This window comes from Sorangium sp. So ce1504, assembly GCF_051521635.1.
GTDB classification, from domain to species: domain Bacteria; phylum Myxococcota_A; class Polyangia; order Polyangiales; family Polyangiaceae; genus Sorangium; species Sorangium cellulosum_B.
Genome location: NZ_CP150365.1, coordinates 11486088 through 11542915, shown reverse-complemented (window position 1 = coordinate 11542915; position 56828 = coordinate 11486088). Strand labels below are relative to the sequence as shown.

General features: G+C 71.9%; 50 protein-coding genes (1 of these 50 only partly in view). 25 read left to right on the top strand and 25 right to left on the bottom strand.

What is annotated here, in order from left to right:
• Nucleotides 1-171: 171 nt before the first annotated feature.
• Complete coding sequence (locus tag WMF39_RS43540) at nucleotides 172-507, top strand: hypothetical protein (protein WP_437742315.1); 336 nt, start codon at nucleotides 172-174, stop codon at nucleotides 505-507.
• Between the two features lie 77 nt (nucleotides 508-584).
• On the opposite strand, the gene WMF39_RS43535 is transcribed toward WMF39_RS43540, so the two are convergent.
• From WMF39_RS43535 to WMF39_RS43520, 4 genes are all read right to left on the bottom strand, one after another.
• Nucleotides 585-2651: a protein kinase domain-containing protein gene (locus tag WMF39_RS43535; RefSeq protein ID WP_437742314.1), complete on the bottom strand. Its 2067-nt coding sequence runs from the start codon at nucleotides 2649-2651 to the stop codon at nucleotides 585-587.
• 22 nt (nucleotides 2652-2673) lie between these two features.
• Nucleotides 2674-3654, bottom strand: a complete 981-nt coding sequence (locus WMF39_RS43530) for a hypothetical protein (protein ID WP_437742313.1) — start codon at nucleotides 3652-3654, stop codon at nucleotides 2674-2676.
• 228 nt (nucleotides 3655-3882) lie between these two features.
• On the bottom strand, nucleotides 3883-4629 hold the full coding sequence (locus WMF39_RS43525) for a hypothetical protein (protein WP_437742312.1): 747 nt from the start codon (nucleotides 4627-4629) through the stop codon (nucleotides 3883-3885).
• 115 nt (nucleotides 4630-4744) lie between these two features.
• Nucleotides 4745-5050 carry a YfhL family 4Fe-4S dicluster ferredoxin gene (locus tag WMF39_RS43520; protein WP_012240614.1) on the bottom strand — a complete coding sequence of 102 codons (306 nt, stop codon included), beginning with the start codon at nucleotides 5048-5050 and terminating at the stop codon, nucleotides 4745-4747.
• Nucleotides 5051-5217: 167 nt separating this feature from the next.
• Between WMF39_RS43520 and WMF39_RS43515 the strand changes: the two genes are divergently transcribed.
• From WMF39_RS43515 to lpdA, 6 genes are all read left to right on the top strand, one after another.
• Complete coding sequence (locus tag WMF39_RS43515) at nucleotides 5218-5976, top strand: hypothetical protein (protein ID WP_437742311.1); 759 nt, start codon at nucleotides 5218-5220, stop codon at nucleotides 5974-5976.
• A 53-nt stretch (nucleotides 5977-6029) separates the two neighbouring features.
• Nucleotides 6030-7058: a HEAT repeat domain-containing protein gene (locus WMF39_RS43510; protein ID WP_437742310.1), complete on the top strand. Its 1029-nt coding sequence runs from the start codon at nucleotides 6030-6032 to the stop codon at nucleotides 7056-7058.
• The gene (locus tag WMF39_RS43505) at nucleotides 7055-7666 is read left to right on the top strand and encodes a DUF4149 domain-containing protein (protein ID WP_437742309.1); all 612 of its coding nucleotides are present in this window, start codon (nucleotides 7055-7057) and stop codon (nucleotides 7664-7666) included. The genes WMF39_RS43510 and WMF39_RS43505 overlap by 4 nt, the downstream gene beginning before the upstream one ends.
• Nucleotides 7667-7795: 129 nt before the next feature.
• A complete protein-coding gene (locus tag WMF39_RS43500; RefSeq protein ID WP_012240611.1) occupies nucleotides 7796-8071 on the top strand; it encodes a hypothetical protein in 276 nt (91 codons plus the stop codon).
• A gap of 114 nt (nucleotides 8072-8185) precedes the next feature.
• Nucleotides 8186-9379, top strand: a complete 1194-nt coding sequence (locus tag WMF39_RS43495) for a thiamine pyrophosphate-dependent dehydrogenase E1 component subunit alpha (protein WP_437742308.1) — start codon at nucleotides 8186-8188, stop codon at nucleotides 9377-9379.
• A gap of 161 nt (nucleotides 9380-9540) precedes the next feature.
• Complete coding sequence (gene lpdA / locus WMF39_RS43490; RefSeq protein ID WP_437742307.1) at nucleotides 9541-10947, top strand: dihydrolipoyl dehydrogenase; 1407 nt, start codon at nucleotides 9541-9543, stop codon at nucleotides 10945-10947.
• Between the two features lie 76 nt (nucleotides 10948-11023).
• Here lpdA and WMF39_RS43485 read toward each other — a convergent pair whose 3' ends face one another.
• Together WMF39_RS43485 and WMF39_RS43480 are read right to left on the bottom strand one after the other, a co-directional pair.
• Nucleotides 11024-12178 (bottom strand): bifunctional methionine sulfoxide reductase B/A protein, encoded by a 1155-nt coding sequence (locus WMF39_RS43485; protein ID WP_437748112.1) that lies wholly within the window; start codon nucleotides 12176-12178, stop codon nucleotides 11024-11026.
• Nucleotides 12179-12281: 103 nt separating this feature from the next.
• On the bottom strand, nucleotides 12282-13298 hold the full coding sequence (locus tag WMF39_RS43480; RefSeq protein ID WP_437742306.1) for a hypothetical protein: 1017 nt from the start codon (nucleotides 13296-13298) through the stop codon (nucleotides 12282-12284).
• Nucleotides 13299-13493: 195 nt separating this feature from the next.
• Between WMF39_RS43480 and gloB the strand changes: the two genes are divergently transcribed.
• The 3 genes from gloB to WMF39_RS43465 all read left to right on the top strand — a co-directional run bounded on the left by gloB (nucleotide 13494) and on the right by WMF39_RS43465 (nucleotide 17047).
• Nucleotides 13494-14249: a hydroxyacylglutathione hydrolase gene (gloB, locus tag WMF39_RS43475; RefSeq protein WP_437742305.1), complete on the top strand. Its 756-nt coding sequence runs from the start codon at nucleotides 13494-13496 to the stop codon at nucleotides 14247-14249.
• Between the two features lie 66 nt (nucleotides 14250-14315).
• On the top strand, nucleotides 14316-16106 hold the full coding sequence (locus tag WMF39_RS43470) for a 1-acyl-sn-glycerol-3-phosphate acyltransferase (protein WP_437742304.1): 1791 nt from the start codon (nucleotides 14316-14318) through the stop codon (nucleotides 16104-16106).
• Complete coding sequence (locus WMF39_RS43465; RefSeq protein ID WP_437742303.1) at nucleotides 16103-17047, top strand: NAD(P)-binding domain-containing protein; 945 nt, start codon at nucleotides 16103-16105, stop codon at nucleotides 17045-17047. Before WMF39_RS43470 ends, WMF39_RS43465 begins: the two co-directional genes overlap by 4 nt.
• A gap of 21 nt (nucleotides 17048-17068) precedes the next feature.
• Here WMF39_RS43465 and WMF39_RS43460 read toward each other — a convergent pair whose 3' ends face one another.
• Both WMF39_RS43460 and WMF39_RS43455 read right to left on the bottom strand, forming a co-directional pair.
• A complete protein-coding gene (locus WMF39_RS43460) occupies nucleotides 17069-18106 on the bottom strand; it encodes a M28 family peptidase (protein WP_437742302.1) in 1038 nt (345 codons plus the stop codon).
• 208 nt (nucleotides 18107-18314) lie between these two features.
• Nucleotides 18315-19298 (bottom strand): SUMF1/EgtB/PvdO family nonheme iron enzyme, encoded by a 984-nt coding sequence (locus WMF39_RS43455; protein ID WP_437742301.1) that lies wholly within the window; start codon nucleotides 19296-19298, stop codon nucleotides 18315-18317.
• Between the two features lie 795 nt (nucleotides 19299-20093).
• Here WMF39_RS43455 and WMF39_RS43450 point away from each other — a divergent pair.
• Complete coding sequence (locus WMF39_RS43450; RefSeq protein ID WP_437742300.1) at nucleotides 20094-21383, top strand: hypothetical protein; 1290 nt, start codon at nucleotides 20094-20096, stop codon at nucleotides 21381-21383.
• Between the two features lie 927 nt (nucleotides 21384-22310).
• On the opposite strand, the gene WMF39_RS43445 is transcribed toward WMF39_RS43450, so the two are convergent.
• Both WMF39_RS43445 and WMF39_RS43440 read right to left on the bottom strand, forming a co-directional pair.
• On the bottom strand, nucleotides 22311-22646 hold the full coding sequence (locus WMF39_RS43445) for a hypothetical protein (RefSeq protein ID WP_437742299.1): 336 nt from the start codon (nucleotides 22644-22646) through the stop codon (nucleotides 22311-22313).
• 314 nt (nucleotides 22647-22960) lie between these two features.
• On the bottom strand, nucleotides 22961-24781 hold the full coding sequence (locus WMF39_RS43440; RefSeq protein WP_437742298.1) for a right-handed parallel beta-helix repeat-containing protein: 1821 nt from the start codon (nucleotides 24779-24781) through the stop codon (nucleotides 22961-22963).
• Nucleotides 24782-25036: 255 nt separating this feature from the next.
• On the opposite strand from WMF39_RS43440, the gene WMF39_RS43435 reads away from it, so the two are divergent.
• From WMF39_RS43435 to WMF39_RS43420, 4 genes are all read left to right on the top strand, one after another.
• Nucleotides 25037-25603 (top strand): hypothetical protein, encoded by a 567-nt coding sequence (locus WMF39_RS43435; protein ID WP_437742297.1) that lies wholly within the window; start codon nucleotides 25037-25039, stop codon nucleotides 25601-25603.
• A gap of 196 nt (nucleotides 25604-25799) precedes the next feature.
• On the top strand, nucleotides 25800-26903 hold the full coding sequence (locus WMF39_RS43430) for a M50 family metallopeptidase (RefSeq protein ID WP_437742296.1): 1104 nt from the start codon (nucleotides 25800-25802) through the stop codon (nucleotides 26901-26903).
• A 10-nt stretch (nucleotides 26904-26913) separates the two neighbouring features.
• Nucleotides 26914-27918, top strand: a complete 1005-nt coding sequence (locus WMF39_RS43425) for a hypothetical protein (RefSeq protein WP_437742295.1) — start codon at nucleotides 26914-26916, stop codon at nucleotides 27916-27918.
• A gap of 108 nt (nucleotides 27919-28026) precedes the next feature.
• Nucleotides 28027-28746 carry a hypothetical protein gene (locus tag WMF39_RS43420; RefSeq protein ID WP_437712615.1) on the top strand — a complete coding sequence of 240 codons (720 nt, stop codon included), beginning with the start codon at nucleotides 28027-28029 and terminating at the stop codon, nucleotides 28744-28746.
• Nucleotides 28747-28843: 97 nt separating this feature from the next.
• Here the strand turns inward: WMF39_RS43420 and WMF39_RS43415 are convergent, their stop codons facing one another.
• A complete protein-coding gene (locus WMF39_RS43415) occupies nucleotides 28844-30484 on the bottom strand; it encodes a cyclic nucleotide-binding domain-containing protein (protein WP_437742294.1) in 1641 nt (546 codons plus the stop codon).
• 199 nt (nucleotides 30485-30683) lie between these two features.
• Here WMF39_RS43415 and WMF39_RS43410 point away from each other — a divergent pair, with 199 nt between their 5' ends.
• From WMF39_RS43410 to WMF39_RS43400, 3 genes are all read left to right on the top strand, one after another.
• Nucleotides 30684-31274: a hypothetical protein gene (locus tag WMF39_RS43410; protein WP_437742293.1), complete on the top strand. Its 591-nt coding sequence runs from the start codon at nucleotides 30684-30686 to the stop codon at nucleotides 31272-31274.
• Between the two features lie 759 nt (nucleotides 31275-32033).
• Nucleotides 32034-32279: a hypothetical protein gene (locus WMF39_RS43405; protein WP_437742292.1), complete on the top strand. Its 246-nt coding sequence runs from the start codon at nucleotides 32034-32036 to the stop codon at nucleotides 32277-32279.
• 249 nt (nucleotides 32280-32528) lie between these two features.
• A complete protein-coding gene (locus WMF39_RS43400) occupies nucleotides 32529-32888 on the top strand; it encodes a hypothetical protein (protein WP_437295800.1) in 360 nt (119 codons plus the stop codon).
• A gap of 440 nt (nucleotides 32889-33328) precedes the next feature.
• Here WMF39_RS43400 and WMF39_RS43395 read toward each other — a convergent pair whose 3' ends face one another.
• A complete protein-coding gene (locus WMF39_RS43395) occupies nucleotides 33329-33556 on the bottom strand; it encodes a hypothetical protein (RefSeq protein ID WP_162144043.1) in 228 nt (75 codons plus the stop codon).
• A gap of 180 nt (nucleotides 33557-33736) precedes the next feature.
• A complete protein-coding gene (locus WMF39_RS43390) occupies nucleotides 33737-37081 on the bottom strand; it encodes a DNA translocase FtsK 4TM domain-containing protein (protein WP_437742291.1) in 3345 nt (1114 codons plus the stop codon).
• 360 nt (nucleotides 37082-37441) lie between these two features.
• Between WMF39_RS43390 and WMF39_RS43385 the strand changes: the two genes are divergently transcribed.
• From WMF39_RS43385 to WMF39_RS43375, 3 genes are all read left to right on the top strand, one after another.
• Nucleotides 37442-39055, top strand: coding sequence for a hypothetical protein (locus tag WMF39_RS43385; protein ID WP_437742290.1), 1614 nt, complete (start codon nucleotides 37442-37444; stop codon nucleotides 39053-39055).
• Between the two features lie 118 nt (nucleotides 39056-39173).
• Entirely contained in the window at nucleotides 39174-40319 is a 1146-nt protein-coding gene (locus WMF39_RS43380) for an FHA domain-containing protein (protein WP_437742289.1), read from the top strand.
• Between the two features lie 72 nt (nucleotides 40320-40391).
• A complete protein-coding gene (locus WMF39_RS43375) occupies nucleotides 40392-41750 on the top strand; it encodes a L,D-transpeptidase (RefSeq protein WP_437742288.1) in 1359 nt (452 codons plus the stop codon).
• Between the two features lie 87 nt (nucleotides 41751-41837).
• Here WMF39_RS43375 and WMF39_RS43370 read toward each other — a convergent pair whose 3' ends face one another.
• From WMF39_RS43370 to WMF39_RS43330, 9 genes are all read right to left on the bottom strand, one after another.
• Nucleotides 41838-42176 (bottom strand): ATP synthase F0 subunit C, encoded by a 339-nt coding sequence (locus WMF39_RS43370; RefSeq protein WP_012240589.1) that lies wholly within the window; start codon nucleotides 42174-42176, stop codon nucleotides 41838-41840.
• 289 nt (nucleotides 42177-42465) lie between these two features.
• Nucleotides 42466-43233, bottom strand: a complete 768-nt coding sequence (atpB, locus tag WMF39_RS43365; RefSeq protein ID WP_437742287.1) for a F0F1 ATP synthase subunit A — start codon at nucleotides 43231-43233, stop codon at nucleotides 42466-42468.
• A gap of 200 nt (nucleotides 43234-43433) precedes the next feature.
• The gene (locus WMF39_RS43360) at nucleotides 43434-43898 is read right to left on the bottom strand and encodes an ATP synthase subunit I (RefSeq protein WP_437742286.1); all 465 of its coding nucleotides are present in this window, start codon (nucleotides 43896-43898) and stop codon (nucleotides 43434-43436) included.
• Nucleotides 43888-44256 (bottom strand): AtpZ/AtpI family protein, encoded by a 369-nt coding sequence (locus tag WMF39_RS43355; RefSeq protein ID WP_437742285.1) that lies wholly within the window; start codon nucleotides 44254-44256, stop codon nucleotides 43888-43890. The genes WMF39_RS43360 and WMF39_RS43355 overlap by 11 nt, the downstream gene beginning before the upstream one ends.
• 125 nt (nucleotides 44257-44381) lie before the next feature.
• Nucleotides 44382-45005, bottom strand: a complete 624-nt coding sequence (gene rdgB / locus WMF39_RS43350; RefSeq protein WP_437742284.1) for an RdgB/HAM1 family non-canonical purine NTP pyrophosphatase — start codon at nucleotides 45003-45005, stop codon at nucleotides 44382-44384.
• On the bottom strand, nucleotides 45002-45775 hold the full coding sequence (rph, locus tag WMF39_RS43345) for a ribonuclease PH (RefSeq protein WP_437527822.1): 774 nt from the start codon (nucleotides 45773-45775) through the stop codon (nucleotides 45002-45004). Before rph ends, rdgB begins: the two co-directional genes overlap by 4 nt.
• 70 nt (nucleotides 45776-45845) lie before the next feature.
• Nucleotides 45846-46862: a murein hydrolase activator EnvC family protein gene (locus WMF39_RS43340; protein ID WP_437742283.1), complete on the bottom strand. Its 1017-nt coding sequence runs from the start codon at nucleotides 46860-46862 to the stop codon at nucleotides 45846-45848.
• Nucleotides 46859-47752, bottom strand: coding sequence for a cell division protein FtsX (locus WMF39_RS43335; protein ID WP_437742282.1), 894 nt, complete (start codon nucleotides 47750-47752; stop codon nucleotides 46859-46861). The genes WMF39_RS43340 and WMF39_RS43335 overlap by 4 nt, the downstream gene beginning before the upstream one ends.
• A gap of 41 nt (nucleotides 47753-47793) precedes the next feature.
• Entirely contained in the window at nucleotides 47794-48612 is an 819-nt protein-coding gene (locus tag WMF39_RS43330; protein WP_012240581.1) for a cell division ATP-binding protein FtsE, read from the bottom strand.
• Between the two features lie 104 nt (nucleotides 48613-48716).
• Between WMF39_RS43330 and WMF39_RS43325 the strand changes: the two genes are divergently transcribed.
• The 4 genes from WMF39_RS43325 to WMF39_RS43310 all read left to right on the top strand — a co-directional run bounded on the left by WMF39_RS43325 (nucleotide 48717) and on the right by WMF39_RS43310 (nucleotide 54457).
• Nucleotides 48717-49565, top strand: coding sequence for a methionyl-tRNA formyltransferase (locus WMF39_RS43325; RefSeq protein ID WP_437742281.1), 849 nt, complete (start codon nucleotides 48717-48719; stop codon nucleotides 49563-49565).
• Between the two features lie 123 nt (nucleotides 49566-49688).
• Nucleotides 49689-50801, top strand: a complete 1113-nt coding sequence (locus WMF39_RS43320; protein WP_437742280.1) for a hypothetical protein — start codon at nucleotides 49689-49691, stop codon at nucleotides 50799-50801.
• 24 nt (nucleotides 50802-50825) lie between these two features.
• Complete coding sequence (locus tag WMF39_RS43315) at nucleotides 50826-53876, top strand: BamA/TamA family outer membrane protein (protein WP_437742279.1); 3051 nt, start codon at nucleotides 50826-50828, stop codon at nucleotides 53874-53876.
• Nucleotides 53877-53935: 59 nt separating this feature from the next.
• Nucleotides 53936-54457, top strand: a complete 522-nt coding sequence (locus WMF39_RS43310; protein ID WP_437742278.1) for a hypothetical protein — start codon at nucleotides 53936-53938, stop codon at nucleotides 54455-54457.
• Nucleotides 54458-54616: 159 nt separating this feature from the next.
• Here WMF39_RS43310 and WMF39_RS43305 read toward each other — a convergent pair whose 3' ends face one another.
• The 3 genes from WMF39_RS43305 to WMF39_RS43295 all read right to left on the bottom strand — a co-directional run.
• The gene (locus tag WMF39_RS43305) at nucleotides 54617-54796 is read right to left on the bottom strand and encodes a hypothetical protein (RefSeq protein ID WP_272102111.1); all 180 of its coding nucleotides are present in this window, start codon (nucleotides 54794-54796) and stop codon (nucleotides 54617-54619) included.
• Nucleotides 54797-55121: 325 nt separating this feature from the next.
• Complete coding sequence (locus WMF39_RS43300) at nucleotides 55122-55427, bottom strand: hypothetical protein (RefSeq protein ID WP_157907252.1); 306 nt, start codon at nucleotides 55425-55427, stop codon at nucleotides 55122-55124.
• A 427-nt stretch (nucleotides 55428-55854) separates the two neighbouring features.
• A protein-coding gene (locus WMF39_RS43295) for a penicillin-binding transpeptidase domain-containing protein (protein WP_437742277.1) crosses the window boundary here: on the bottom strand, nucleotides 55855-56828 show its 3' portion. The gene runs 310 nt beyond the window's last position; 974 of the gene's 1284 nt are visible here — the last part of the coding sequence; its start codon lies off the right edge, out of view; it ends in the stop codon at nucleotides 55855-55857.

Below are 56828 nucleotides of genomic sequence, written 5' to 3'. Positions count from 1 at the left end.
CCTGATCGACCAGAAGGCGCGGCGTCCGCCGCGCCGCGCGGCGAGGCGACGCGAGGCGCACGCCGCCGCGCGACGCGAGCCTGCTCGATCCTCTCCGGGGCAGCCGGCTTCGTCCGAACCGGAGTATGCTTGCTCGGGGCGCGCGCAGCGCCCGTGTGTCCGGGAGAATCCATGATCTCGACGATCCGTTCGGCCCTCGCGCGTTGTCCGGTCCGGGCCCTCCAGCTCGCAGCCCTGGCGCTCACCCTCGCGACCACGGGGTGCGACAAGGTCGGGTGCTTCGAATGGACCGAGATCGAAGGGGCATGCCCCTCCCAGGAAGAGGCGCTCGCCTATTTCGGAAGCGACTCGTGCGGCGGCGAGGTCGAGTCGGTCGACAGCGAGCCCGAGTACGACGACGGTTACTGCTGCTACGACATCACCAAGCGCGACGAATACGGGGGCGCCTGCACCTCGCCCGGCGGGCGCATCTCGCCGCCGCCGCCCGCCCCGTCTCCGCCGAACTGAGCCGGCGCTCCGGACGCCCCCGCGCCCGCGCATCGCGGGCCTCGCGTGTGGCGCCGCCTCCGCCCTGGTTCATCGAGCTAGAGCTCGTCCAGCGCGTTCCTGTCGAGCTCCTGGAGCGCCGCGAGATCCCGCGCCGCAAGCTCCTCCACGTCGCCGGGAGCCTCGCGCGGGTAGGCCAGCGTGAGCTCGCCGTCGTGGACGTAGAGGTGCTGGCTGTCGATGCACCCGTGCGCGCCTCCGGCCGCGTGGAGCGCCGCGATGGCCTCGCCGAGGCGCGCGCGCTGGGCCCTGGTCAGCGCGCGCGCCTCGTCGGCGAGCGCGCGGCCCTGGGGCAGCGCCACCCAGACCTCGCCGCTGGCGAGATCGACCCGGAGGACGGACGTCAAGGCCGCGTGGCCGGCGCGCGCGAAGGCCCGGGCCCGGGCGAGGGTCGCGTCGTCGAGCTGCAGCACGAGGACGTCGCGATCGATCCAGGCGTCGTGCCAGCGCCCCTCCGTGTCCCGGCCGTCGCCGACCTCCAGGGTCGCCGCGAGCCGCGCCGCCGTGGCGGGCGGCGCGTCGCTCGATCGGGGCCGGCCGCTCGCGCGCGACCGCCGCGGCCGCGGGCGCTCTGGCCAGGCCATCGCGGTGATCGCGCGCCGCGCCTCGAACGCGTCGCCCGGCCGCGCGGCGGGGTCCTCCGCGAGCAGCGCCGCCACGGCCGCGTCGTGGGCCGCCGTGAGGTCCGGATGGACCTCGCTCGGCGCGGGATCGAGCCGCCCGCGCACGGCGGGGGCGGGCGGCTCTCCGGTGAGCAGCTCGGCGAGCACCGCGCCGACGCCGTACAGATCGCTCGCCAGCGTCGCCGGTCGGCCCATGCGCTGCTCCGGCGACATGTACGCGAACGTCCCGATCGCGCCCGCCGTGGCGGTGGACGAGAGATCCCCGAGGTGCGCCGCGCCGAAATCCGCGAGGTGAGCCGTCCCGATCTCGTCGAAGAGCACGTTGCTCGGCTTCACGTCGCGGTGGAGGATGCCGAGGCGGTGCGCCTCGCCGAGCGCGGACAGGAGCGCGCCCGCGATCTCGACGGCGCGCGCGGGCGTGACCGGATCCCCCCGCAGCCGCTCGATCAGGGACCCGCCCGTCATCCAGGCGAGCACCATCGCCGGCCCTTCGGGGTGGTACGCGCGGAGCGCGACGACGTTCGGGTGCCGGAGCTGGGCGAGGGCGCGCGCCTCGCGCTCGAACCGGAGGAGCGCGTCGCGGCCCGCTCCGAACGCCGCGCCCGCGAAGATCTTCACGGCGACGCGCTCCGCCGTGATCCGGTCGCGCGCCTCCACCACGCGCGCGTGGGGCGTGGCCGTGACCTCGCGCAGGGTCTCGTAGCGCCCGAAGAGGAGCGGCCCGACGGGCGCGGGGCCCGCAGGAGGAGGTCCCGCGGCGGCGCTGCCGGGAGCGGCGCCTCGCGACGAGAGCGCCTCCTGGCCGGGCGGCTCGAGCCGGGCGAGCTCGTCGCGGACGGTCCGCGCGGCGTCCTCGAGCCCGAGCTCGCTCAGGCAGCGGCCGAGCAGCGGCAGCGCGCGGGCCCGCTCGGCGGCGGCGGGCGGCAGCTGCTGCAGCGCGCGCACGGCGGCCTCCGTGCGGCCGTGGCGCGCGAGCAGCTCACCCAGCGCGAGCCACGCCGCCGCGTCGCCCGGGCGGCGGCGGAGCGCGGCCTCGAGCACCCGCGCGCCGTCGGCGGGGCGGCCGGCGAGCTCGAAGCTCTCGGCGGCGCGGCACGCGTCGTGGGCCGCGGTGAACGCCTCCGCGGCCGCCGCGTGAGCGCCGAGCGCCGCGAACAGCGCGCCCGCGTGGCGCGAGAACCCGCGCGCCGCGAGGTCGGCGGCGACGCGCAGCGCGGCGTCCCGGGGCGACGTGGCGGCGATCCGCTCGAGCGCCTCGCGCGCGAGCGCCTCGTCGCCGCCGAGCGCGGCCATCAGCGCGGCGCGGGCCGGGTCCCCGGCTGCCAGCGCCTCCTGGGCCGCGCCGGCGAAGTCGCAGACGCGCTCGAGCAGCTCGGAGGCGCCCGCGTGATCTCCGGCCGCCGCGAGGAGCGCCGTGCCGCGATCGCGCTGCCCGATCGCGGCGAGCTCGGCCGCGCGACGTCGCAGATCCTCGTACGCCACGCCGATGTCTGTCGGAGCGCCGTCAGCGCGCGGCGATGCGCGCTCGGCCGTTCACGGAGAGGTCGAAGCGCACCTCGCCGAGGTCGATCCCCGAGGTGTTGAACGGCACCTGCCGCGTCCGGTGCACGGCGAGCGTCGCGTTCGCCGGCAGAGGCCCGAGCGTCGAGGGATCCAGCAAGGAGCCCGGGATCACGCCCCGCCCGGTGTCCTTGAACGCGCACCGCACGGTCGCGCCGTGGGCCGAGGTCACGTCGACGTAGATGATGTCCCGCGTCCGGCCGGCCTCGCCGCCCTCGTCCGCGCGCCACTGCACGACCGCGCCGACCCCTGCGTCGAGATCGACGCCGTCGGCCAGCTCGGCGTCGCCGATGCGCACCTCCTCGGGACCCGCGGGGGCATCGGCCTCGAACGCGAACCGGTCGAGCTGCCCCGAGCCGGAGCTCTCGAACACGTACCGCGCCGGCGCAGGCAGATCGCTGGTGGCGTCGCGCGACGTGTAGAACACGCCGAAGACCAGGGCGCCCACGTCCGGGAACGCGCGGGCGGCGAGCGGCATCTCGGTGCTCTCGGTCTTCATCGTCACGTCGCCCGCGTCGAGGAGCTCGATCGGGCTGAGCGAGCTGAAGTTGCTCGCCTCGTCGTCGGCGGCGGGCGAGAGGACCATGCAGCTGCCGGCGGAGGGGAGGACGAACGGCTTCCCGACGGCCCCCTCGGCGAGCTCGGGATCCATCGCGGACGAGAGCCGCATGAACTTCGCCAGCACGTTCGTGACCGCCCCCGCCCCCTCGGCGCCCGCGCTCGGCTGCGCGGCCTCGTCGAGCTCACCGGGGGTGGCGGCCACGGCGGCGTCCCGGCTCAGGTTGATCGCGCGCTCGACGCGCACGACCCCCTGGGTGACCACCCCGTTGACCTCCGTCGCGTCGCCCGCGACAGGCGCCGAACAGCCGACGAGAGCTGCACCGGCGAGCAGGCATGAAGCGGCGAGGGCGCCGTGGGGACGCATAGATCCGAGTCTAAGACGGGTCCTCCGGCCGGGCAAGCGCCTGTGCTTGCCACCGAAAATGGCAGGGAATCCGTCTCATTACGTTTTGCTAGGTTTTGCTACGTTTTGTTGCGCTTTGCCGCGCTTTGCCGCGGCTCGTCACGCCCTGTTACGTTTGGTTACGTCTGGGAACGCTCCGAACGTGGCGTTTGCCGACGTTGCAACGTCGTTGCGTTTGTTTCGACCGTGTCAGAAGGTGACCGTGAGGCCGCCGCCCGGGGCGACGGTGCCCTGATCGATGGCGACCGGATCGCCGGCGATCTCGCCCTCGGCGTGGTGGTAGGTCGCGGTGGCCTCGACCGCGACGTGCACATGGCGGAAGCCCGCGCGGATGCCCAGCACGAACCCGAGCTGGAGATGCTGGCCCGACGCGTCGACGAGCGGTCCTCGGAGCGCCGCTCCGGCGGCGGGCAGCCGCACCTCGCCGCCGAGGAGCTCGAAGCCGAGCCGGGGACCGAACCAGAGCGCGTAGAGATCCGCGTCCGACCGGAAGCCGAGCAGGAGAGGGACGTCGAGCCCTGCGCCGTGGACGTCGATCCCTTCTGCGCTGGGGCCCGGCCCGCCCGCGAGCAACGCCGAGGCGCCGAGGCCGATCGACAGGGCCGCGTCGCCGAGCGGGAATGCGTGGCGCCCGTCGAGCCGGATGGCTCGCCCCGTGTACGTCAGCCCCGCTTCGTTCTCGCCCTCGATCCCGACGCGGGCGCTGGCCCAGGGTGCGACGCCGGGCGACACGGTGATCTCGGAGAGCTTTCGCCGCGCGGCGCCCTCCGCCGTCGCCGGGCCTGTGGCGCTCGCCCCTGCGTCCGCCGCTCCGGCGACGACCATGTCACCCGACAGGCCGCCGCCGAGGCGCACGGCGCCGGGACGGAGGACGTGCGCCGGGTGGAGCAGCGGACCGCTGCCATGGCAGCCCGCGCAGGCACCCGCGAGAACCACTGCGGCCCAGCGCCGGATCACGGTGTGACCCGGGCGCCGCATTGAACCGACGGTGCCGACGGAGGCATGGGAAGCGCGGCCGGAGAGGCGACGCGATGGTGCGCGAAGAGGCGCGCTACTTGCGGAAGCGCGAGGGGTAATCGTTGGCGGCGGCCCGCTTCTTCAGCTCCCCATCGTCGGGGTGCAGCCGGACGGCGCGTGCGATGAGGACCTCCTCGGTCTCCACGATCTGCGGGTTGGGCAGGCAGCACTCGACCGGGCACACGGCCTGGCACGCTTCGTGATCATAGAAGCCGACGCACTCGGTGCAGAGCTCCGGATCGATCACATAGATCTCGTCGCCCTCGCTGATGGCTTCGTTCGGGCATTCCGGCTCGCAGGCGCCGCAGTTGATGCAGTCTTCGGTGATGTAAGTCGCCATGGCCTTCGCTTCGTTCTCCGGGGTCACCCCGGTCCGCTCGTTTGTAGAGGCCTGACCGCAAGGTGTCAATTCGGGCGGAAGCCAGCGCCGGTTCCGGGACGGCGTCTGGGCGTCGTGGGCCTACGCTTGCGCGCGGGCGCCCCTGCCGGTACTAAGCGGCCTCCTCGATGCTCCGCCTCACCGAGCCCGCCCTCCTGCTCGCCTTCCTTGGCGCATCCTCGCTGCTCGCCGGATGTGGCCCCCAGATCGGCGATCCGTGCACCTCGTCGCTCGATTGCGTGCAGGCAGAGCAGCAGCTCCTCTGCGATGGGACGCAGCCTGGCGGCTACTGCACGGTCTTCAACTGCGAGCCGGACAGCTGCTCCGGGAGCAGCGTCTGTGTCGCGTTCAACCCGGTGATCGAGCCGGCGTGCAGCGAGCTCGAGAACGTCCGCTGGCCGCGCTTCGAGCGGACCTTCTGCATGGCCACCTGCGATGAGGACGACGACTGCCGCAGCGGCTACTCGTGCGTCGCGCTGGGCAACATCCAGGGTGCCGCAGCGATAGCGCCGGGCGAACGCAACGCCGCGATCGTCGACGCCACGCCGGAAGGATCGAGGGCCTGCCTGCCGAACCCGCCGTCTGCGTCGAGCGAGCCGCCGGGCGACGCCGAGAGCGAGCCCGGGGTGTGCAGGGCCGCGCCTGAACAGCCGGGAGTTCCGGAGGAATGGCCCACGTACACGGCCTCGGGCGCGGGAGGCGGCGGTGGCGCGGGTGGCGAAGGCGGCGGCTCGGGTGGCGAAGGTGGCGGCTCGGGCGGCGCTGGCGGCGGTTCGGGTGGCGAAGGCGGCGGCGGCTCGGGCGGCGAAGGTGGCGGCTCGGGCGGCGCTGGCGGCTCGGGCGGCGCTGGCGGCTCGGGCGGCGCTGGCGGCTCGGGCGGCGGCTGAGCGCCGCTCGGTGCGGCCCGGCTTTGCGCATCGACCGTGCTAGCGTTGGCCGCGTGTTCGGACCGGCCCCCGCGAAAAGGACGCTCGAGGCTGCGCTGCGCGACGTCGCTTCGCAGAAGCCCGCCGTGCGCGCGGAGGCCGTGAACGACCTCGTCCCGTATGCCGCGACGGCACGGGAGCAGGTCGTGCGCGCGATCGAGGGCGCGCTCCGCGTCGATGAGCACGCGGCGGTCCGCGCGGCGGCGGCCATCGCCCTCGCCGACACGAAGGCCGTCGAGGCGCTCCCGGCCCTGCTCCTCGCCGTCGAGGACGTGGATCCCTACGTCCGGCAGATGGCGATCACGGCGCTCGGTGAGATCGGCGACATGCGGGCCACGGGCCGGCTCCGGCGCGCCCTCTCGGACGAGCGGCCCGAGGTGCGGTTCCAGGCGGTGATCGCGTTCCCGCGCGTCTGCGCCCAGCAGGCCGACGCGATCGAGGCCGTCATGCAGGCCACCCACGACGACGACCCGCTCGTCTGCCACATCGCGCTGCGGATGTTCGAGGAGCTGGGGGAGTCCAGCGGCGAGCTGCCTCCGTTGGGCATGGCGCGGGCCCGCGCGCTGCTCGGCCACGCGTCCCCGCTCGTCCGGGCAGCGGCGGCGGTCGTCACCGCGCGCTTCGGCGATCCGGTGGGCCACCCCGTGCTCGCCGAGATCGTGGGAGGAAAGCTCCACGGGGTCGATCGCGAGGACGAGGCCGCGGCCATCGAGCTCTGCGGCGAGCTCGGCCTCGCCGCTTCCCGGAGCGCCCTGGAGCGGCGCGCGTTCGGGCTGAGGCTCGGCTTCGGCCGCGATCCGCTGCGCTGGCACGCGCGCGTCGCGCTCGCGCGGATGGGCCACGAGCGGGCCATCCGCGACATCCTCGGCGAGCTCGGCGCGTGGGACCGCCACAAGCGCACGCTCGCCGTCGCGGCCGCCGGTCGCGCCCGCCTCTCGGCCGCCCGCGCCGCGATCGCGGCGATGCGGGGAGACGAGCGGAAGGCCGATCAGGGGGCCGTCGAGGAGGCGCTCGCCGCCCTCGCTGCCGAGGTGGATGCATGAACGATGGAGCCCAGTTCAGCGAGGCGGACCTCGCCCCGAGCCCCGAAGAGCGCGCCGCGTCGCGCCGCTCCCTCATCGATCGCGTGGCCGCGAGCGTGGCCGCGCTCGCGGCGGGGGCCTGGGTCGGCGGCATCGTGGCGCTGGGCGCCTGCGCTGCCCCGTTCGTCTTCCGGCTCGCCCCGGCCCCCTTCTCCGGTGACGCGATGAGCGCGGCGTTCGCGCGCTTCGATCAATTCGCGCTCGGCGCCGCGGTGATCCTCCTCGGCGCCGAGGTGGCGCGCACCTGGGCCGCGTACCGCCAGGGCGCCGGCCGCGCGGCGCGCGTGCGCCGGGTCGTCGCCATGGTGTTGGCCGGGTGCGCCGCGTACGTCGGCCTGGCGCTCACCCCACGCATCGCGGCGCTCCACCGCGAGGGCGTCCGGCGCGGCGAGGGGGAGCTCGGCATGGAGCTCGAGCGCGTCCATCGCCGCGCCGAGCTCGTGAGCAAGTCGGAGGTGTTCCTCGGCGCGAGCCTGGTCCTCTTGCACGTCTTCACGCTCGGCGCGCGCCGCCCCGAGCAGGACGACGACGAGGAGGCGGCCGCCCCGCTGCCGCCCGGCCCGCGGTGAGGACGCCGGGGGCGCCCCACCTGCGCCGTCGCCTCGGGCGTGGGCGCGCGCGCGACGATCGAGGCTCCGCGGGGCGCGATCGTCGCGCGCGCGCCGCCGCGCATCGCGCCCACGACACCGAGGGATCCGATGCCGCGTGACAACAAGCTCTATAGCGGCTTCGTCAACCACGATTACATCCTCACCTTCTCGATCGCCGACGAGGCGAACCGGTCGCGCCTCGTCGCGCTCTGCGCCGGACCGTGGCAGGGCGACGAGGTCACGCCCGACACGTGGGAAGTGTCCAATACGCTGAGCCCCGATCAGATGGAGCGCGCCATCCTCGATCTGATGGGCGACGCGGACCGCGCCGCTTACTACTACCTCTCGGACAGCAAGCGGATGTTCCGCGTCCTGCTCGGCTGAGCTCGTGCGTGAGCGATGTGAGCCGCTTCGCTCCGGCGCGCCGCGGGGGCGCGAGGGGCGTCCCCGCGGGCCGAAGGGGCCGCGAGCGCGGTCATTTCGCGGTATGGTCCGGTCATGAGCGAGCTGGAAGCCACGCCGCCCGGCGCCTCGGCGAGGTCCGCCGCCGACGCCCCTCCACCTCACGCGCCCACGCCCCGACCAGGGGAGGGGGCCGACGAGGGCTTGCTCAGCGTCCTCAGGGACGATGGATCCCTGGATCCCGCGACCGACCCCTGCCTGAGCGACGCGCTGCTGCTGCGCGCGTACCGCGAGATCAAGCGCCTCAGGCTGCTCGACGCGCGCATGCTCCTGCTCCAGCGGCAGGGGCGGGTCGGCTTCTACGGCGCGTGCACCGGCCAGGAGGCGACGCCGATCGCCACGGCGCTCGCGGTCGAGCCCACGGACTGGATCTTCCCCGCGCTGCGCGAGAGCGTGATGATGCTGGTGCGCGGCTTCCCGCTCCGCGCCTATGTGGCCCAGGTCTTCGGCAACTCGGGCGACCTCCTCCAGGGGCGCCAGATGCCGTCGCACATGAGCGGGCGGCAGGTGAACCAGGTGTCCTGGTCGAGCTGCATCGGCCCGCAGCTCCCGCAGGCGGTCGGCGCCGCGTGGGCCGCGAAGCTGCGGCGCGACAGCACCGTGGTGGTGGGGTTCATGGGCGACGGCGCGACGAGCGAGCCCGATTTCCACAGCGCGATGAACTTCGCGGCGGTCTTCAAGGCGCCGTGCGTCATGATCTGCCAGAACAACCACTGGGCCATCAGCGTGCCGACGGACCGGCAGACGTCCTCGAGGACGATCGCCATCAAGGGGCGCGCCTACGGCGTGCCGTCGGTGCGGGTCGACGGCAACGACGTCATCGCCGTCTACCGCGCCGTCTCCGAGGCGGTCGCGCGGGCTCGTGGCGGCGGCGGCCCCAGCTTCATCGAGGCGCTCACCTACCGCGTCGGCGCGCACTCCTCGAGCGACGACCCGAGCCGCTACCGGTCGCAGGAGGAGGTCGATCGCTGGACGCAGCGCGACCCGCTGCTGCGCCTCGGGCGCCACCTCGCCGGCCGCGGGCTCCTCGACGACGCCGCGGAGTCCTCCCTCGAGGCGGAGCTCAACGCCGAGATCGCCGCCGCCGTCGCCGAGGTCGAGGCGATGGGCCCGCCTGCCCGAGAGACGCTGTTCGACGACGTCTACGCGGAGCTGCCCTGGCACCTGCGCGACCAGCGCGCAGAGCTCCTGCGCTCCCCGAAAGCGCCGCCGCACGGCGGCGGGCGCTGACCTCGGGGAGGGATTTCCCCTCGCTGCGAGGTCGTGTAAGCCCCGGGCACCCAGGGACGGCTCGCGTTTGCGGGCGCGGCCTCAGGGCTGTCGGCGAGGGGCTTGCCTGACGAACCCCGGCGCCCCTAGTTCCAGTCTTCGAAGCGCACAAAAGGACAAGGATGAAGACCTACGACGCAATCGTGATCGGAGCCGGCCCCGGCGGTTACCCCTGCGCCATCCGGCTCGCTCAGCTCAAGCTGAAGGTGCTCTGCATCGAGAAGGAGAACGTCGGCGGCGTCTGCCTCAACTGGGGGTGTATCCCCTCCAAGGCGTTGATCTCCGCCGCCCACCTCTACGAGAAGTCGCAGGCCGGCGCCGCGATGGGCATCAAGGTCAGCGGCGTCGAGCTCGACGCCAACAAGATGCAGGACTGGAAGGAAGGCATCGTCAAGAAGCTCACCGGCGGCGTCGGGTCGCTGCTCAAGGGCAACGGCGCCGACGTCGTGAACGGCACCGCCACGGTCGTGGGGCCGAAGCGCGTGGACGTGACGCGGGCGGACGGCTCGGTGGAGCAGTTCGAGGCGACCAAGGCGATCGTGATCGCGACCGGCTCGACGACCATCGAGATCCCGACGTTCAAGTTCGACGGCGACACGATCATCGGCGCGAAGGAGGCGGTCAGCCTGCGCCGCGTCCCGAAGCGGCTGATGGTGATCGGCGGCGGCGTCATCGGCCTCGAGCTCGGCATGGTCTACCAGGCGTTCGGCGCCGAGCTCATCGTCGTCGAGGCGCTGCCGGAGCTGCTCACGGGCGTCGACCCCGACTGCACCAAGATCGTCGAGCGCAAGATCCTGAAGCGCGGCGGCACGATCCACAAGAACGCCAAGGCGCTCGGGTACGAGAAGCAGAAGGACGGCTCGGTCGGGGTGAAGATCCAGTCCGACGGCAAGGAGCAGACGATCGTCGTCGACACCGTGCTCGTCGCCGTCGGCATGCGGCCGAGCAGCAAGGGCCTCGGCCTCGAGAAGGTCGGCGTGACGGTCGATCAGCGCGGGTTCGTCCCCACGGACAAGTTCTGCCGCACCAACGTGCCGTCGATCTACGCCATCGGCGACGTCAGCGGGCCGCCCCTGCTCGCGCACAAGGCGACGAAGGAGGGCGAGATCGCCGCCGAGGTCATCGCGGGGCACAAGGCCGAGAAGGACTGGGTCGCGATCCCGGGCGCGATCTTCACCGATCCGGAGATCGCCACGGTGGGGCTCACCGAGGCGGAGGCGAAGGCGAAGGGCCTCGAGGTCAGCATCGGCAAGTTCCCGTTCTCGGTGCTCGGCAAGGCCATGGCCATGAACGAGACCGAGGGCTTCGTGAAGATCGTCGCCGACAAGAAGACGAAGCAGGTGCTCGGCGTCCACATCGTCGGGCCGGAGGCCAGCACCATGATCAGCGAGGCGTCCCTCTCGCTCGAGATGGCGGCCTTCCTCGAGGATCTCTCGCTCACGATCCACCCCCACCCGACCCTCGGCGAGTCGCTGATGGAAGCCGCCGCCCACGCCATGGGCGCCGCGATCCACATCGCCAATCGCTGATCCGCCCGCTCTCGAGCATCACCAGCCTGCGCCGTCGACGAAACCATCGAGTCGACGGCGCGGGCCACCGCCCTCATCAATCGCGCATGAAATGGCACGTATACCCGGCCGGGTATTTTTCCAGGTACTTCTGGTGGTACTCCTCGGCGCGCGTGAACGGCCCGGCCTCCACGATCTCGGTGACGAGCGGGGCGCGCCACTTGCCGCTCTTGTCGACGCGCGCCTTCACCTCCTCGGCGATGCGGCGCTGCTCGGGCGTCGTGACGAAGATCGTTGAGCGGTACTGCGTACCGACGTCGTTGCCCTGGCGGTTCCGCGTCGTCGGATCGTGCATGCGGAAGAACCACTTCTCGAGCAGCTCGGCATAGGACAGCTTCGCGGGATCGAAGACGATGCGCACCGACTCGGCGTGGCCGGTCGATCCGGTCTTCACGTCTTCATAGGTCGGCGCCTTCGTCCGGCCGCCGGCATAACCGACCTCCGTCTCGAGGACACCGGGGATCTGCCGGAGGAGCTCTTCCATCCCCCAGAAGCAGCCGCCCGCCAGGACGGCCGTCTCCAGCGTCGTCTGGCACCCAGGCGCCTCCCCCGGCGCCGGCACGGCGCAGGCGTTCGCGCTCGCTTGCTCCCGAGGCGCGCCGCCGCGGCCCTCGAACAGCGCCCGATAGGCGCCGTAACCCTCCGCCTCGAGGCGAGCCAGCGGGATGAACCGGAGAGACGCGGAGTTGATGCAGTAGCGCAGCCCGTCGGGCGCGGGCCCGTCCTCGAAGACGTGCCCGAGGTGCGAGTTGCCGGCCTTGGAGCGCACCTCCGTTCGGACCATCCCGTGGCCCCTGTCCGAGCGCTCCACGACGCGCTCCGGCTCGACGGGGCGCGTGAAGCTCGGCCAGCCGGTGCCCGAGTCGAACTTGTCGAGCGACGTGAAGAGCGGCTCGCCGCTCGCGACATCCACGTAGAGGCCCGCCTCGTGGTTGTCCCAGAAAGCGTTGCGGAACGGCGGCTCGGTCGCGTCGCGCTGGGTGACCTCGTATGCGAGCGGCGTGAGCTGCTTGCGCAGCTCCTCATCCGACGGTTTGCGATAGCTTCTGTCCGACATCGTCACAGCCTCCTTGGACCCCGGAATCACCTTGCTCGCCCTCCCTGCATCGCCGGCGCGAAAGCACGCGAACACGGCGGCGCACGCAATGAGGACGAGCGCGAAGAGAAGACCAGCAGCGCGGAGCCGTTTCATCATGCACCTGGCCTGTCGAGGGTAGCGCACCTAACCCTCCTACGCCCCGCGGCCCCGCTGGTTTCGCCCGGCGAGCGCGGCCCGCGCGGCGCCGGCCTCAGCGCTACGGGCCGCCGCTCTCCAGCGAGGCGTCGCTCTCGCCGTCGCTCTCGCCGGCGCCCCGCTCGAAGCACTCGGCGGGGATCTCGCGCGCGCGGCGGACGAGGCGGGTCGCCCCGATGAACGCCGACGTGACCGGATCGTAGTAGCCGCTCGCCCCGTGCAGGCCCGGGACCGCGCGCTGGTAGTGGCGCGCGACCCGCTCCATGAGCGCCTCGCGGACGTACTTGCCCACCATCGACGCCATCGCGACGCACAGATCCGAGGCGTCGCTATCGCGGACGAACGCGATCTCGCCGAGGCCGGGGAAGCGGTAGGCGCTGCGGGCGCGGCCCTCCTCGAGCACGGCGTGCATCCTCCCCGCGAGCGGGCCGAACACGGAGCCATACTTGCCGAAGCCACCGACCTTGCCGCACACCGCGAAGACCTCCGCGCCGGCGAGGCCGCGGAGCTCCAGGACGAGGCGCTCCATCGCGTGGAGATCGAGCACGAACCTGTTCTTCCCGGCGCGCGCCCCGTCGTTCATCCGCTTCGCGCAGAGCAGCACCGAGCGCACGGCGACGACCTCGACCCCCTTCTCCGAGAGCTTGTCGAGGTCCTTGCCGATCGCGCCGAGCAGCTCGTCGGATGCGGTGAACGCCTCGCCCTCCGCCGACCAGCACTGCTCCTCGACGTGGCCCGGGCAGAGCGCGCGGAGCGCGGGGCGATCCTCGAGCGCGACGGCGTGGAGCAGCTCGTCCACCGACGACGCGCCGCTGGCCGTCCCCGCGCGGCCGCAGCCGCGCGCGACCAGCGCGCGAGCCCAGGCCTCGCCGAGCGAGACATCCCCGTGCGCCACGAGCTGCTTCGAGTCGCCGAGCCGCTGGGCGAGGGCGCCGCGAGGGGCGCGGCCGGCGACCTGCCAGCCCGCCTCCGTGACGCGCGTGAGGACCGCCGTCACCACCATCGGACCGAGCCGCGGGCCCAGCCCGTTCTCATCGACGCCGATACGGTAGCGGACGGAGGGCTCGGCGGACGTCATGCCGGCCCCTCTGCCACACCATGGCGCCCGCGTCACCGCGCGGATCTCCGCCAGGCCGCCCGCCGTCCCGCTCGGGACCACTTGCCGGTTCGGTCGCAAAATTCTCAAACTTTCTCGAGCTCATGCGCGATCCACGCGCGCCGCGCGCACCTTTTCCCCGGCTCTCGCCGGGGGCGCCGCTATAGTCGACGCCTCATGCGCATCCTCCCCGTGCCCTGCCTCAGCGACAACTACGCGTACCTCGTGGCCGCGGACGGGCGGCGCGAGGCGATCGTCATCGATCCCTCGGAGGCCCAGCCGATCATCGCGGCGCTCGAGCGCGAGAAGCTCAGTCTGGTCGCCATCGTCAACACGCACCACCACCACGATCACGTCGGTGGCAACGAGGCGCTCCGCGAGCGTTACGGCGACCTCCCGGTCTATGCGCACTCGAGCGACGTCGGGCGCGTTCCCGCGCAGACGGAGCGGGTCGAGGAGGGCACGCCGGTCCAGGTCGCCGGCCTCACGCTCCAGCCGTTGCACGTCCCCGGCCACACGCTCGGCGCCGTCTCGTATTGCGTCGAGGACGTTGTGTTCACAGGAGACACGCTCTTCATCGCCGGATGTGGCCGTATGTTCGAGGGGACGCCGGAGGTGATGCACGCCTCGCTCTCCAAGCTCGCCGCGCTCCCGGCGCATACGCGCGTCTTCTGCGGTCATGAGTACACCGTCAACAACCTCCGTTTCGCCGAGGCGGTCGAGCCCGAGAACGAGGCTGTCCGCAGGAAGCTCGCGGCTGCCCGTGCGGCGCGGGAGCGCGGCGAGCCCACGGTCGGGAGCACGATGGCCGACGAGCTCGCGACGAACCCGTTCCTGCGCTGCGGCGAGCCGCGTTTGCAGGCGCGCTTCCCGGGGGCCGCGCCGTCCGACGTGTTCGCCGCCGTGCGTCGCGCGAAGGACGATTACCGCTGACTTTCGGCGTCGCGCGCGGCCGTATTCCGCTCGCGCCCGCCGTCCGATTTCTATACGACTAGGCCCATGGACTCCCGCGCTCCCATCTTCGGGTTCAACGACGCGCGCGACGAGATCGTGCGCACCGTGGTCGACCGGGTCGTCGGCTCCACGAGGGATCCGCTGCTCGCCATGAACGAGGCGGCGTATCAGGAGGCGAAGCGGCTCGAGGGGTCCCGGAAGCCGCAGGACATCCGCGAGCTCGCCGAGTGGCAGCGGCTCGCCCGCTCGCTCGGCCGCATGCACGACGCCGAGCGCCGCCGCCGCCTGCGCGAGCTCTCGGAGGAGTACGCGTGGGACATCGCGGGGAACTTCGACCGGCGCGTCTACCAGCTGTCGTCGCGGCTCCTGCCGCCGGTCGTGAGCGCGCTGCTCGCGCCGCGCAAGCTCATGACCGTGGTCCGCGACCCGCTCAAGCTCGTCAGCCTCGAGCTCCTGGCCGACCGGGTGCTCGTGGAGGGCCCGCTCGCGAAGCTCCGCTCGCTCGTGCAGCGCGGCACGGCCGTCTACGTCCCGACCCACCTGTCGAACATGGACTCGATCGTGTTCGGCTATGCCCTCGAGCGCGCCGGCCTGCCGCCCGCCACGTACGGCGCTGGCAAGAACCTGTTCACGAACCCGGTCCTCTCGTTCTTCATGCACAACCTCGGCGCCTACCGCGTCGACCGGCGCATCCGGCACAACCTCTACAAGGACGTGCTGAAGACGTACTCGGGCGTGCTCCTGGAGCGCGGCTACCACTCGCTGTTCTTCCCGGGGGGCACGCGGTCTCGCTCGGGCGGCATCGAGCGGAAGCTCAAGCTGGGCCTGGTCGGCAGCGCGTTCGAGGCCTACACGCGGACGCTGCAGAGCGGCCGCGAGCGCCGCGTCTTCTTCGTCCCGGCCACGATCAACTACCTCATCACGCTCGAGGCCGAGACGCTGATCGCCGATTTCCTCTCCGAGGCCGGCAAGGGCCGCTTCATCATCGAGGACGACGAGTCGAGCCGCATCGGCCGGATCGCCTCGTTCCTGCGCAAGCTCCTCGCCATGAACGCGGCGGTGGTCATCCGCTTCTCCGAGCCGCTCGATCCGTTCGGCAACCGGGTCGACGAGCTCGGCCGCTCGTTCGACGCCCGCGGTCGCGAGGTCGATCCGGCGAGCTACGTGAAGGATCAGGGCGGCAAGGCGGTCATCGACGCGGCGCGCGACGCCCAGTACGCGCGCGAGCTCGGCGAGGAGATCTGCCGGGCGTACGCGCGCGACACGGTCGTGATGGCGACGCACGTCGTCGCGGCGGCGAGCTTCGCCCGGCTCCGCAGCCAGGCGCCCGCCGCGGATCTCTTCACGGTGCTCCGGCAGCGCGACGTGCTCACGGTGCCGCGCGACGACCTCGCGGCCGACGTCGTGGCCCTCTGCGATCGGCTGCGCGCGCTCGAGCAGCGGGGGTGCATCGTGCTGGGCGAGGACGTCCGGCTCGGCTCGGGCGGGGACATCGTCGAGCGCGCGCTGCGCGCCTTCGCGGGCTACCACTCGTCGCCGGTGCTCGACTCGCGGCCCGACGGCATCGCGATCTGCGACACCAACCTGCTCTTCTACTACCAGAACCGCCTCGCCGCCCACGGGGTGGCGTGGGACGTCATCGCCCCGCCGGGCGTCCCTTCCGGCCTGCAGGTCCAGCCGCCGCTCCCGCCGCTCGAGCCCGCCTCGTCGCCGCCGCCCCTGGAAGAGCCGCGGGGCTCGGCCTCGTCCGCTTCGTCGTCCTCACCGGCCTCGTCCCGCGCGGGCGCTGCGGACGCGCACGTGGGCTCGATGAACGGCGCCGGGGGTGGCCAGTGAGCGCCCCGGGGAGCGCGCTTCCGGCGCCTTCGGTGGGGGTCATCGGCGGCGGTTTCTGGGGCGTGGCGCTGGCGCTCGCGGCCAGCCGCACCGGCGCGGAGGTCCTCCTGTACTCCCGCCGCGAGCAGCCGCAGATCAAAGGCGGCCCGCGGATCGTGCGGGACCACGCGGAGGTCGCCCGGGCGCGGCTGCTGGTGATCGCGGTGCCGTCGAACGCGGCCCGGACGGCGCTGCGCTCGCTCGGCGATCACATGGACGGCTCGCACCTCGTGATCCACGGCGTGCGCGGCCTCGAGGGCGAGGCGCTGAAGACCGTCTCGGATCTGGTGCGCGAGGAGACCCCGGCGCGCCGGGTGGGCGCGCTGGGCGGCCCGGTCCAGGAAGACGAGCTCCGGGAGGGCCGCCCCTCGGCGATGGTGTGCGGCTCGCGCTTCCCGGAGGTCCACGCCGCCGTGACCGCGGCGTTCCAGTCGGACGCGCTCCACGTCTACACGACGCCCGATCTCCAGGGCCTGGAGTGGGCGTCGGCGCTGGTCGGCTGCCTCGCCGTCGGCGTCGGCTTCGCCGAGCAGGCGGGCGCCGGGCCGGGGTTGCTCGCCGCGCTGATCTCGAGGGCGGTCGACAGCGCGGCCCGCGTCGCGGCCGCGGCGGGCGCGGAGGAGCGGACGATGCTGGGGCTCGGCGGCTACGGCGACCTGCTCGCCTCGATCCGGCTCGAGAGCCGCCCCGAGGTGGTGCTCGGCAAGGCGCTCGCGCGCGGGCGGACGCTCGACGAGGCGGTCGCGGAGGCCAGGCTGCGGGTGGAGGCGATCCCGCTGATCCCGCGCGTCGTGGCGTTCGCGAAGGCGCGGAAGGTGGATGCGGGGGTGTTCGAGGCGCTCGAGGCGACCCTGAAGGGCGGCGCGCCGAGGGCGGTGCTCGATCGGATGTTCGCGGCGTGAGGCATGGCGACGGCAGCGCGCTCACTCGTTCGCGAGCGCGAGGACGGCCTGGGCCACGCCGGTGACGACCTTTGCAGCGCGTGCGTAGTCGAGCGTATCCGGCGTGTCCTTGTCGGTGTGGTAACGCCGGTTGCGCAGAAACGCCGTGTCCGTGATCATGACCGCTGGATAACCCGCTTCCCAGTAGCTCCGGTGGTCGGACCAGTCCACGCCCTGGACGAGCGCCGGAGCGCTCAGGGAATAGGCGGGCAGATCGGTCGCGCCGCGCATCGCCCCCTTGACGGTGCGAACGAGCGAGAGCCCCTCCAGGTTGCCGATCACGGCCACGAAGTTCCCCTTCGTGGGATACAGCATGGAGAGCGGCGCCAGCGGGAACGCCTGACTGTCCTCTTCGTCGGTGAAATATCCGATCATCTCCAGGCTGATCATCGCCCGGACCTTCACGCCTGCTGCTTGCATCGCATTCGCGTGATGGGCGCTGCCCATGTGCGCAGACCGGAAATAGGGCGGCTCCTCCAGCGTGAACGCCGCGAGCTCGACGTCGCCGCGGAGGGGCGCGCGGCCGAGCATCCGCCCCAGCTCGAGCAGCCCTGCCACGCCGCTCGCGTTGTCGTCGGCGCCGGGCAAGTCGTCCGCCGCGTCGTAGTGGGCGCCGACCACGACGCGCGTCGACGAATCCGGGCCGAACCGGGCGAGCACGTTGCGATACGTCCGTCCCTCGACATCGTAGAGCTGCTCGGTCACGCGTCCTCCGGCGGCGCTGAGCTCGTCGCGCAGGTACGCCGCGGCGCGGTCCAGCTGCGCGATCTGCCGGTGGCCCCGCGGGCGGAACTCCTCCACGAGCCTCCGGACGTCGCGCTCCATGCGTGCGGGGTCCGCGGAGAGCGCCGGAGCGGGCGGCGGGAGCGCCGCCACGAGGGGCTGGCTGACGCAGGCTCCGATGGCCGCGAGGCCGGCGAGGAGCAGCGCCGCGGCTGCCGCGGCCCACCGGCCGTGGCGGGGGCGAAGCCTTGTGATCGCGCGAGCGTCTTCGAGGGTCGTCGCTGCGCTCGTGGTCATCGAGAGGGCAGGACATCTGGCGGAGGCGCTCTGTTCCTGGCGCGGGCAGGAATCGACGGGCGATCCTCCGAGAGGGCTGCCCGTGATGAGCGCGCCGCAGCCGTCCTCGGGCGCAGCGTCGCTGGGATCGCGCCGCGGGCGAGCTCGCCGGGGCCTGTTGGTGCCGGGGACCTCGGCGCCGAGCCGCGCGTCGTGGCCGGCCGCGCTGTCAGCCGCCGCCGTCTCGCCGGCTCGCGTCGGTCGTCCCCGGAGCGGCTGGCAGCTCGACGCTGTCGCAGCAGCGGAATCCCGTGGAGTAGTCGTGATAGGTCGGCTCGTGGGCGATGGTGGTGAAGTAGCAGCCGGGGCCGAGCTCGCTGGTCGTGCTGAAGAAGCCGCCCATGAACACGCCGTTTCCCTCGTGCCACGGCTGATCGCGGCGCTCGACGCCTTCGGTGCTCATCCGCATCACGAGCTCGTCATCGACCATGTCGCCGACCCACTCGTGCAGGTTCCCGACCATGTCGTGGACGCCGAGCTCGCTGGTGCAGCCGGCGTGCTCGCCGCTCCTCGCCAGGAAGCCTGGTTTCTGGTCGAGGTCGGGGCTGTTGAAGTGTCGCTCGTAGCTCCACCCGCCCGGCGGGTGCTCGCCGAAGACCTCTCGCAGGAGGTGGGGTTTGCCGGTGTTGCACCGCCCGCGCTCGCCGCGCGGGCCGTAGGGGTAGCGGTGGGCGCCGTTGCCGCGGCAGGCGCGCTGCCATTCCCGCCGCGTGCAGAGGCGCTTGCCGGCGGCGACGCAGGCGGCCTTGGCCTCGACGCGGCTGATGTACGCCTGCGGAAAGACGCCGGCCGCGCTGCGGGCGAGGTACCGGACGCCCGGCTCGGGGCGCTTGAAGTGCGGGTGGACGGCGAGCTCTCCGCCGGCGTCGATGATCAGGTGCGCCTCGTAGCGATCGATGCAGAAGCCGCCGACGAGGGCCATGTCGGCGGGGCAGGGGCCGGGCGGCGGGGCGGGAGGGGCGAGCGGCGGGGCGCCGGTCGAGCCGAGCGGGGGCGTCTCCGCGGGGGCGGCGCCCGGGCTGATCGCGGTCGGCGTGGGACCGGGGGCTGAGCCGCTGAGGATGCCTGAGCCGGCGTGCGCGCTGCCGGCAGATGCTGGCGCCGTGAGCGAGGAAGCTGCGGTGGGAGCCATCCTCTCGGCGACGGGCGTCATGTGGGGTTCCCCGGGGGCATCCGCTTTCTTCGCCGGGCTGGTGCCGCCGTCGTTTGGAACGGAGCACGCCGTGAGCCATACCAGGGCGGCGAGCAAGGCTGAACCTGCGGGGCGTGACGGGCGACGTCGGGGCAGCGAGGATCTCTTCGGTAGGCGAGCCCGGAGGCGATCGCGGGGCGGCGCAGACGGCACGGGGCGGAGTGTACACGCGCTCCGCGCGCGGCCGGGTGGGATTGCGGCACGCTCTTTTTCGCCACGCACGTCAGCGCAGCCGCGCCTCTCCCGTGGGTCCGCGTCGTGGTAAGTGAGGTCACGCTGAGGGTAGGCGAAGCCTCGAAGTCAAGGAGCCGGTCGCGCTCGATCGGCGGAGCGGTGGTCTCGTCTCGACGCAACGGTTTGAGCGAAGCGCTCAGGCTGACGCTCCGCGTTTCTCGCACTACGATGGCGCGCATGAGAATCCGCACATCGCTCCGATGTCTCGCAGGTGCCGGCATCATGGCCGTATCTGGTTGTGGGCTGGTGCTCGGCCTCGACGACTTCGAGGACGCAGCACCCGCGGACGCCACGACGGCGACGGGGACAGGCGGAGGCTCCACGTGCGAGCCCGAGAGCGTGATCGAGTGCTACTCCGGGCCCCGCGGGACGAAGGGCGCCGGGATCTGCGAGGCCGGGACGCAGGCGTGCAAGCAGGACGGCTCCGGGTACGAGGCGTGCGAGGGCGAGGTGACGCCGGCGGTGGAGACGTGCGCGAGCACGGAGGATGAGGACTGCGACGGGAAGGATTGCGCCCAGTGGGTGACGAGCTTCGGGAACGAGGCGCCGCAGACCGCGACTGCGGTGGCGATTGATTCGTCCGGTAACAGCTACGTCATCGGAACTTTTGACGGAGACGTCGTTCTCGGGGGGACAGTCTTGGCTTCTTCGTCGGGGGCAGATGATATATTCTTGATTAAGTTTGCCGGGGATGGAACTGTTGTCTGGGCTAAAGCGTTTGGGAATTCTGATATGCAGTGGCCAACTGCGATCGGTGTTGATGCGGAAGAAAATGTCTTCTTCTCGGGTATCACTTCGGGCCCATTTGAGTTGAATGGGGTGTCGATTGACCGTGGCGTGTTCCTGGCCAAGGTTGATTCGTTGGGTGAGCCTGTTTGGTCAAAGCATATTTCTGGTTTGTGTTCCCTGCCCTTTCCGGCCGTGCATTCGATCGTTGCTGCGGGGTCCGATGGTTTGATCGTTGCAGGGGAATTTTGTCAGTACATTAATTTTGGAGACTCTATCCTGTTTGCGGATGGAGCGAGTACTGACGTGTTTCTTGCGAGGATACGTGCTTCGGATGGATCGGGGGCGGTCGCGGACGGGGCCTGGGTAAAAGTGTTTGGCGACTCCGAGCCTCAGTATGGTCGACATCTCGCTGTGAATGACGATGGGGGTATTGTGTTTGTCGGTGAGTATTATGGTAGTGTAGATTTCGGTTTGGGCGCATTGCGCGCGGCTGATGGTCAAGACATATTTGTCGTTCGATTCGCGCCTGACGGAGCAATATCCTCGCAGCGACGTATCGGCGGAACCGGCAGTGACTTTGTGAGCGGTATGGCCTTGGATAGCGTTGGAGGTGTCTTGTTGTCCGGCAGCTTCAACGGGGTTCTTGATGACATGGGTGACGGCGATTTTGAGGCCGTCGGCCGAGATGGATTTTTGCTCAAGATGGACTCAGGTGACCGGTATCAGTGGAGCCTGTGGCTGGGCGGCGAGGGGGAGCAGCTGGGGGGCCATGTGGCAATCGATGGTGATGGCGATATATATGTACAAGGTGGTTTTGATACGGTAGTTCGCTTCGGAGGCGCCGAACTTTCTTCCGAGAGCGACTCCGGCTCCGTGTTTTTTGCCAAATTTTCGAGGGTTGGCCAGCTGTCCTGGTCCAGGAAGATCGATGGGTTCTCTGACATCCGATTGGCCGGTATGGCTCTTACTTCCTTGGGGGAGCCGATGCTCGCGGGGTCGTTCTCAGGAACCATCGAGCTTGGCACCGGCACTCTGACGACGAACGGAGGAATGGACGCATTTCTTGCGAAACTTGTTCCGTGAGAGCGCTGTTCGTGTGATCGGCGGTCGTGGGTCCGCACAGCAATTTAGGTTGGCGGAACTTGTCCAGAGTGTGAGTCCAACGACCTGCCGGGGTCCTGGCAGGGATGAACCAACAAGGTAGGTATCCCGGTGTCACACGAGCATCGGGGAGCTCGGGATTGGGCGTGTCTCGGGCAGTTTGTAACGCGAACTGGTAGCACTGCTACAGGACGTTGCCCCGGATCGGCAGAAAAGCCGCCATGCCACCAAGGCCGCCAAGGGAAGAAGAGGAAGTGTCGTCCCGCTATTCTCCTACTTCCCTTATTCCTTCTATGAAATTTAACCACTTGGCTCGCGATTTTCAAGGCAGTGCAAGGCGTCGCGAGCGTGGGGGCTGTGTGGCAGGAGAGTTCGGAGGGGATTCGCGGGGCTGCGTGGTCGGCACGCGGGGAGTGCACACGCGGCAGGCGGTCTGGCTGGAGGCTATCGCCCTCCGCTCTTCAAGCTTCCCTGCGATCGAGGAGACCGATGAGGGCGCTCACGTGCGCAGAGCCGCCCTCACGCACCGTGCGGGATGCTTAGTTGCACGGAGCCGCGACCGTGTCGCAGCTCTCATCGCAGTTCGTGCACGCACAGCTATATACGGCGTCAAACTGACGCTCGGCGCCAGGGAACTGCGTGTCGCACGCGTCGAAGCAGGTGGGTTGCGGGTCGTTCTGGAAGCACCCCTGAGCGCACTCAAGCCAGCTCTGGCATGTGCCGCTGAGCGCGCAGAGGGTCAGACAGCTGTTCGCGATGGCGCAGGACCGGCATGCTGTAGCGTCAGCGTTTCCGCCCCCAGCGCCGGCGTCGCAGTTGCCGAGGCAGATCAGCAGGTCGGTGTTCGTGACGTTCAGGTCTTCGCACGCTGTGTCGAGGATGCACTGTGAAGCGCACTCGTAGCCCGGTTCAGAGCAGTTGATGGAAAGGGATTCGCAGCTGAGATCGCTGCATTCCTCGACCTTCGCGCACGCCTCCTCGCACTCGGTCAGTCCCGCCCCTCCGCCCGAACCGCCTGAACCGCTCGATGCCGCCGTCGTCGACGCGGCTGTGGTCGAGCTCGTGGCCGAGCCAGTGGTCGTCGTCGTGGTGCTCGACGTCGTAGTGCTGGTCGTCCCCCCGCCGCTCCCGCCGCCCCCGCCGGGGTTCTCCGTCGTTTCCCCGGAGCACGCCGCGAACGCCGCGATACTGAACACGATAATCGAAGAAGAAGTCTTGCTGCGCATCGCCATTCTCCTTGGGCACGCCGCGGCCATTCTCCACGTCATTGCCCCAACGCGGCGCGATCGTTCGCCTGTTTCTCACCCCCGGCAACATTTTTCGCTCGCAAGCGCCCACGCTCGCGGGGGCGTCGCCACCATTCCAGCGTCCGTTGGCATCTCAGCGCGCCCGGGCATAGCCGTCGTGGTCGTGCCCGAGGGCGCCTGCGCCTGGCAGAGCCGCGGCTTCGCGGCGCTCGCTGCCGCCTGCCTTCCCTGCCTCGCCGATGCGCCCCGCCAGCTCGTCATAGCCCCGGCCGCCGCGGCCGGCGGCCCTGACACCTGCGCCGCCGCCTCCCCTCAGCCCGGCCCCGGCGACAGGGCCCCGAGCTCCGCGCCTTTGCGCTCCACGCCGAGCAGATCCCGCGGGGGCACCTCGCGCGGGTCGCCCTGCCCGAGCAGCATCTTCGACGACCGCTTCGGCCTGAAATCCGGGCGGCTCGGGTTCAGCTTCCACCAGCCCCCCTCGAGGATCACCCACGGCTCCTCGCCCGCGCGCACCACCTCCGCGGCGAGCCGCGCGCGCGTGATGCCCGTGATCGCCCGCGTCTCCGGCAGCGCCGCCGCCAGGCGCTTCAGGCCGTCCGGCATCCCGCCGTAGCTCACCTGGGTCACCACGTTGTTGCCCGCGTCGAACCGGTAGATGCCCGTGCTCAGCACCTCGATCGACGACGCGGCGTCGTTGACGAAGATGTTGTTCCGCAGCCGGCAGCCCCAGCTCCCGTTGCCGCACTGGAGCGCGGCCCGGCCGCTCGCGTTCATGATCACGGTATTGTTGCGGATGAGGTTGTTGCGGCAGCCCCACAGCGGGAGCGCCTCCGGGCCGCTCACCTGCTCCGGAGCGCGCGGACCGGGCTCCACGTAGGCCCGGTCGAACGGGTTCGCGTTGTCCCACTGCGCGATCCCGTGGGCGAGGTTGGCGTAAACGAGGTTGTTCTGGATCAGCGAATCCGACAGCCCGGCGAGGTTGATCGCCCCACCGCCGATGCGACCGTTGCCGTTCATCACGTTCTGCTCGATGATGAAGTTGACGCCGCGGCCGTCCGGAAACCCGTGCTCGCCGAACCTGTCCGTGGCGAGCTTCATCAACCCCGCGGCCCAGGCGCGGGTCGGCTCCATCGGCGGATAGCTCCGGAACGAGGGGTGCTTCATCACCTCCTCGAGCGACGCCTCCGGATCGAGGTTCGCCTGGAACCCGCCCGCGTTGTTGCCGAAGAACACGTTGCGACGAACCACGTAGTTGTCCGAGCCGTCGGACGCATAAGCGCCGTGCTCGCGCCCGGAGAGGGCGAACAGGTTGTCCTGCAGGAGGACCGTGTGGCTGTCGGTGGAGTGGAACCCCCACGTGTGATGGTGATGAGAGAAGTTGCCGACGATGGCGATGTGGTGCGCGAGCCTGCCGGTCTCTCCGAACGCGCCGTCCACCATGATGCCCGCGCGCGGCGTGCCCGCACGCGGCGCGCCCGGCTCGCTGCTCCCGGCGATGTTGAAGCCATCGATCACCACGTGGTGCGCCGTCTTCAGGTAGATCATCCAGTTCGGGTCAGCGGCGCACCCCCGGTTGATCACGACCTCGCCCGGGCTCCCCATCGCCTTGAAATGAATGTACCGCTCCTGGCCGGCGCTCGGCTTGTCGCCAATCGAGAACCCCGCGTACGTCCCGGGCAACACGGCGATGAGGTCGCCGCCGCGCGCCGCGTCCGCCGCCTCTTGGAGCGTGGCGAACGCGCGTGTGACAGGGAGCTCCCGCGGCTCGGCCGCAGCGCCGCGCGCGTTCAGATCGAGCGCGGCCACGCGGATCGCGGCGGGGGCCGGCGCGCCGACGACGAGGACGCGCTCGTAGCGCGCCTGCAGCTTCAGCGTCTGGCGCACCCACTCGTCGGAGTCCCGCGTGGTCACGAACGGCTCGGCTGCAGTGGGCGCCGGCGGCTCTGGCGCCTCGGGGGTCTTCGCCGGGGTGGGCGGCTTCTTCGCCTGCGCCGGCGGGGGCGCCGCGTCCTCGGGCGGCGGCCCCGCGACCTGGATCGTGCCGCTGCAGGCAAGCGCGGCGACCGCGACGAGCGCGCCGCCGATGCGCGCGCAGCCACGGGCCAGCTGGATGACGCTTGTCGATCCTCTCATCTCGACGCTCCGGGGAAGGCCGCCCCTCCGAGGTGCGCCGCGCGTGCGGCGCTCGGCTCGGCTACCCCGGCTTACCCCAAAGCGCGCGCTTCAGCCAGACGAGCGCGCGCCTCGGCCAGGGCCCGCGCGCGCTCGGCCCGCATCGCGCGCAGCGCGCCGAGCGAGGTGCGACATCTCCTTCCAGCGGCGGCCGTCATGCAGCCGACACGTGCCCGTTTGCTTCCGTCGCTGCCCTTCCTTTGGTACGAAGAGCTCATGAAAGCGCTGCCCTCGCTCGTGAGCGTCGCTCTAGCCGGCGCCACCCTCCTCACGCTCGCGCCCGAAGCGCAGGCGAACATCAAGAATCCGAACGATCACCCCCGCTACTTCGCCGAGCTCGAGCCGCACGGGGACTTCGTCTTCATGCACCGCGACTACGGCCTGCGGCGGTACGGGCCCGGGCGCTACAACGGCTTCGGCGACCCCGAGTTCGGCCTCGGCTTCAGGGCGAGCATCGAGCTCGCCGACCCGGCGTTCATCCCGAAGCTCAACAACACTGTCGCCATCTCGTTCGGGCTGGATCTCACCAACTGCAGGTACTGCCGCCGCGACTTCACCATCTGGAGTCCGGTCACCATGCAGTGGAACTTCTTCTTCACCGATCAGTGGAGCGCGTTCGCCGATCTCGGCGCAGTCGTCCGTACCGACGGGTTCTACAACGACGTGTGGCTCGACTTCGTCACCATGGTCGGCGGCCGCTACCACTTCAACGACAACATGTCGCTCACGATGCGGATCGGGTATCCCTTCTTCAGCGTCGGCGTCTCGTTCTTCGTCGGCTGAGCCGCTCCCCGCCGGCTCTGGCCCTCTGGCGGGCTGAGCCGCCCCGGGTGCCGCCCTGCTGTCGCGCTCTCCTGGCGCATCCGGGGCCGGCGGGAGCGCACGGCCTCCGCCGCGGGCGGCATCTCGCCGGGGCGGGCGTACGGCGCGGACATCGGGCACGTGCGGACAGGGCCCGCCCTGGTTAGACTAGCCGGAGATGGTCGGCTGGTATTTCGTAGGCATCCTCGGTCTCGCCCTGCTGATGGTGGTCCACGAGGGAGGGCACTTTCTCGCCGCGCGCGCTTACGGCATGCGCGTCTTGAAGTTCTCGATCGGCTTCGGCCCCACCTTCTTCAAGGTTGTCCCGAAGGACCAGTACTACTGGTTCACGACCGCCGCGGACAAGGTCCGCGTGCGGCTCTTTCGCCACGACCCGGTGAAGCACGGCCCCACCGTGTTCCAGGTCGCCATGATCCCCTTCCTGGCGTACGTGCAGATCGCGGGGATGAACCCCCTCGAGGAGGTCGATCCCGAGGACAAGGGCAGCTACGCGAACGCGAGCCTGATGGGCCGGATCGCCGCGATCTTCGCCGGTCCGCTCGCCAATTACCTGTTCGCGTCGGTCCTCTTCTTCGCGAGCCTGATGGTGGGCGGCAAGCCCCACCGCCTGACCGACATCGGCGTGGTCGCCGGGATGCCGGCGGCGGCCAGCCTGAAGGACGGCGACCGCATCGTCGAGATCGACGGGACCCCGGTCCGCGACTGGGAGAAGATGGCGGAGATCATCTCGAGGAGCCCCGGCCGTCCGCTCGACCTCGTGGTGGAGCGCGCGGGCGAGCGCGTCGAGGCCAAGGTCACGCCTGCGAACGAGAGCGGCTCGGGCAAGATCGGCGTGATCCCCGTCGGGCCGGTCCAGCGGGTGCCGGTGACCGCGAGTGAGGCCGCGCTGCTCGCGCTGAAGATGCCGCCGAAGGTCGTGCAGGACCTCGTCGTCGGGCTCGGCCAGGTCCTCACGGGCAAGATCGAGGGCGAGCTCGGGGGCCCGGCGCGGATGATCGGGGAGACCGCGCACGCGGCCAAGCGCGGCTTGCCGCACGCGCTCGAGTTCCTCGGGGTGCTCTCGGCCTACCTCGGCGCGTTCAACCTGATCCCGTTCCCCGCCCTGGACGGCGGCCGCCTGATGTTCCTGTTTTACGAGGCCGCCACGCGGCGCCGGCCGAACGCGCGCGTCGAGGCGCACATCCACCTGGTCGGCGTGTTCATGCTGCTCGGGCTGATGCTCTACGTCACCGCGAACGACTTCGGCCTCGGGTCGAAGTAGCCCTCCCTGCGTGGCGACGAGGCCGCCCGCGCGGGTTCTCGCGCCCGGCGGGCGCCTCGCCCGCGCGGTGATGCGGCTCCTGCTGCGCTGCGTGCCGCTGCTCTCGCTCTGGCCGTGCGCGCGGCCGGCGTCCGCGCTGGCCGCGGCGCCGGGCGCGTGGTCCGACGAGGAAGACGAGGCCGTCTTCGACGTCCCCGCGCCCCCGACGCTCCCCGGGCTCACGCTGCGCGATCCGACCTTCACCTTCGAGTACACGGCGGCCGTGATCGAGCCCGACGCGGCGAGCCGGGCGGGCGGCAAGCTCGCCTTCGCCTGGTACTCGCACGGCGAGATGGAGGTGCCGCTCGTCCCGCGCAAGTGGTTCGTCGGCGCGGTGCATGACAGCGCCGCGGCGAGCGTCCCGGGGGTCGAGCGGTCGATCCTGCTCGGGAGCCCCGAGCTGTACGGGCGCGGCGTCTGGTCGAGCGTGCGCGGGCTCGCCTCCGGCGGAGGCTTCGGCGTCGTGCTCCCGGTCCCGCGCGACGTCTCGCGCGACCAGGCCGAGGTGCTCCGGACGGCGCGCGTGGTGCGGCCGTGGGACGAGACGCGCTTCCGGGAGCTCACGCTCACGTTCCGCCCCTGGTTCGACATGCGGCACATCACCGGGCCGTTCATCTTCCAGCTCAGGCAGGGCCTCGACTGGTCGCTGCTCGTGCGCGGCCCGCGGTCCGGGGAGCGCCGCACCGACATCACGGCGCACACGGCGTTCTACTTCGGCTACCGGATCGCCAGGCCGGTCGGGGTGGGTCTGGAGCTGTGGGAGGTCTACCAGCTGACCCAGGACGTGCTGGACGACCGGCGCGCGACGTTCGCGGTCTCGCCGAGCGTCCGCTTCATCCTGTCGAACGTGCAGCCGGCGCTGAGCGTGCTCCTGCCGGTCACGACCCCGCTGCGCGGCGACGTCGCCTCGTATTACGCCGCGCGGTTCAGCGTCGGGTTCACCTTCCCGACAGGCGCTCCACGGGCTCCCCCGTGAGCGCGGCGGGCGCGCTCGCCGGGCGCGCTTCTGGCCGAAGGCGCGGAAGGCGCGGGATCGGCTTCGAGTGTGCGTGCATCCAGCGCGGGCGCTCGGTACCCTGGCCGCGTGGTCAACGCAGGATGGCTCCGGCGCGGTCTGGTTCTCGCGGCGCTACTCGGCCCGGCCGGCTGCTCGACCCAGCTCGTGAGCCTGAACGAGGGGCCCCGCGAGTACGTCGCGACGGACTACGAGAACGTGCTGCGCAGCTGGACGCGCACGGAGCACCTGTTCGCGCTCTCCGAGCTCGACAACTTCCTCACCGCCACCGCGACCTTCGAGTCGTGGGACTTCCGCTGGGCCTACGTGGTCCGCTACGCGCAGGACTACCGGCTCACGATCGAGCAGCGGCAGAAGCTGCTCGAGAAGACGCTCGAGGAGACGCGCCAGCGCCATCAGTTCTTCGTCGCGATCTTCGGGGGCGAGCGCAAGTACAACGACCTCTCGACGCCGAACAGCGCGTGGATCGTGCGGCTGATCGACGACACCGGGAACGAGACGGCGCCCGAGGAGATCGTCGCGATCGCCAAGCCGAACGCGCTCGAGCGGACCTACTTCCCGTACAACACGGTGTGGCGCCAGGCGTTCCGCATCCGCTTCCCGCGCGCGACCGCGGACGGGAAGCCGACGATCTCGCCGAGCGCGAGGTGGTTCGGGCTCCGCTTCGCCGGGGCGCAGGGCAACAGCGAGCTCGTCTGGCAGGTCAACGAGGAAGCGGAGCCCATCGATCCTGCCGAGCTGGAGCAGGGGGCCGCGCGGCCGCTGCGGCCGAAGAGCGGCCAGCTCTAGGCGGCCAGCTCTAGCTCCGCCCGCCGGGCATCCCGCCAGGGCTCGCTGACGCGCGGAGCCAGCCGAGCCCCGCGCGGCCTTGGCTCCGCGCGCCGCCTCAGCCGCGCTGAGCGTTCATCGAGACCGACTGCGCCAGGATGGAGAGCAGCTCGGGCGTGCTCTCGAACAGCTCGCGCAGCGTGGGGTGGTCGGCGAGGAGCACGAGCGCGCCGCCCCCGGCGGCGCGAGCGATCGAGGGCGCCGGCTGGCCTCCGAGCAGCTCCGAGGCGAACAGGAGCTCGCCGGGCCTCGCGGTGCCTGCGATCGCCTGCGATCGCTCCGCGACCAGCTCCAGCGCCCCAGCGCCGATGATCACGAGCCCGGGGATGGGGTTGCCGGCGTGGATGAGGTGCTCGCCGGGCGCCAGGCCGCGCAGCCGGAGCCGGCCGAGGACGCGGCGCAGCAGCGTATCTTCGAGCTCGCCCAGCGGCCCCATCGTGGCGCCTGCGAGCGACTGGATCCGGTCTGCGACGGTGCGCAGCTCGTCGAGCACCCAGGGGCAGCTGCGGAGCGCGTGATCGATGGTCGCCTGGTCCCAGATCGCCACCCGCGCGCCGTCCGCGCCGGCGACGACGCGCAGGGCGATGCCTTCCTCGAGCGTCCCTCGGGACGGCACGAGCGTCCGCGTCGCGGCGCGCTCGGCGGGGATATCGACGATGTTCGCGCACACGGCGGCGTCCCCGCGCAGGACCAGCGCCGCCCCGTCGACGGTGAGCTCCTCGTCGGACGAGAGGTCTTCCACGCGCGCTGCGAGCGCGAGCTCGTCGTGCATCTCCTCGGGCAGGTCCGCGAACGCCTCGATCTGCTCCAGGTCGCGGCCGGTGAGGGCCGCGGCGTTGGCGGCTGGCGCGGCGCTGGCCGCGCCGGGCCGCGGCAGATCCGGCGCGATCTCCGGTGCGAGGTCGAGGGCCGCGAGCGCCTCCGTCTCCGGTGGCGCGCTGGGCGGCGCGTCGAGCGCCATCGCAGCGAGGTCGGCGCTCTCGCCTGCGGCCGACGGCCGCCCCTCGACCGCGGGCGCATCCACGCGCGGCGCCGCGGCGAGATCGGGGAGGGCCTCGACCGAGGCCGGCGCGCGGGCGTCGGTGGCGGACGCAGGCCGCGGCGCGGCGGCGGGCGCCTGGGCCGGGGGCTCCTCGACGAGCGCGAGGTCCGCGTCGTCGAGCAGCTCTTCCACGGGTTCCGGCGCGGGCTCGCCCGAGGCTTCATCGAGCGCGCGCGGGCGCGGCGCCTGGACCTCGGCGCCGTGGGGCGCGGGCTCGCCGCGGGACGGGGTGGCCGTCGTCTGCAGGTCGTCGTCCTGCTCCGCTGCCTGTGGCGAAGGCGGAGGGGTGGCGAGCCGGCTCGACATCGGCGCTTCGAGGTCGCTGTCAGAGAGCTCGATGACGATCGTCCCCTCGATCGTCGACTCCGCGGGCGACGCGTCTGCGCTCGCAGGGGGCTCGATGTTTGCGCCGTCGCTCGCGGAATTTTCGGCGCCCTTCGCGGGAACGCTGTCGGCCGAGGCCCCGAGGTGTCCTGGGGGTTCGTTTCCGGTGGGCGTCGCCGGGCGGGTGCGCGCCGCCGCAGGCGTCGGGGGCGCGGGAGGTCGCGCGGAGATCGGCTTCCGCTTGAGCGTCAGATCGAGCGGCGCTGCCGAGGTGATGACCTCGTCTTCCTCTTCGTCGCCCGGCTGTGGCGTCGAGGGATGCCTGCGGGCCACGAGGTACGTGTCGCCGTTCGACGTGATGATCTCCTGGGGAGGCCGCGGCGGCGCGGCTGGCTCCGCGTCCTCGGACCAGGGGTCGAGGATCGGCTCGCGCGGCCGGCGTTTGGAGCTGATCGCTCCCTGTGCGGGCGCGGCCGTGCCTGTGCGGGCCGGGGTGGGCGTCGGGGCCTCAGCCTCGACGACGATCTCGCCGATGTCGTCGCTGGGCGCGTGCTCGTCGGCGGGGGCTGAAGGGCTCGGGGCCTGGTGCGACGCCGATGTCTGGAGCGAAGCCGCTGCGGCCAGAGGTGCGGCGGATACCGGCAACGATGGCGCGGGGGGCTGCGCGGGCGGCGGCACGGACGCCGGCGATGGCGCGGCGGGCGGCGGGCCGGCGGGTGATGGCGTGGCGGACGCCGAGACAGACAGCGGTGGCGCAGCAGGCGATGGCGGCGGCGCGGCGAGCGGCGGCACGGCAGGTGATGGCGGTGGCGCGGCGGCCCCCGAGGGCGCATCGGGAGGCGCAGCAGGCGGCGCGACCGGCATCGACGAGGCCAGCGGCGGCGCCGCGGGCGGCGGAAGCGCGCCGGGCGGCGGTGTCGCGGAGGTCAGCGTGGGCGGCGGCGGCGTCGGGGGGGGCAGAGCCTGCGGGTGTGGCGGCGTGCTGATCGGCGGCTGCGGCGGCGCGAAGGACGGCGGCGACACCGGCGGGGGGAGCACCTGCGGGTGTGCAAGCACGCCAGCTGACGGCGCAGCGGGTGTCGGCACGGCGGGCGGAGGCGGAGGTTGCGGGCGCGGAGGTTGAAAAGACGGCGGATGCGGTACTGCCGCAGGCTGCGGGCGCGGGGGCGCAAAAGGCGGCGGGTGCGACGCGGGTGGAGACCCGAACGTGGGCGGAGGCGGCGCGGGTGGAGGCCCGAAGGACGGCGGAGGCGGCGCTGGCGGAGGTCCGAACGACGGCGGGTGCGACGCAGGTGGAGGCCCGAACGACGGCGGGGGCGGCGCTGGCGGAAGTCCGAGGGACGCCGGATGCGGCGCTGGCGGAGGTCTGAACGACGGCGGGCGCGACGCGGGCGCGGCGCCTCCTATCGCCGGCGGCTGCGGCTCCGCGATGAGGCTCTGCAGCGGTGGAGCAGGTAGAGGTACCGCCGGAAGCGCCGACGGAGGTCGCGGTGCCGCGGGCGGTGGCTCGCTCATGGAGCGTGTGCCGGCGGGGCGCGGGGGCTGCAGGGGGCTCATCGCGGGGTCGGACCGGCCGCGCTCCGGCGATGGAGGTAGGGCAGCCTGCAGCTCCTGCGGCGTGGGCACGGAGGCAGGGCGAGGGGGGATCGATGACGGCCGCCGCGATGCTCCCCGCGGTACGGCCGGCGGCGGTATCGGGGCGGGCGGTCGCGCGCTCGGTGTCTTCGCCTGCGCTGTCACCAGAAGCGGGTCCGTGGTGAGCTGCTGCCGGAACGACGGAACCCCCGGCGCGGGAGGCAGCGGCGGAATGGCGTTCGCCATGGGGGCGGGCAGCGCAGCCGCCGGCGGTGGCTGACTCCGGTACATCGCGCCGGCCTGGACGTTGGGCGCAGCCGTCGGCGGTGCGGAGGGCGCGGCCGACGGCGCCAGCGGTTGCGCGTGCGGTGGGTCGAGCCGCTGCGGGTACGCGGCGGGCGGCGGCTGCGAGCGCGACACGGGCGGAGCCGCCGGCGCGAAGGGCGGCGGCTGCGAGCGCGACACGGGCGGAGCCGCCGGCGCGAAGGGCGGCGGCTGCGAGCGCGACACGGCAGGCGGAGCCGCCGGCGCGAAGGGCGGCGGCGGCGGCTGAACGGGCGGCGCAGCCTGCGGGAAGGCACCGCCGGGAGGCTGCTGCGTCGGCCGCTGCGCCATCGGCGGCGTGGGGGGCGACGTGCTGCCTTGCGCATGGCCGGGCGGCGCGGGGGAGAACGGCGCGATCGGTCGTGCTCCGGCGCCCTGCCCGCCCTCTGCGCCCGGGCTGAGCGGCGGCGACGGCCGGGACGATCCCGTCAGTCGCTCTGCTTCGGCCGCCAGCTCCGGCTGCGAGAGCGGTTCGAACATGTCGATCTCGATCGAGGGCATCGAGGCGCGCAGCTCCTGGGTGAGCGACATGCGGCGGCGCCAGGTCTGCTCGTCCGACGGCGGCGCCTCGTCAGAGGACGGGGGCGGCGCGTCGCCTTCGCTGTCGATGGTCTCCAGGAGATCGGGATCGCTCGGCTGCCCGACCTCCGAGGCCATGACCTCCTCGAGCGCCGTCACGCACAGCCCGAGCTCCGAGGCGCGGAACGGCTGCCCGGCCGCCCCGGCGGCGTCGGCCGCGCGTCGCAGCCACACGATAGCGTCGCGCCGCTCGCCGCGCGCCCACAGCGCGCTTGCCGTGGAGATCCCCCACACGACATCTTCATCGTCATTCGGGTGAGGTTCGGGGAGGGCGACCACGCGGTTCGCCATGAGCAACACCACCTATCACAGGCCCCACTGCGGCCGTTTACCCCATGGTACCGAGCGAGCCGACGTCCCGGATCGGGCGTCGCGCGAGCCCCGCGGCGCGGAAAGCCGCGCCACCCAGGAGCTTAGCCGCGCTCGCTACGGCACGTACAAATTACGGTACGGATGTCGCTTTTAGCGCTCGCCTCGCCATCGTTGCCCGCCAGCAGCCCGTCAGAACCCGGTGCTGGCACACATTCGCGACGCGAACGCGGATCCAAGGCGACGCTCCGACGTGAATTCGACGTGGCCCGACGTATAAGGAGCGAACGCCGCGTGCGCCTGCAAAGCGCCCGGCCAGGGGGCCTGGCGGATCCTGGTTGAGAACGGGGCACGCGCGGGTGCGTCCGCGGCCCGTGCAATGACGCCGGGTCAGGTGGAGCGCCGTCCACCGATGCGCCGCGGCCGGCAGCCCAGGACCGCCGCGCGACGGCACATCTCCTCGACACCATCCCGCGATGCGGCCTCTCCGGGCATGCGTCTCGCGAGCCAGCCGATGAGCGTCAGCCCCGCTGCGCGGGCGTCTGCGGGCATCGTCCCGTCGTTCAGGAGGCTCGCGATCTGGGCGATCAGACGCGTGCGCGTTTCCTCGGGCGCCATCCTGGCTGCTCCATGAAGCATTCGAACGGGAAAGTCAAAAGAACCGCCATGCCGGCGCGCAGCCCCGTCGGCGGGCACCTCGACGCTGTGTGCTCCTCGACATCCCGTCTGTCCCGCTTGCCTGGGTCGGCGGCGTGCCAACACCCTCTGTGCAGTGGCGTCAAGATAAATCACACAGGGTCAAATTGGCGCGATCAGCACCTCGCGATCCTTGGCGCCGTTCGCGGGCCCGACGAGCCCGCGCTTCTCCATCGCCTCGACCAGCTTGGCCGCGCGGTTGTAGCCGACGCCGAGCTTGCGCTGCAGCCACGAGGTCGAGCAGCGCCGGGTGTCGGCCACGATGCGAACCGCGGCGTCGTACATCGGATCGGCCTCCGCGTCGGACGTGTCGGGCTCCTCGCCCTCGTCGTCTCGGGGCCGGAGGATCGCCTCGTCGTAGACGGGCTCGCCCTGGAGCCGGAGGAAGTCGGTGATCTTCTGGACCTCCTCCTCCGAGCAGAACGGGCACTGGACGCGGCGCGTATCGTTCGAGCCGTTCATCTTGATCAGCATGTCGCCGCGGCCGAGCAGGTGCTCCGCGCCCTGCTCGTCGAGGATCGTCCGGCTATCCACCTTCTGCGCGACACGGAAGGCGATGCGCGTCGGGAAGTTCGCCTTGATCATGCCGGTGATCACGTCGACGCTCGGCCGCTGCGTCGCGAGGATCACGTGCATGCCGGCGGCGCGCGCCTTCTGCGCGAGGCGGGCCACGCTCGCCTCCACGTCCTTGCCTTGCTGCATCATGAGGTCGGCGAACTCGTCGACCACGATCACGATGAACGGGATCTTCTCCGGCAGCGCCGCGTCCGACCCGTCCTTCGCCGCGTCGATCTCCACCTCGAGCCCGTCGGCGCCGACGGCGCTCACCTTGGCCGGGGGCTTCGGCGGGCGCGCCTCGCCGCGCTGCACGCGCTCGACCCAGGCGTTGTAGGTCGTGATGTTCTTCGTCCCCGCGTTCGCGAAGAGCTGGTACCGGCGCTCCATCTCGTCGACGGCCCACTTGAGCGCGTTCGCCGCCTGCTTCATGTCCGTCACGACCGGCAGGAGCAGGTGCGGGATGCGGTCGAAGGGCGCGAGCTCGACGACCTTGGGATCGATCATCAGCAGCCTGAGCTCCTCCGGCGTCTTGCGGAAGAGCAGGCTCACCAGCATCACGTTGAGGCCCACGCTCTTGCCCGCGCCGGTCGCGCCCGCGACGATGACGTGCGGCATCGACGCGAGGTCGGCGAAGTACGGCGTCCCGATGATGTCGCGGCCGAGCACGCACGGAAGCGGCGCCTTCATCTCGATGAAGCGGCGATCCTCGACGAGCTCGCGCAGGTTGACGGGCAGGCGGTGCTCGTTCGGGATCTCGAAGCCGATCCGGTTCTTGCCGGGGATGGGGGCGACGATGCGGACCTTGCGCGAGAGGCCGAGCGCGAGGTCGTCCGCGAGGCCCGCGACCTTCGACACCTTGGTGCCGGCGGCGGGAGAGACCTCGAACGTCGTGACGGTCGGCCCCGGGTGGATCTCCTCGACCTTCCCGCTGACGCCGTAGTCGGCGAGCGTCTTCTCGAGGAGCTGCGCGGTCGCCTTCAGCTGATCCGCGTCGAGCTGCAGGCGCCCGCCCGCGGCCGCCTCGAGCATGTCCGTCAGCGGCAGGCGGAAGCCCGCTCCGGCCGCCGGGACGACCTTCACCACGGCCGGCTTCTCGCTGACGAGCTCGCGGCTCGTATCGACGATGGTCGGGTCGCGCGGCGCGACCCCGCGAGCCCGCTCCGGGCCGATGGCGGGCGAGGGCTCGCGGTGGGCCACCGGGGCGTCCGGCGCGCGCGCGGGCAGCTCGCGATGAGCCGCCGCGGCGTCCGGCGCGCGCGCGGGCAGCTCGCGATGAGCCGCCGCGGCGTCCGGCGCGCGCGCGGGCAGCTCACGCGCGGGCAGCTCGCGCACCGGCAGCTCGCGCCGCTGGCGCACGGGCAGGATGGGCGACGGTGTCGGCACGTCGACCTCGTCCGGTTCTCCGAGGGCGGTCACCATCTCGTCGTCACCCGGGTCGAGCGCCGCGAGCGCTACCGGCTCGTCCTCGTCGAGGTCGCCCTGCTCCTTGTCGAGGTCGCCCTGCTCCTCGTCGAGGTTGCCCTCCTCCTCGTCGATGTGCGCCTCGCCTCCGAACGGCGGCTCTTCGCTGTCCTCCTGGGCGGCGGCGCCGCGCGGCGCCGCGGGAGGCGCGGCGCGACGCCGTGCTGCTCGGCGCTGCGTTCCCTCGCGCGGCTCGGCAGCGCGCTGCGCCCGGCCGCGCGGCTCGGCGCCGTGCGACAGCGCCTCGCGCGGCTCGTCGTCCCGCTGCGCTGCCTCGCTGGGCTCGGCGCCGCGGGTCACCACCTCGTGCGTCTCACCGCCGTGGATCACCAGCTCGTGCGGCTCGGCGCCGTGGGTCACCACCTCGTGCGCCTCCCCGCCGTGGATCTCCACCTCGCGCGGCTCGGCGTCGTACAGCTCTGCCCCGCGCGGCTCCGCGCCCTGCTGCGCCGCTTCGCGCGGCTCCTTCGCCTGCGCCTTCCGCCCGCGCCGCGGCTTCGCCGGGGCGGCCGGCTCCTCGGGCGACGCGTCGAACGGCGCGCTCTTCCAGAGATCGAGCGCCGGCGCCTCGACGGGCGCCGGCTCGGCGGGCGTTGCCCTGGCGGGATCGGAGGGCCGCTCGTCGGTGTCGTCGGCGAGCGCGGCGATGATCGCGTCCGGACTCGAGTTGCGCGCGATGATCGGCGGCGCGTTCTGCGTCTTGGCCTCGGTCTGCCGCTCCAGGTCGCGCGCCGCGGCCCACGCCCCGAAGAGCGCGCGCGCCCAGCCGGCGACGCGCACGGCGATGGCGATCGCGAGCTGCTCGGCCCGGTGCGCGAGCTCGATGAACGAGAACGTCGCGCGGCCCATCAGGATGAGCGCGACGATGGTGAGCCCGATGATGTAGGACCCGATGTTCGAGAAGAGCGCGCGCAGCACCTCACCGAACAGCTCGCCCACGGCCCCGCCGAGCGGCATCGCGCCGAACGCGACCGCGCGCGGGAACGCGACGTGCGCGAGCGCCGCGAGCACGATGACCACCACGATGTCGCCGCTCAGCCGGAACAGGCTGGCGATCGAGCGCTTCGCCCCCAGGAGCGGCATCGCGAGCAGCGCGAGCTCGAGCGGGACGAACCACGCGATGACGCCGATCGCCTCGATCGACGTCCCCGCGAGCGCAGCGCCCACGGGCCCCACCCAGTCGTCGCCGGAGACCTCCGGCCGCAGCGGATCCCCGCGAAAGGACGCGAGCGCCAGCGCGCTGTACAGGGCGGAGACCAGCAGAACCAGCGCCGCCGCATCCCGGGTGTAGCCATGGCCCGGCGGCGCAGCAGGACCCGCGATCCCTGCTGGGCTGGTCCGCGCGGCGCCGCGCGCGCCGGACCGCAAGGGCTCGCCAAGGCCGGCGGCGGGCTGGGCACGGCGAGGAGCGAACAAGGGGACGTGCATACCTACCTGTACCTACTTTGCTCACATATGCGCACTTCGCTCCGGGGGCAAGAAGTATGGGAGGGCTGCAAGAAGTGGAAGAGACCGGAAGCGGCGGGACGGGCAAGGAAGGGGCGAGGCGGCGTGAGCGCCGCCAAGCGCCGCGCGCCTGAGCTCGCCGGGAGGGCGAAACGCAGCCGCTTCCGGGCAGCGTAGGCGAGGGGGAGGGAGCCGGGAGGGCGGGGATCGCCGGCCGACGGCGTGCTGGAGTTCTGGCCAGATTTCGCGCAGACTTTGAAAAGGCTCCTCTCTATCCCGGCCTTGAAATTCTTTCAAACAGAGCGCTGCGGGCGGTACCATCCCGACCCTCCTGGGACGTGCATGGAAACTGTCGAACGAGCAGGGCGGCGCGTCGGCGCTGCGGGCCTTCTTTTGCTGTGCCTCGCGACCGCGGGCGCAGGGCTCGCGACGAGCGGGTGCCGCGTCAACGAGAACGACATCCACCGGTGGGAGACCACGGCGCACGGCCCGGACAAGCTCAGGGCGGTGCTGTTTCACGATAAGTACGACAGCTCGCTCCGCGTCGAGGCGGCCACCTCGCTCATCCGCATGAAGCCGCGGCAGGGCCGGCGCGTGGGCATCGGCATCATGGTCGAGACCCTCGCGACCATGGCGCCGGAGGCCCGGCAATCCATCGTGGCGGCGCTCGTGCCGTCGATCATCGCCGAGCTGAGGAAGCCGCCGCCCGTCGCGCAGCCAGGGCAGCCGCTCCCGCAGGACACGTCGTTCCCTTACAAGGACGCGGCGTACGCCATGCTCACGTCGGATCGGACCGTGATCATCGCGGACGAGGGGCTGAAGGAGGGGCTCAAGGCCGCCCTCATCGACTGGGCGATGGCGGACTTCGAGCACCGGCTCGAGGACCGCTCGCAGGCCTACGGGATGGAGCAGCTCCTGCGCTTCATCGGCCCCGCCGCGGTGGCCGGCCTGCCGAAGCTGATGACCCGCGAGGCGAAGCGGCTCGACCAGCTGGCGTCGCTCGTGGCCGAGTACGGCGACCCGCCGACGAAGGAGGCCGCCTCGGCGAACCTGGTCGCCATCGCCAGGTTCGTCACCTCCGGCGAGTGGACCGCCGTCAAGAAGCCCGAGCTCCAGGCCGCGAACGCCGCGTCGAAGCTGGCGCCGACCGAGAAGCAGTTCGAGGCGCAGCTCGCGCAGTACCAGGAGGAGGAGCTGTTCCGGGTCTTCGGGTCGATGAAGAAGCTCGGCGGCCGGCCGTCGGTGGACTTCCTCCTCGGGTTCGCGGCGAACAAGGAGCAGCCGGAGAAGCGCCGCCAGGCCGCCCTCGCCGCGCTCGAAGGCCGGCTCGATCGCAACAACCCGAGCGACATCCAGCGCATCCTCGAGATCGCGACCGCGGACGCGCCCGACGCGGTGCTCGACCAGGCCTTCCGCCGCGTCGGCGAGATGCCGCGCGAGCTCGTCGTCGAGAAGCTCTACGGCCTCTTCAAGACCGACAAGTGGAAGATCCGCCGCGCCGCCGCCGCGACCATCCTGAAGATGTCGACGGCGAAGCACATCGACGAGTTCATGAGCAGGCTCCCCGACGGCAAGGACAGCAAGGGGTTCGCCATGCCGGAGGCGCTCACGTACGGCGCCGCGCTCGGCGACCTGAAGGAGGGCTCGCCCGTCGAGGCGCTGAAGAAGCACTTCACCGCGGGGCCGGCGGCGGTGCGGACGAGCGCGATCGCCTACTACTTCACGTTCGGCACGGCGGCCGATCTCCCGGCGGTCAAGCCGCTCGAGGGCGACACCACGCGCGTGCCGGTCTGCGAGGCCGACCCGGACTGCAAGTGGGCGTGCGAGGTGCAGAAAGAGGGATCGACCGAGCGCGAGCTCAGGGACGTGAAGACCGTCGGCGAGTTCGTTCAGTACTGCATCGAGCCGGCCATGCAGGACAGGAAGCCGGAGCTCGAGAAGGGCGAGAAGAAGTGACGCGCTTCTTCGTCCGCCGCGCGCGTCACGCGCGGCCCAGAGCCGTCAGCTGCTTGCAGGGAAGAGGCCGGGAGGAGGCTTCCCAGCGCAATTCATCCTCCATTATCGTTGGGTAGAGATGAGCGCGGATCCGAACAAGAAAAGCGCACGGACGTTCCAGTGTCGCGATGTCCTTTGGGAGACGTTCGAGCAGATGGCGCGCGAGCTCGAGTGCTCCATCGACTACCTCATCAATGAGTCGATGAAGCAGTACGCGCGGCAGCGAAGCTACAGCCCGCGCACGCCGTTCCCGCCGCCCGCCAGGGGCGACGCGGTGCCCCCCTCCGGGCACATGGCGGTCCCGCACGCTCATCAGGCCAGCGCGCCACCTCCCCTCGCGACGCCCCAGCCGCCCGGGCTGGCGACGTCCGGCTCGGCGCCGCCCCTGGGAGGCTTGCAGCAGCAGCCGGCAGCCGGGATGCCCTACGGCGCCTCGGCGCCTGCGTATGGCGCGCCGTCGCCGCAGTACGGCGTGGCGCCCGTCGGGCCAGGGCCGACGCCGGTCCCGGCGATCACGCCGCCTCCTCCGCCTCCGGGGCAGGTCCGTCCGGGCGCGCCGCCGCCGCCCCCGCCGCCCCCCGGCAGCAGCAACGCGGGCGGCAAGCGGCCCAGCCTGCCCGTGCCGCCGCCCGTCCCGGGTCGCGTCGGCGGCCCGCCGCCTCCGCCGACCAGCGTGACGCGCCTCGGCGCGCCGCCGCCGCTCCCGTCGCAGGCCACGAACCCCGGCGGGCGCCAGAGCCTCCCGGGCGCCTCGGTGAGCCGCTCGGGGCCGCCGCCGCCGCTGAGCAACGCCGCCGGTTACGCCTCGCCGATGGGACCGCCGGTGGCGCCGCCCCTCGCGCCCCCGCTGTCGCCGCCGCCGTATGTCGCTCCGCCGCAGGCCTCCAGCAGCGTGCCGGGTCCGCCGCCGATGGCCATGGGGATGCCGAATCAGGTCCCCGTCGGCCCGACGCTCGCCGCGTTCTACGCGGGGCAGCGGTTCGTGGTGAACAAGGATCGGTTCATCATCGGGCGCGGCAAGCAGTCGAGCGACCTGACGATCAAGGACCCGAACGTGTCGCGCCAGCACGCCATGGTCGAGTTCCTGAACGGCCAGTACTACATGGTCGACATGGGCTCGACGAACGGCGTCGAGTACAACGGCCAGCGCATCGCCCGGAAGGCCATCGTCGAGGGCGATCTCTTCCGGATCTGCGATCACGAAGTGCGCTTCTCCTACCGCTGAACCCGCCGACCGCGGGCGCGCAGGCGGGAGTTTGGCTGGAGCGCGGGCGAGGGCTTAGGATCTCGCCGCAGGATGACGAAGCGTGGAGGCGCCGAGGCCGGCTCGCAGGAACGGCGGCGCGGCGCGCTGCGACGAGCGCGCCGCGGCGCGCTGCGCGGCGGCGCCGCGGCGGTCGGTTTAGGCGTGGCGATCTGGGGCGGAGCGGTCCTCGCTTCGCAGCTGCCGCCGTGGGTCTCCGCGGGCGACACGCCGCTGCCGGCGTGGGTCAGGAGCGCGCGCGTGCTCAAGCGCGACCAGCCGCTGTTCGACGCCCCCGGCGAGGGCGCGCGCCGGCGCGGCTCCGTCGATCGCAACGTGCAGCTGCCCCTCTTTGCGGCCAGGCGCGCCGGCGGATGCCTCGGGCGCTGGCTCGAGGTGGGCGCCGCGGCCTGGGTCTGCGACGACGCCGTCGAGCTCTCCGCCGCGGGTCCGATCAGCCCGCTGGTGCGGACGTGGCGCGAGATGCCCGATGGGCTCCCTTACCGCTACTACTTCGTCGGCCCCGACGGGACCTTCGGCTATCGGCGGGCCGAGGCGGCCGACATCGACGCGCCGGACGCGCAGCTCGAGCCTGGCTTCGCGGTGGCGATCGTCGAGGAGCGGATCGAGGGAGGCGCCCGGTACGGCCGCACGAACAGCGGCTTCTGGTTGCCGATGCGAGATCTCGGTCCAGTGCGCGCGTTCGCGTTCCACGGGGTGGACGTCGCGCCGGGCGCCGCGCAGATCGCGACCGCGTGGGTCGTGTCGGAGCGGGCTCCGCTCTACACGCGGACGGGGGCGGGCTTCACGCGGACCGAGGAGAGCAAGGTGCGGTTCGAGGTGGTCCCCTACCTGGAGGAGGCGCAGGGCGCCTCGGGGAAGCTCGCGCGCATCGCGGAGGGCGACGTCGCGGCGTGGATCTCGACCCGCGATCTCCGGCGCCCCTCGGTGGCGCCGCCGCCCGAGGTCGACGTCGAGGCGGGTGAGCGCTGGATCGACGTCGAGCGCTCGACGCAGACGCTCGTGGCCTACGAAGGGCCTCGCCCCGTGTTCGCGACGCTCGTCTCGACCGGCAAGGGCGCGCCCGGGTCGCAGCGCGCCACGCCCGCCGGCACCTTCCGGATCTGGGCCAAGCTGCTCACCTCGGACATGGACAACCTCGAGGACGAGGCCGCCGAGCGGTACTACCGGATGGAGGACGTCCCCTACGTCCAGTACTTCTCGAAGGGGATCGGGCTGCACGGCGCGTTCTGGCATCGCTCGTTCGGTCAGGTGCGGAGCCATGGCTGCGTGAACCTGGCTCCGCTCGACGCGCAGCGGCTGTTCTGGTGGACGTCGCCCCGGCTCCCCGCCGGCTGGACGGCCGTCCTCCCGACGGCGCACGAGCCGGGCACCGTCGTGCGCGTGAGGTAGCGGCAGGCGCGAGGCCCGTCGGGGATAGCAGGGAGGGGGCGGGAAGGAGCAGCGGAGCCGGGCCCGGTAGGCGCGGCGAGCGCTGGCTCAGGGGGCGATCTTGCCCTGGAGGAAGAACGCGATGACCCAGGAGAGGAGCACGAGCGACTCGATGAGCGCCAGGCCGAGGATCATCGGGGTCTGGATCCGGGCAGCGGCGCCCGGGTTCCGGGAGATGCCCTCCAGGGCGGCGGCTGCCGCGCGCCCCTGGCCCATGGTGCCGCCGAGGGCAGCGATGCCGATCGCGAATCCGGCAGCGACGGCGAGCCACGAGTTCGCGTCGTACTTGTTCGACGCCGCGCCATCCTGCGCCAGCGCCATAGCGGGAACCAGTACCAGCGCAGTGCCGACAACGGCGGACAGCGACAGCTTGCTCTTCAGCGACATCCGAATCTGCTCCTTTCAAGCCACACAGCCCGCGGGGCTGCATGCGAAACATCTGCCTGGGTCGGGGGCCGCGGGGCGGTCCCCCATCGAGATCCGGGGATCGCTCCAGGGACCTCTGCTACTGCTCGGCAGGGGCCGCGCTTCCGCGATCCACCACCGTTGTGGGGCAACCCATCGACAGCGGGGCCCCTCTAATCCGATTTTCGAGGGCTGGCTAGCCTTCTCTTCACCTCCAGCGCCATTCTCCGCGGCGCCGGTGGGCGGCTGACCAGGCGGTCAGGCGAAGCGGTCAGTGGTGGTCTGCCTTCTCGGTCGCGAGCCCGATGTAGATGCAGCTCAGCAGGCAAAACACCAGCGTCTGCACGACGATGACGATGATCGCCAGGAACATCAGGGGCACCGGGACGAACAGCGCGACGAGCCCCAGGAAGATGCTCGCCACGAGGTGATCGACGCCGATGTTGAGCATGAGCCGGATCGAGAGCGTGACCGGGCGGACGCAGGTGGAGATGACCTCGATGGGGAAGATGAGCGGCGCCAGGTACCACTTCGGCCCGGCGAGGTGAGCGACGTAGCTCCAGCCGTTCTCCTTCAGCCCGTAGTAATTGAACAGGACGAACACCACGACCGCGCACCCGATCGTGATGTTCAGGTTCGAGGTCGGCGGGTTCACTCCCGGGATGAGCGCCGACGCGTTCGAGAAGAAGATGAACGCGGCCGAGCCCCCGATGAGCGGGAAGTACCGCTTCGCGTTCGCGGGCCCCATCACGTCCCGGGCCATCCCGTAGAAGTAACCGAAGAACGCCTCGAAGAACGTGCGCAGCGTGAGCTTGTCCTCCGGGATCACGGACTCGTTCAGGCGCCGGTACTGGCCGCGGACCTCGCTGGCGAGGAGCACGAACAGCACCATGATCAGAAGGCTCATGAAGATCGGCTCGGTCCCGCGGTAGTCCACGGTGTGGTGACCGATGAACGTCGTGCCGATGTTGCGAGCGTTCTCCCGGAGTCCGGGGAGCTGCGCCAGGAGGTACGTGAGGAACCCTGTGTGCTCAGGCATGGCTTTCGTCGTCGATGCGCCGCGCCGGCAGCCGCGCGGCAGTGCCGGCACGGCCGCGAGCGCTGGCGCGCCTTGTGGGAGTTCGCCCTCGATCGAGGGGCCTCGCCTCTACCACAACTCGTTTACGGTGGGCACCCTGCAGCGCTCCAAGTCTCCTCACGCCGCGCGGGTCGCTCCCGGAGGCCGGTTCCGGCAGGAGCTCAGCCGTGAGCGCCCGGCGGGCTTCCGTCCGCCGGGGGCTTCGGTCCGAACAGCGTCCCCAGGGTGATGCCGACGACGAGCGAGGCGTAGCCGACCATCAAGGCGACGCCCGAGACCACGTCGCTCTTCAGGAGGAGCCACACCCCGCCCATCAGGCCGAGCAGCTTGATCATCGCGATCAGCGTCCACGACACCGTGTGGCCCCGGCGCGAGAGGAACGCGTCGACGATGCGCGCGAAGACGTACAGGTTCACCGTCGCGATGGCGCCTCCGATGCACACGCCGAGCGCCGCGCGCGCGCCGTACGCGAGCAGCGCGGCCACCGACAGGACCGCGGCCGTGCCGGCGACCCAGCGGAGCACAGACCGCATGGTGGCGTCCCCGACGCCGGGCCGCTCCTCCGCGTCGGGCTCCTCGTGCGGCGGATCGCTGCCGGGCGCCCCCGGCCTTCGCTCAGCGCTCATCGTTCCCCTTCGCGTCCTGCAGCCCGTCGGGATCGCGGACCTCGTCGCTCGAGTCTGTCCGGCGGTCGTCGTCCGGCGCGCGCTCGTCCTGCCGTGCCTTCCGGTCGTCGAACCTCGGCGCAGGGTTCCCCTGCTCGCGCTCCTCGCGCTCGGCCACGGCCTGCATTTCCTTCCACGCCCGGAAGACCGCCTTGCCGGCGGCGCCGAGCCCGAAGAAGAACCAGAGCACCGAGAGGTACGGATCGGTCCCGAGCTTCCCGTCGAGCCAGCGGCCGATGAACAGGCCGACCAGGATGCACAGCACCACCTCGAGACCGACGGTCCCGTAGCTTCCGACGGCCTTCCAGTCCTGCTTCATCAGGGGATCCGATCACCGGGCAGTACGTGGGTGCCTCCGGTCGCGATTACAAGCGGTCCCGGACGGGGTCAACCGCCGTCCGGCGTCGCCGCTCGATCGGCACCCACCGCGCACCGCCTGTCGTCCTACCGTCGCGCGACCAGCGCCTCGAGCGAGGAACGCATCTCCCGCGCGGCCTTGCCGCGGTGGCTCACGAGGTTCTTCTCGGCCTCGCCGAGCTCGGCCATCGTCCGTCCGTAGCCATCCACGACGAACAGCGGATCATATCCGAAGCCGCCCGCGCCCCTGGGCTGCCTGCCGATCCACCCCTCGCAGCGCCCTTCGGTCACGATGGGCTGCGCCTCGGACCGCGGATCGAGCAGCACCATCACGCAACGGAAGCGCGCCTGGCGCCGGTCGTCCGCGACGTCCGCGAGCGCCGCGAGCAGGGCCTCGTTGTTCTCCGCGTCGGTCGCGCCCTCCCTCGCGAAGCGGGCGGACCGGACGCCCGGTCGTCCGCCGAGCGCGTCCACCTCGAGCCCCGAGTCCTCGGCGAGCGTCACCATCGCCGACCGGAGCGCCCCGGCGCGCACCTTGAGGAGCGCGTTGTCCAGGAACGTCGCGCCGTCCTCGACCACCGGCGGCGCGCCCGGCAGCACATCCGCCAGCGAGAGCACCTCGATCGGGAGGTCGGAGAGCAACGAGCGCAGCTCCACGAGCTTTCCTCGGTTGGAGGTCGCGGCGAGCAGGCGCAGCGGCTCTCGGCTCACGCGACCCTCCAGCGATCCGTCTGGAAGAGCGCGGAGAGGTCGACGCCGGCGCTCGACAGCGCCCGGTGCTGCGCGCTCGCGAGCGACGCCACGCCCGCGAGCGCGAGGTCGGTCATGCGATCGAGCTCCGCCCGGGGGATGGCCTCGTCCTCGGCCGTCGCCTGGACCTCGACGATCGAGCCGACCGCCGTCGCCACGACGTTCATGTCGACGCGCGCCGAGCTGTCCTCGGTGTAGACGAGGTCGAGCGCGAGCCCGCCCGGGAGGTGGCCCACGCTGATCGCCGCCACCTGATCGCGGAGCACCGGCGCCTCGAGCGATCCGGCCGCGCGCATCCGGTCGAGCGCCAGCGCGAGCGCCACGAAGCCGGCGGTGATCGACGCGGTCCTCGTGCCCCCGTCCGCCTCGAGGACGTCGCAGTCGATCGCGATCGTCTGCTCGCCGAGCTGCTTGAGATCGATCGCCGCCCGGAGCGCGCGGCCGATGAGCCGCTGGATCTCCTGCGTGCGCCCGCTCGGGGCCTTGCCCCGCCCGTCGCGCGGCTCCCTGCGGGCTGGGCTCGATCGCGGGTGCATCTGGTACTCGGCCGTGAGCCAGCCCGCGCCCTTGCCCATCATCCAGGCGGGCACGGTGGGCTCGACCGACGCCGTGCAGAGCACGACCGTCCTCCCGGCGCGGTAGAGGACGGATCCCTCTGCGTTGCGGTGGAACCCGAGGATCATCTCCACGGGGCGGTGGACATCGAGGGCGCGGCCGTCAGGGCGATTCACGGGGCCGCCTTAGCACACTTCGCGCGTCGCGCGGGCTCGCCTCGCGGCGGCGCGCGGCGGCCTCGCGCCGCTACATCCCGAACCAGGGACCCGGATCGATCACCTCGGCGCCGCGCCTCAGCTCGAAGTAGAGGTTCGCGCCGTTCGGTCCGCTCGCGACCGTGCCCACCCGCGCCCCGCCCGGGAGCTGATCGCCGGCGCGCACGTCCGCGGCGCCGAGGTTCGCGTACACCGAGTAGAGCCGCTCGCCGTGATCGACGATCACGGTGAGCCCGTAGTCCGCGTAGGTGTCGGCGAAGGCCACCCGCCCCGCGGCCACGCTGCGGACCGGCGCGCCGTCCAGCGCGGTGAGCTCGACGCCAGGGCCGCCGGCGCCGCGGCGCGACACCTTGCGCACCTCCGCGCGGCCGGCGATCGGGAAGGGGAGCCGCCCCATGAGCGAGCGGAAGCCGGCGCGGCGATCGAGCTCGGCGGGCCCGGTGTCCGCGCCGTAGATCGCGAGGTAGTCGGGGCGCACGCTCGTCTCGAACGCGCGCGAGAACGCGGCGCGGCGCTCCTCCTCCTGGGCCAGCGCGACCCGGGCGCGGTTCATCGCCTCGCGGTGCACCTCGAGGGGCGCGCGCTCCGCTCCGAGGTGCGTGAGCCGGTCCGCGAGCTCGGCGCTGCGCCGGGTCAGCTCCGCCTCGCGGGCGAGGTCGCGCTCGAGGGCGAGCCGGGTGCGCTCCACGCGGGCGGCGTGGTCCACCAGCGCGTCGAACCCGCCGCCCACCGGGAGGAAGCCGGCGCGGACGTGGCGGTAGTACGCGCGCCCGCGCGCGATCATCCGGCGGCGGGTGAGCTCCAGCGCGGGGCCGATCGTGTCGAGCTCCGCGCGCAGCGCCTTCTCCTCGGCGTCGAGCTTCGCGAGCAGGCGATCGAGATCGTTCTCGGCCAGCGCGGAGCCCGGGCGCGCCGCCGGGGCCGGGGCCCTGGCCGCCCAGGCGGACGTGGGCGCCGGGGCGCCCGGCGCAGGCACCTCGGCGCCGCTCGTCGCGGCGCCGGTGAGGAGCGCCAGCGCGAGCGGCGCGAGCCGGATGCGGCGCCTCACACGGCCACCATCTTGCGCAGCGTGAGCAGCGCGGTCGTGGCGCCGAGCGCGGCCCCGAGGGTGACCATCCCGAACGCGACCTCCCACGGCAGGAACGACGGCGAGACGCCGAGCAGGTTGGCGAGCTCGTGATCGAAGCGGCCGCGCACCATCATGAACAGGGCGCCCAGCATGAGCAGCGCGCCGGCCGCGCCCGCGGCGCCCTGCGTGGCGCCCTCGACGATGAACGGCCGGCGCACGAAGCCGTCGGTCGCGCCGACCAGCTTCAGCACCTCGACCTCGATCTTCCGGCGATGCAAGAGCAGGCGCATCGTCGAGCCGATGACGCTCACGACGGCGCAGAGGACGATCGCGGCGAGGCACGCGCTCGCGGCGACGCCGCCGCTGAGGAGGGACGACAGCCGCTCCGTCCAGCGCTGGTACGTCTCCACCGTGTCCACGGCCGGCAGGGCGCGCAGCTTCACCGTCATCGAGGCGAGCGCCTCGTCGGAGACCTCCTCGGTGAAGCCGACCTCGAGCGACGCGGGGAACGCGCTCGGCGGAAGCGCGGCGAGGGCCTTGTCGCCGTCGTCGTGCACCACCTCGCGGCGCGCCTCGGCGCTCGTCACGAGCCGCACCTTCTTGACGCCCTCGGTGCCCTCGAGCGCGCGGGTGAGCTCTGCGGTCTGCGCCTCGGTCGCGCTGTCGCGCAGGTAGACCGTGGCGCGGCCGGCGCGCGACCAGCGATCGCGCACCGCCACGAGGTTCGTGACCACGAGGAGGGCCGACGCGAGGCAGACGAACGCGACCGCGAGCGAGAAGATCGACAGCGCCTGCAGCCGCCAATCGCTCCTCCCTGCCCGCCAGGTGCGAAGCCATCTCCGCCGATCGTCACGCTCGCTGGTCTGCATCCGGTTCCCTCTATCCGTCTCGTGAGGCGGAGCCCTCGGCGCTACGCCGCGCCGCGCACGCCGCTATCCATCTCGTCCTCGTCGCCGTCCGCGAGCTCGCCGCCGGACCCGAGGCCGTGCGGTACGTCGGTCGCCTTCCCGTCGTCGAGCACGACCACGCGCCGGGGGCGCACGTCGAGCAGCGTCCGATCGTGCGTCGCGAACAGGACGGTCGTGCCGGTCTCGTGGATGTCCTCGAACAGGCCGAGCAGATCGATCGCGAGCTGCGGGTCGAGGTTGCCGGTCGGCTCGTCCGCGAGGATCAGCGTCGGCTCTCCGACGATCGCCCGCGCGATCGAGACGCGCTGCTGCTCGCCGCCGCTCAGCACCTGCGCTCGGTCGCCGCCGCGCCCCGCCAGGCCGACGCGCTCGAGCGCCTCGCCGACCCGGGTCCGGAGCAGGCGCGACGGGAGGCCGAGCACCTCCAGCGTGATGGCCACGTTGTCGAACACGGTCCAGCTCGGGACCAGCTTGAAATCCTGGAAGACGAAGCCGATGTTGCGCCGGAGCGCGGGGATCGACGCGTCGGTCAGGCGCGCGATGTCCCGGCCGAGGAAGAGGATCCGGCCATCGTCGACGCGCTCGGTGCGGTGCACGAGGCGGAGGAGCGTGCTCTTGCCCGAGCCGCTCGGGCCCGTGATGAACACGAACTCGCCGCGCTCGATCGAGAGCGACATCCCGCGCAGCACCGGCTGATCGGCGCGGTACGACTTGTAGACGTCCTCGAAGACGAGGATCGGCCGGCGCGCGGCGGACGCGTCGTAGCGGTGTCCGGGCCGGAGCGCCGGACGAAATGAGCCTTGCAGAGGGGGCGCCGCCATCGGAGCCTTCACCTATCAGCCTGCTCGCACACGGAAAACTTTTCGGCCGACGCTCGGGCGAGCGCCCTCTGCGGGTCGCCTTTTTTGGCCTCCCGCTGGCGGCGTTGCTGCTCCACGGCGACGGTCACGAGATCGCCCTCGCCGCGATCAGCCGCGCAGACGCGGTGGGGCTCCGCCGGGCCCGCCGGCTCTTCGGCTCGCGCCTCCTGCTGCGTCCCGACGTCGAGCGCCCGGAGCTCGCGTCGCGCATCGAGGCGCTCGCGCCCGATCTCCTGGTGAGCTGGTTCTGGACCACGCGCCTGCCGATGTCGCTCGTGAGGGCGGCGCGGCTCGGCGGGATCGGCGTGCACCCCTCGCTGCTCCCTCGTCATCGCGGGCCGGACCCCACGTACTGGGCGATCGCCTCGGGAGACGCCGAGAGCGGCGTCACGGCGCACCGGATCGAGGCGGAGTACGACACCGGCGACATCCTGGAACAGGAGAGGCTCCCCATCGATCCGGGGTGGACCGCGTGGCAGCTCGCCCGGGCGCTCGACCGGCCGAGCCTCCGGGTCCTGCGGCGCACGGTCGACCGGTTCGCGCGCGGCGAGGAGGTGGCGGGCGTCGCCCAGGATCCGGCGCTCGCGACGCAGGCACCTGCGCCGGACGACGAGGCGTGCGCCATCTGCTGGTCCTGGCCGACGGAGCGCGTCCTCCGGCACGTCCGCGCCCTCGCGCCGGCTCCGGGCGCGTGGACCGAGATCGAGGGCGCCTGCGTCATCGTCCTGCGGGCCGCGCCGGCGGCGAGCTTCCCCGAAGCGCTTGCGCCCGGCGAGGCGGTGGTCGAGGGCGGGATGGTCCTGGTGCGGACCGGCGACACGGCCGTCGCGCTGCTGGAGGGGGAGATCGACGGAGAGCCGGCGTCGGTGGGTGAGCTCGCGGCCCTCGTGGCGTCGGGGGCGTCGCGCGGGTGACCGCCGGCAGGGGGCGCTTGGCGGCCGGCCGCGTCGCCGGCGGGGTCGCCTGGCCGGCTCGCGGCCATCGAATCCTGAACCTATGGGCGCGCGACCGCGTAGGATGCGCCCTTCGGAGGATTCATGTCGGAACCCGCGCAGCTTGCGAAAAGCGCCCGCGAACTGCTCGCCGCGGCGCTCAATGCGCTCCAGTCGAACGGGGGGGTGTCGCCTGAGATCGAGGCGCTCGCCGAGCCGATAGCGCAGGCGATGGGCATCATGCACCGCATCGAGCGCTCCGGGGGTCAGGCCCTCGACGGCAGCGAGATCGCGCTCGGCCATGTGCGCGACGTCCTGAACCGTCTGCAGAGGATCACCGCGGCTGATCCGGTGGTGGACGTGCTGATGGAGCACGTCGCCTCCTCGCTGAGCAAGGTCAACGCGCTGAGCAGGGCGCAGGTCGCTGGCGCCTCCGCGCAGGCGCGTGCGCCCGCAGCGGCGGCCGCGCCAGCGCCCGTAGCGCCAGCGCCCGTAGCGGCGGCCGCGCCAGCGCCCGTAGCGCGTGCGCCCGTAGCGGCGGCCGCGCCAGCGCCCGTAGCGCGTGCGCCCGTGGCGGTGGCCGCGCCAGCGCCGGTTGCGCCTGTGCCCGCGCCAGCGCCGCTCGTGCCTGCACCTGCAGCGATGGCTGCGCCAGCGCCGTTCGCGCCTGCACCTGCAGCGGTGGCCGCGCCCGCGCCGTTCGCGCCTGTGCCCGCGGTGGCCGTGTCTGCGCCCCTCCAGCACACGCTCCCTTCGCCGCAGCAGCCGGGGCGTGCGCCGGCGCCCGCCTCGCCCGCTTACCCCGCCGCGTCGCACCCGGTTGCGGACCCACGCGGCGCGCCGCCGCCCCAGGCCGTGCCGCAGCCCGTCGACCACCGCATGCACGCGGCGGTCGTCGATGTCGAGCTCGGCGCTCTGACACCGTCGAATTTTTACAAGGGACTGGCAGGCAACGACGTCATCGAGCACGGGGGCATCTTCGTCGCGACCTACAAGATCCCGCCGACGGGCTCCGTCGTGACCCTGCGTGTCCGCCTGCCTGGCAACTACGAGTTCACCGCGCAGGCCGCGGTCCGGTGGACGCGCGAGGCAGGCGGCTCGAGGGACTCGGCCGAGCCAGGCTTCGGCGCCCGGATCACGCAGATCTCGGCGGAGGGCCGGCAGCTCGTGTCCCGGTTCACGCGCAACAGGGAGCCGCTCTTCTACGACGACCTCTGAGGTCGCCACGCCGCCTCGATCGTGGTGAACTCTTCTCCCGCGCGCGCCGGCTCGCGAGCGAGCCGGCCGCTCCACCGCGCAGCGTCCGTCCTCTCCGCCGTCGCCCTCACGGCGCTGCTGCTCCTCGCGCCGCGGCCGGCCCGGGCGACGGGCGACCCCGATCTCGCCTTCTGGACGTTCGAGACCGCCCACTTCCGCGTGCACCATCCGCAGGGCCTCGAGCCCATCGCGGCGCGCATCGCCTCGCTCGCCGAGACGATCTACGGGCGCGTCGAGGATGCGCTCGGCTACGCCCCGAAGGGCCGCACGGAGATCCTGATCACCGACGACTCCGAGATAGCGAACGGGTCGGCCGGCACGCTCCCCTTCAACTCGATCCACCTCCTCGCATCCGGTCCGGACGACCTGTCGACGCTCGGCGACTACGACGACTGGTACCTCGATCTCCTCACGCACGAGTTCACGCACATCGCGCACATCGATAACACCTCGGGGATCCCGGCGATCCTGAACGCGATCGTGGGCAAGACGTTCTCGCCGAACCAGGTGCAGCCGCGGTGGATCATCGAGGGGCTCGCCGTGGTGAGCGAGAGCCACCACTCGAGTGGTGGCCGGATGCGCTCGAGCATGTTCGACATGTACCTGCGCGCCGACGTGCTCGAGGACAACATCGCGGGGCTCGATCAGATCTCGAGCTCCGCGTTCCGCTGGCCTCAAGGGAACCTCTGGTATCTCTATGGATCGAGGTTCCTGGGCTGGATCATCGACGTCTACGGGCCCAACACGATGCGCGCCGTCTCCGCCGACTACGGGGCGTCGCTCCTCCCGTGGGGGATCAACCGCGCCATCCGCCGCGTGACCGGCAGGACCTACGTCGAGCTGTACGAGGGCTGGAAGGACCACCTCCGCCGGCTCTACAGAGAGCAGATGGCGGCCGTCGAGGCGCGCGGGCTCCGCGAGGGCGCGCGGCTCACCTACCACGGGCGCACCGTGCTCTACCCGCGGTTCGTCCCGCCCGCCGCGCGCCGGACCGCTGCAGACGAGATCGTCTACTTCCGCGACGACGGCGGGGAGCGCCCCGGTATCTACCGCGTCTCCCTCGCCGCGCCCGCGCCCGGGAGCGAGCGCCACGAAGCGCTGGTCGCGCGCACCAACGCGCCCTCGCGACCGGCGTTCACGCCGGCAGGTGACCTGATCTTCACGGCGCTCCTGCCGTGGCGCAACCACTACTACCGAAACGATCTGGTCTTGCTCCCGCGCGGCGAGGCGGCGCCCGACGGCGACGAGCCCTGGCGGCGCCGGTTGACGCTCGGCCTCCGATCCTCGGCCCCGGACGTCAGCCCGACCGGAGATCTCGTCGCCTTCTCCCTCAACAGCAAGGGCACCCGCTACCTGGAGATCGCGCGGCTCTCCAGGGATGGCGCCCTGTCCGAGCGGCGCGATCTCGTCCCGAGCGCCCGCTTCGAGCAGGCCTACTCCCCGTCGTTCTCGCCCGACGGCAAGCGCCTCGCGTACAGCGTCTGGACCGCGGGCGGCTATCGCGACATCCGCGTGGTGGACGTCGCCACCGGCAGCTTCCGACAGGTGACCCGCGATCGCGCGACCGACATGAACCCCGTCTGGTCGCCCGACGGCGAGACGCTCTATTTCACCTCCGATCGCACCGGCATCCACAACGTCTACGCCCACGACGTCTCGTCCGGCGCGTTGCGCCAGGTCACGAACGTGAGACTCGGCGCCTTGCACCCGGCGATCAGCCCCGATGGCAAGACGCTTGTCTATGTTGGATATACCTCTCGGGGCCACGACCTCTTCGCCATGCCGCTCGATCCGGCGCGCTTCCTCCCGGCGCCGCCGCCCCCGGGCGATCGCCCCGATCCCGCCACCGAGCCTTCGGCGGTGCGGCTCGAGCGCGTCCCTTACAACCCGCTTCCCACGCTCGCGCCGCGCGCGATCACGCTCGACTACGCGCCCGGGAGCTATGGCTCGAACGCGCTCACGGTGAGCGTGACCGGCACCGACATCGTCGGTCGCCACGCGATCTTCGGCGAGCTCACCGTGCAGCCGGACGCGCCGGCCCCGAACGTCCTGCTCGGGTACAACTACGGCCGGCTGCCTGTCGACCTCGGCGTCCGCGCGTACCACAACATCTCGCCGCGCGGCGGCTACCGCCTCAACGGCCGAAACGTCGTCTACGACGAGCGAACGATCGGGATCTCCGCGGGCATCAGCTATCCGATCCGCGGCGAGTTCTCGCGGCATACCCTGAGCGCGTCGTTCGGCAGCGCCGCGTTCAAGGGGCAGCTCCCCATCGGCGACAAGCTCGACCCGTACGCGCCCCGGACCATCCTCCCGCCGCGGGGCACCCTGAACCTCGCGCACCTCGGCTACGCATTCTCGAACGCCGAGGGCTCGCTCGACGCCGCCGGCGCGCCGCGCGGGGTGTCGCTGAGCGCTGGGCTCGATTACGCCGGCCCGGAGACGGGCAGCAGCTATACGACCTACGCGTTCTCGACGGGCCTCACCGCCTACGTCGCCATGCCCTGGTCAGGCGATCACACCCTCGCGTTTCGCGTCGCCGGGGCGGTGTCTGGCGGCAACTTCCCCCGGGGCGCCAGCTATGGCGTGGGCGGGTACGATCTCGAGAACCTCACCCTCGTCGACACATTGCTCACCGGGGTCACGAATAGCGCGTTCACGCTCCGTGGCTACGCGCCGGGCGCGATGTTCGGCCGCTCGTATTTCTCGCAGACGTTCGAGTACCGCGTGCCCGTCCTGCAACCTGACCGCGGCCTCGTGACGCTGCCGATCTACCTGCGCCGCATCGACGCGAGCCTCTTCCTCGACCACGGCGGCGCATTCAACCGCTTCGAGATGGACGACCTCGCCCTCTTCACGCAGAAGAGCCTGCTCTACTCGCCCCAGCTGCACGCCTCGGTCGGCGGCGAGCTGTGGCTGAGCTTGAGCATCGGGTACGTCCTCTCCTCGCAGCTGCGCTTCGGGTACGCCTATGGCCTGAGCGATCTCGCGATCCCCGGCGGTCAGTTCTACTTCGTCGCGACGAACTCGTTCTGAGCGCCGCGCGCCTGCTGGAAATTTTGCCCGCGCCGACCCCTTCGCCCAGGGTGCTCGGCATGCGCCGCGTCCTCCTCGCCCTGAGCCTCTTGCCCCTCGCCAGCTGCGGCATCGCCCCGAGCACGTCGCAGCGCCTCACCGAAGCGGCGCTCGAGATGAACACGGCTGCCCGGTTCGGCCGCATGGATGTCGCGCTCGAGCGCGTCGGCTCGAACGCGCGCCAGGATTTCATGAATCGTCACGCCGGGTGGGGCACCCGCCTCCGGGTCGTCGACGTGGAGTTCGGCGGCTTCGAGATGACCCAGCGCGAGGAAGCCGAGGTCTACCTCGACGTCCTCTGGCTGCGGAACGACGAGGCCACGGTCCGCAGCACCCGGGTGGCGCAGCGCTGGCGCGACGAACGGGGCCATTGGGAGCTTATCGGCGAGGAGCGAAGGGAGGGCGACACTGGGCTCCTCGGCGAGCCCCCGCCCAAGGAGCCCCAGCCCACGCAGAATGGGGCTGGCGATTCGGCGAGCGCGACCGGCATGGGTCGGCAGCCCGGCCTGAGCCTCCACACGCGAGTGATTCGCGACGAGTGAGCGCCGCCGCTGCGAGGTGTGCGGCCGCGCGCCGGGGGGCGCGCCGGGCCGAGCACAACGCCGGCGTGCGAGGCCTGGGTGAGCGACGGGATCGCAACAGCGCGGCGATGCGACGGGTGGCGCGTGGTGCGCGGTCGAACGACCGCGCCTCGCGCCCCATCAAGCAGCCGGCGAAGGGCTCGCAGGAGCGGCGCTCTTGGGAGCGCGGGGCTTCTTGGCCTTGCCAGCGACCTCCGTCGGGGCCTTCGCCAGCTTGCTGCGCTTGGCGCGCTCCTTCTTGGCAGCCTGCGCCTTGCGGCGCCTCATCTTCATCGACTGGCGGCGATCGCGCTTGCCCATCTGCTTCAATCTCCTCACGGTCGGGGGCGCGGCATCATGACGACAGCTCGCCAGGCGAGCCCCATCCTGCACCGGTGGATGGCCTACCGCGGGGCCCCTCAAAGGGAGCGGGACTGTGCCCAAGAGCGAATGGAAGCGCAAGGGGCAATGCGCGCGGAGATGCAGTTCTCGTGCTAGACGAGTGTGCAGTGCATCGCGCCGCCGTGAGGCGTTGACCTCCGCCTCCCCGCGCGGTCACGTCAGAGGCGCGTGGTCACATCAGAGGCGCGCGCTCGTTCTGAAGGATCCGAAGAATCCGCACCGCCTGGGTCGCACCTGGCAGGGCTCAGCCGCCGACCGCGCCGTCCAGCGCGACTTCGCGGCCGCGCACCTCGAGGCGGTACCTGGAGTTCACGGTCTCTATGTAGAAGACTTCGCGCCCGGCGAGGCGCAACACGCGCTTGACCGGCGTCGTGACATATTCATGCATTCCGTCGGAGAACTCGATGACGATGACCGAGCCTTTCCGTGGTGCACGGACGAGCCGGCCAACGACTGCGCGTGATCCCCGGCCGAGCTTGCGGAGCACAACCTGCACAACAGAGATGCTAGCACGCGGATCTCGGCCGAGCACAAGCTGCACAAGCAGCACCTCTCGCAACTAGGTCCCACCCTGGCCCAGGGTGTCCGGCTGCATCGGAGCGGTCCGGACCTTCGCGCCGCGGACGGCGAGCCGGCGGGAGGGGTCGCCCCCCGGGCGGAAAGTTTCCATGAATCGATCGCCGCCGCGGCGTGTACGATGAGCCTGCACACCTGTCGGCCACCAGGCAGGCACACCGGTCCGTGACGCACCGTCATCGCCGGATCCTGGTGAGGGCGGAAATCACGACGAACGATTTCGGCCTTACGGAGGCCTCGTGAAGGTTGCGCGGTGGTCTCCCTGACGGGCCGACAATGCGCTGGCGTCGTCGGCCGAGGGAACCTCGCCGGGGGCACGGTGCCGCGTTCAGGTGCATCTGCGCAGCGCGGCGCCGCGATCGGCCTGGCGCGCTGCGGCTCGGCGGCTCGTCAGCCCCGCGTTAGCGGCGGAGCGCTGTCGCGCCTGTCCGGTTGTTCGGATCGCTCACGCCGGGCGCGCCCTTGTCGGCGAAGTAGGTGCGGAGCATGTCGCATGCGACGTTCGTCGCCTTCACCCGCCATTTCGCGCCGTTGGCGACCATCACGGAGATGGCGACCTCGGGCTTGCGGCTCGGCGCGAACCCGACGAACCAGGTGTAGAACGGCCCCTCGGGCGTCGGCTTCGTGAGCGTCCCCGTCTTGCCCGCGACGCGGATATCCGGGAGGTAGGGGCGGCCGTTGCGATCATGGAACGAACGGTAGCTCGTGCCGTTATCCACCGTCGCCTCCATCATCGCGGTCACCGCGTTGGCCGTGCTCTCGTCCATCACCCGCTTGAGCACCTGGCGCTCGCTCGGGCCCTGGTAGATGTCGCCGATCTCGTCCTTGACGCTCGACACGACGTGGAGCCGGATCATCTCGCCGCCATTGGCGAGCGTGGTCGCCAGGTTCGCCCCCTGGAACGGCGACAGCGTCGTGTTCCAGAAGCCCGCCGCGGTCCGCGCGAAGCCGAGATCGTCTTCCGGGAGCGCGATCGTGCTCGTCGCGACCTTCACGTCGAACGGCGTGTCCTGACCCCAGCCGAGCTTCTCGGCCACGGCGCCGAGCTTCTCGCGGTCGAGGTTCTTCGCGGCGAGCCGCGCGAACACCGTGTTGATGCTCCGGCCCATCGCCTGCGCGAGCGTCGCGCAGTACTTGTCGCGGCGCTTGTTGTCGACCATGTCCGCCGGCCGGATCGAGTGCTCGCCGCCCGAATAACACTGCTTGGTGTTCGGGCTCAGGCCCGCCTCGACGAGGGCGGTGCCGGTCACGACCTTGAAGACGCTCGCCGACGGCGCGGTGGCCTCTGCAGCGACGTCGTGCATCGCCCCCTCGTTCACGTAGCTCGCCCAGACCAGCACCTTCCCGGTGCGGATATCGGTCATGACGACCGCGC

Coding starts and splice junctions, on each gene's coding strand:
- WMF39_RS43540 (WP_437742315.1), top strand. CDS start 172: ATGATCTCGACGATCCGTTCGGCCCTCGCGCGTTGTCCGGTCCGGGCC.
- WMF39_RS43530 (WP_437742313.1), bottom strand. CDS start 3,654: ATGCGTCCCCACGGCGCCCTCGCCGCTTCATGCCTGCTCGCCGGTGCA.
- WMF39_RS43520 (WP_012240614.1), bottom strand. CDS start 5,050: ATGGCGACTTACATCACCGAAGACTGCATCAACTGCGGCGCCTGCGAG.
- WMF39_RS43515 (WP_437742311.1), top strand. CDS start 5,218: ATGCTCCGCCTCACCGAGCCCGCCCTCCTGCTCGCCTTCCTTGGCGCA.
- WMF39_RS43505 (WP_437742309.1), top strand. CDS start 7,055: ATGAACGATGGAGCCCAGTTCAGCGAGGCGGACCTCGCCCCGAGCCCC.
- WMF39_RS43500 (WP_012240611.1), top strand. CDS start 7,796: ATGCCGCGTGACAACAAGCTCTATAGCGGCTTCGTCAACCACGATTAC.
- WMF39_RS43495 (WP_437742308.1), top strand. CDS start 8,186: ATGAGCGAGCTGGAAGCCACGCCGCCCGGCGCCTCGGCGAGGTCCGCC.
- lpdA (WP_437742307.1), top strand. CDS start 9,541: ATGAAGACCTACGACGCAATCGTGATCGGAGCCGGCCCCGGCGGTTAC.
- WMF39_RS43485 (WP_437748112.1), bottom strand. CDS start 12,178: ATGAAACGGCTCCGCGCTGCTGGTCTTCTCTTCGCGCTCGTCCTCATT.
- WMF39_RS43480 (WP_437742306.1), bottom strand. CDS start 13,298: ATGACGTCCGCCGAGCCCTCCGTCCGCTACCGTATCGGCGTCGATGAG.
- gloB (WP_437742305.1), top strand. CDS start 13,494: ATGCGCATCCTCCCCGTGCCCTGCCTCAGCGACAACTACGCGTACCTC.
- WMF39_RS43470 (WP_437742304.1), top strand. CDS start 14,316: ATGGACTCCCGCGCTCCCATCTTCGGGTTCAACGACGCGCGCGACGAG.
- WMF39_RS43460 (WP_437742302.1), bottom strand. CDS start 18,106: ATGACCACGAGCGCAGCGACGACCCTCGAAGACGCTCGCGCGATCACA.
- WMF39_RS43455 (WP_437742301.1), bottom strand. CDS start 19,298: ATGACGCCCGTCGCCGAGAGGATGGCTCCCACCGCAGCTTCCTCGCTC.
- WMF39_RS43440 (WP_437742298.1), bottom strand. CDS start 24,781: ATGAGAGGATCGACAAGCGTCATCCAGCTGGCCCGTGGCTGCGCGCGC.
- WMF39_RS43435 (WP_437742297.1), top strand. CDS start 25,037: ATGAAAGCGCTGCCCTCGCTCGTGAGCGTCGCTCTAGCCGGCGCCACC.
- WMF39_RS43430 (WP_437742296.1), top strand. CDS start 25,800: ATGGTCGGCTGGTATTTCGTAGGCATCCTCGGTCTCGCCCTGCTGATG.
- WMF39_RS43410 (WP_437742293.1), top strand. CDS start 30,684: ATGTCGTCGCTGGGCGCGTGCTCGTCGGCGGGGGCTGAAGGGCTCGGG.
- WMF39_RS43400 (WP_437295800.1), top strand. CDS start 32,529: ATGTCGATCTCGATCGAGGGCATCGAGGCGCGCAGCTCCTGGGTGAGC.
- WMF39_RS43395 (WP_162144043.1), bottom strand. CDS start 33,556: ATGGCGCCCGAGGAAACGCGCACGCGTCTGATCGCCCAGATCGCGAGC.
- WMF39_RS43390 (WP_437742291.1), bottom strand. CDS start 37,081: ATGCACGTCCCCTTGTTCGCTCCTCGCCGTGCCCAGCCCGCCGCCGGC.
- WMF39_RS43385 (WP_437742290.1), top strand. CDS start 37,442: ATGGAAACTGTCGAACGAGCAGGGCGGCGCGTCGGCGCTGCGGGCCTT.
- WMF39_RS43380 (WP_437742289.1), top strand. CDS start 39,174: ATGAGCGCGGATCCGAACAAGAAAAGCGCACGGACGTTCCAGTGTCGC.
- WMF39_RS43375 (WP_437742288.1), top strand. CDS start 40,392: ATGACGAAGCGTGGAGGCGCCGAGGCCGGCTCGCAGGAACGGCGGCGC.
- WMF39_RS43370 (WP_012240589.1), bottom strand. CDS start 42,176: ATGTCGCTGAAGAGCAAGCTGTCGCTGTCCGCCGTTGTCGGCACTGCG.
- atpB (WP_437742287.1), bottom strand. CDS start 43,233: ATGCCTGAGCACACAGGGTTCCTCACGTACCTCCTGGCGCAGCTCCCC.
- WMF39_RS43360 (WP_437742286.1), bottom strand. CDS start 43,898: ATGAGCGCTGAGCGAAGGCCGGGGGCGCCCGGCAGCGATCCGCCGCAC.
- WMF39_RS43355 (WP_437742285.1), bottom strand. CDS start 44,256: ATGAAGCAGGACTGGAAGGCCGTCGGAAGCTACGGGACCGTCGGTCTC.
- WMF39_RS43335 (WP_437742282.1), bottom strand. CDS start 47,752: ATGCAGACCAGCGAGCGTGACGATCGGCGGAGATGGCTTCGCACCTGG.
- WMF39_RS43330 (WP_012240581.1), bottom strand. CDS start 48,612: ATGGCGGCGCCCCCTCTGCAAGGCTCATTTCGTCCGGCGCTCCGGCCC.
- WMF39_RS43320 (WP_437742280.1), top strand. CDS start 49,689: ATGTCGGAACCCGCGCAGCTTGCGAAAAGCGCCCGCGAACTGCTCGCC.
- WMF39_RS43310 (WP_437742278.1), top strand. CDS start 53,936: ATGCGCCGCGTCCTCCTCGCCCTGAGCCTCTTGCCCCTCGCCAGCTGC.
- WMF39_RS43305 (WP_272102111.1), bottom strand. CDS start 54,796: ATGGGCAAGCGCGATCGCCGCCAGTCGATGAAGATGAGGCGCCGCAAG.